This window comes from Streptomyces sp. NPDC049577 (assembly GCF_040675635.1).
Lineage (GTDB): Bacteria > Actinomycetota > Actinomycetes > Streptomycetales > Streptomycetaceae > Streptomyces.
The window spans coordinates 1-55,258 of sequence record NZ_JBFAPH010000001.1; the positions used below are offsets into that span (position 1 = coordinate 1).

At 71.6% G+C, this 55,258-nt stretch carries 54 protein-coding genes and 1 riboswitch (1 of these 55 cut by a window edge); of the genes, 24 read left to right on the forward strand and 30 right to left on the reverse strand.

The genetic code is table 11. The features are described from left to right. On the reverse strand, positions 1-385 hold a 385-nt coding region (locus AB0K09_RS00005; protein WP_366062859.1), incomplete at its 3' end, for a hypothetical protein. A gap of 121 nt (positions 386-506) precedes the next feature. Between AB0K09_RS00005 and AB0K09_RS00010 the strand changes: the two genes are divergently transcribed. Together AB0K09_RS00010 and AB0K09_RS00015 are read left to right on the forward strand one after the other, a co-directional pair. Beyond that, the gene (locus tag AB0K09_RS00010; RefSeq protein WP_366062860.1) at positions 507-1,049 is read left to right on the forward strand and encodes a PadR family transcriptional regulator; all 543 of its coding nucleotides are present in this window, start codon (positions 507-509) and stop codon (positions 1,047-1,049) included. A gap of 114 nt (positions 1,050-1,163) precedes the next feature. Continuing rightward, positions 1,164-1,625 carry a hypothetical protein gene (locus AB0K09_RS00015; RefSeq protein WP_366062861.1) on the forward strand — a complete coding sequence of 154 codons (462 nt, stop codon included), beginning with the start codon at positions 1,164-1,166 and terminating at the stop codon, positions 1,623-1,625. Here the strand turns inward: AB0K09_RS00015 and AB0K09_RS00020 are convergent, their stop codons facing one another. The 3 genes from AB0K09_RS00020 to AB0K09_RS00030 all read right to left on the reverse strand — a co-directional run bounded on the left by AB0K09_RS00020 (position 1,626) and on the right by AB0K09_RS00030 (position 4,255). Continuing rightward, the gene (locus AB0K09_RS00020) at positions 1,626-2,216 is read right to left on the reverse strand and encodes a hypothetical protein (RefSeq protein ID WP_366062862.1); all 591 of its coding nucleotides are present in this window, start codon (positions 2,214-2,216) and stop codon (positions 1,626-1,628) included. A gap of 75 nt (positions 2,217-2,291) precedes the next feature. After that, a complete protein-coding gene (htpX, locus tag AB0K09_RS00025; RefSeq protein WP_366062863.1) occupies positions 2,292-3,194 on the reverse strand; it encodes a zinc metalloprotease HtpX in 903 nt (300 codons plus the stop codon). Positions 3,195-3,355: 161 nt separating this feature from the next. Beyond that, a complete protein-coding gene (locus AB0K09_RS00030; protein ID WP_366062864.1) occupies positions 3,356-4,255 on the reverse strand; it encodes an LLM class flavin-dependent oxidoreductase in 900 nt (299 codons plus the stop codon). Between the two features lie 144 nt (positions 4,256-4,399). On the opposite strand from AB0K09_RS00030, the gene AB0K09_RS00035 reads away from it, so the two are divergent. Beyond that, a complete protein-coding gene (locus tag AB0K09_RS00035; protein ID WP_366062865.1) occupies positions 4,400-5,272 on the forward strand; it encodes a Cof-type HAD-IIB family hydrolase in 873 nt (290 codons plus the stop codon). A 74-nt stretch (positions 5,273-5,346) separates the two neighbouring features. Here AB0K09_RS00035 and AB0K09_RS00040 read toward each other — a convergent pair whose 3' ends face one another. The 6 genes from AB0K09_RS00040 to hisC all read right to left on the reverse strand — a co-directional run bounded on the left by AB0K09_RS00040 (position 5,347) and on the right by hisC (position 16,015). Then, positions 5,347-6,447 carry a M23 family metallopeptidase gene (locus AB0K09_RS00040; protein ID WP_366062866.1) on the reverse strand — a complete coding sequence of 367 codons (1,101 nt, stop codon included), beginning with the start codon at positions 6,445-6,447 and terminating at the stop codon, positions 5,347-5,349. A gap of 229 nt (positions 6,448-6,676) precedes the next feature. Continuing rightward, a complete protein-coding gene (locus AB0K09_RS00045; protein ID WP_366062933.1) occupies positions 6,677-8,356 on the reverse strand; it encodes a GAF domain-containing protein in 1,680 nt (559 codons plus the stop codon). 84 nt (positions 8,357-8,440) lie between these two features. Then, positions 8,441-11,995, reverse strand: coding sequence for a thiol reductant ABC exporter subunit CydD (gene cydD, locus AB0K09_RS00050; protein ID WP_366062867.1), 3,555 nt, complete (start codon positions 11,993-11,995; stop codon positions 8,441-8,443). Positions 11,996-12,007: 12 nt separating this feature from the next. Then, positions 12,008-13,009, reverse strand: coding sequence for a cytochrome d ubiquinol oxidase subunit II (gene cydB, locus AB0K09_RS00055; protein WP_366062868.1), 1,002 nt, complete (start codon positions 13,007-13,009; stop codon positions 12,008-12,010). Between the two features lie 28 nt (positions 13,010-13,037). Then, a complete protein-coding gene (locus AB0K09_RS00060; protein WP_366062869.1) occupies positions 13,038-14,654 on the reverse strand; it encodes a cytochrome ubiquinol oxidase subunit I in 1,617 nt (538 codons plus the stop codon). Positions 14,655-14,935: 281 nt separating this feature from the next. Beyond that, entirely contained in the window at positions 14,936-16,015 is a 1,080-nt protein-coding gene (gene hisC, locus AB0K09_RS00065; protein WP_366062870.1) for a histidinol-phosphate transaminase, read from the reverse strand. 331 nt (positions 16,016-16,346) lie between these two features. On the opposite strand from hisC, the gene AB0K09_RS00070 reads away from it, so the two are divergent. From AB0K09_RS00070 to AB0K09_RS00085, 4 genes are all read left to right on the forward strand, one after another. After that, positions 16,347-17,459 carry a LacI family DNA-binding transcriptional regulator gene (locus AB0K09_RS00070; RefSeq protein ID WP_366062871.1) on the forward strand — a complete coding sequence of 371 codons (1,113 nt, stop codon included), beginning with the start codon at positions 16,347-16,349 and terminating at the stop codon, positions 17,457-17,459. A gap of 284 nt (positions 17,460-17,743) precedes the next feature. Beyond that, positions 17,744-18,865 carry a metallophosphoesterase gene (locus tag AB0K09_RS00075; RefSeq protein ID WP_366062934.1) on the forward strand — a complete coding sequence of 374 codons (1,122 nt, stop codon included), beginning with the start codon at positions 17,744-17,746 and terminating at the stop codon, positions 18,863-18,865. Positions 18,866-19,045: 180 nt separating this feature from the next. After that, the gene (locus tag AB0K09_RS00080) at positions 19,046-19,918 is read left to right on the forward strand and encodes a hypothetical protein (protein WP_366062872.1); all 873 of its coding nucleotides are present in this window, start codon (positions 19,046-19,048) and stop codon (positions 19,916-19,918) included. A 125-nt stretch (positions 19,919-20,043) separates the two neighbouring features. Then, complete coding sequence (locus AB0K09_RS00085) at positions 20,044-21,273, forward strand: FAD-dependent oxidoreductase (RefSeq protein ID WP_366062873.1); 1,230 nt, start codon at positions 20,044-20,046, stop codon at positions 21,271-21,273. Positions 21,274-21,318: 45 nt separating this feature from the next. On the opposite strand, the gene AB0K09_RS00090 is transcribed toward AB0K09_RS00085, so the two are convergent. After that, positions 21,319-21,924, reverse strand: a complete 606-nt coding sequence (locus tag AB0K09_RS00090; protein ID WP_366062874.1) for a TetR/AcrR family transcriptional regulator — start codon at positions 21,922-21,924, stop codon at positions 21,319-21,321. 74 nt (positions 21,925-21,998) lie between these two features. Between AB0K09_RS00090 and AB0K09_RS00095 the strand changes: the two genes are divergently transcribed. Further along, positions 21,999-22,517, forward strand: a complete 519-nt coding sequence (locus tag AB0K09_RS00095) for a hypothetical protein (protein ID WP_366062875.1) — start codon at positions 21,999-22,001, stop codon at positions 22,515-22,517. 102 nt (positions 22,518-22,619) lie between these two features. Here AB0K09_RS00095 and thiC read toward each other — a convergent pair whose 3' ends face one another. Next, a complete protein-coding gene (gene thiC / locus AB0K09_RS00100) occupies positions 22,620-24,401 on the reverse strand; it encodes a phosphomethylpyrimidine synthase ThiC (protein ID WP_366062876.1) in 1,782 nt (593 codons plus the stop codon). After that, a riboswitch (TPP riboswitch) is annotated at positions 24,395-24,529 on the reverse strand. (Overlaps the previous gene by 7 nt.) 61 nt (positions 24,530-24,590) lie before the next feature. Here thiC and AB0K09_RS00105 point away from each other — a divergent pair. From AB0K09_RS00105 to AB0K09_RS00115, 3 genes are all read left to right on the forward strand, one after another. Then, positions 24,591-25,952 (forward strand): YibE/F family protein, encoded by a 1,362-nt coding sequence (locus AB0K09_RS00105; protein WP_366062877.1) that lies wholly within the window; start codon positions 24,591-24,593, stop codon positions 25,950-25,952. Between the two features lie 21 nt (positions 25,953-25,973). Continuing rightward, positions 25,974-26,174 (forward strand): hypothetical protein, encoded by a 201-nt coding sequence (locus tag AB0K09_RS00110; protein WP_366062878.1) that lies wholly within the window; start codon positions 25,974-25,976, stop codon positions 26,172-26,174. Positions 26,175-26,298: 124 nt separating this feature from the next. Then, on the forward strand, positions 26,299-27,990 hold the full coding sequence (locus AB0K09_RS00115; protein ID WP_366062879.1) for an SPFH domain-containing protein: 1,692 nt from the start codon (positions 26,299-26,301) through the stop codon (positions 27,988-27,990). Here the strand turns inward: AB0K09_RS00115 and AB0K09_RS00120 are convergent. The 3 genes from AB0K09_RS00120 to AB0K09_RS00130 all read right to left on the reverse strand — a co-directional run bounded on the left by AB0K09_RS00120 (position 27,987) and on the right by AB0K09_RS00130 (position 29,763). Further along, entirely contained in the window at positions 27,987-28,433 is a 447-nt protein-coding gene (locus AB0K09_RS00120; protein ID WP_366062880.1) for an SsgA family sporulation/cell division regulator, read from the reverse strand. The genes AB0K09_RS00115 and AB0K09_RS00120 overlap by 4 nt on opposite strands. 630 nt (positions 28,434-29,063) lie before the next feature. Continuing rightward, positions 29,064-29,282: a DUF5326 family protein gene (locus AB0K09_RS00125; RefSeq protein WP_366062881.1), complete on the reverse strand. Its 219-nt coding sequence runs from the start codon at positions 29,280-29,282 to the stop codon at positions 29,064-29,066. 163 nt (positions 29,283-29,445) lie between these two features. Next, positions 29,446-29,763 (reverse strand): cupin domain-containing protein, encoded by a 318-nt coding sequence (locus AB0K09_RS00130; protein WP_366062882.1) that lies wholly within the window; start codon positions 29,761-29,763, stop codon positions 29,446-29,448. A 101-nt stretch (positions 29,764-29,864) separates the two neighbouring features. On the opposite strand from AB0K09_RS00130, the gene AB0K09_RS00135 reads away from it, so the two are divergent. The 3 genes from AB0K09_RS00135 (at position 29,865) to AB0K09_RS00145 (ending at position 31,943) form a co-directional block, all read left to right on the forward strand. After that, positions 29,865-30,245 carry a phage holin family protein gene (locus AB0K09_RS00135; protein ID WP_366062883.1) on the forward strand — a complete coding sequence of 127 codons (381 nt, stop codon included), beginning with the start codon at positions 29,865-29,867 and terminating at the stop codon, positions 30,243-30,245. A gap of 253 nt (positions 30,246-30,498) precedes the next feature. Further along, complete coding sequence (locus AB0K09_RS00140) at positions 30,499-31,395, forward strand: LysR family transcriptional regulator (RefSeq protein ID WP_366062884.1); 897 nt, start codon at positions 30,499-30,501, stop codon at positions 31,393-31,395. Between the two features lie 65 nt (positions 31,396-31,460). Then, positions 31,461-31,943, forward strand: coding sequence for an NUDIX hydrolase (locus tag AB0K09_RS00145; protein ID WP_366062885.1), 483 nt, complete (start codon positions 31,461-31,463; stop codon positions 31,941-31,943). A 19-nt stretch (positions 31,944-31,962) separates the two neighbouring features. Here AB0K09_RS00145 and AB0K09_RS00150 read toward each other — a convergent pair whose 3' ends face one another. The 4 genes from AB0K09_RS00150 to AB0K09_RS00165 all read right to left on the reverse strand — a co-directional run bounded on the left by AB0K09_RS00150 (position 31,963) and on the right by AB0K09_RS00165 (position 36,650). Beyond that, a complete protein-coding gene (locus AB0K09_RS00150; RefSeq protein WP_366062886.1) occupies positions 31,963-32,586 on the reverse strand; it encodes a pyridoxamine 5'-phosphate oxidase family protein in 624 nt (207 codons plus the stop codon). A gap of 42 nt (positions 32,587-32,628) precedes the next feature. Continuing rightward, positions 32,629-33,975: a globin domain-containing protein gene (locus tag AB0K09_RS00155; protein WP_366062888.1), complete on the reverse strand. Its 1,347-nt coding sequence runs from the start codon at positions 33,973-33,975 to the stop codon at positions 32,629-32,631. Positions 33,976-34,803: 828 nt separating this feature from the next. Then, the gene (locus AB0K09_RS00160) at positions 34,804-35,439 is read right to left on the reverse strand and encodes an HAD-IB family phosphatase (RefSeq protein WP_366062890.1); all 636 of its coding nucleotides are present in this window, start codon (positions 35,437-35,439) and stop codon (positions 34,804-34,806) included. After that, entirely contained in the window at positions 35,436-36,650 is a 1,215-nt protein-coding gene (locus tag AB0K09_RS00165; protein WP_366062891.1) for an MFS transporter, read from the reverse strand. The genes AB0K09_RS00160 and AB0K09_RS00165 overlap by 4 nt, the downstream gene beginning before the upstream one ends. A 163-nt stretch (positions 36,651-36,813) precedes the next feature. Here AB0K09_RS00165 and AB0K09_RS00170 point away from each other — a divergent pair, with 163 nt between their 5' ends. After that, the gene (locus AB0K09_RS00170; RefSeq protein ID WP_366062893.1) at positions 36,814-37,275 is read left to right on the forward strand and encodes a MarR family transcriptional regulator; all 462 of its coding nucleotides are present in this window, start codon (positions 36,814-36,816) and stop codon (positions 37,273-37,275) included. Positions 37,276-37,338: 63 nt separating this feature from the next. Here the strand turns inward: AB0K09_RS00170 and AB0K09_RS00175 are convergent, their stop codons facing one another. The 3 genes from AB0K09_RS00175 to AB0K09_RS00185 form a co-directional block, all read right to left on the reverse strand. After that, positions 37,339-38,100, reverse strand: coding sequence for a TetR/AcrR family transcriptional regulator (locus AB0K09_RS00175; RefSeq protein ID WP_366062895.1), 762 nt, complete (start codon positions 38,098-38,100; stop codon positions 37,339-37,341). A 178-nt stretch (positions 38,101-38,278) separates the two neighbouring features. Next, complete coding sequence (locus AB0K09_RS00180; protein ID WP_366062897.1) at positions 38,279-39,412, reverse strand: aminotransferase class V-fold PLP-dependent enzyme; 1,134 nt, start codon at positions 39,410-39,412, stop codon at positions 38,279-38,281. A gap of 80 nt (positions 39,413-39,492) precedes the next feature. Further along, positions 39,493-40,944 carry a serine hydrolase domain-containing protein gene (locus AB0K09_RS00185; protein WP_366062899.1) on the reverse strand — a complete coding sequence of 484 codons (1,452 nt, stop codon included), beginning with the start codon at positions 40,942-40,944 and terminating at the stop codon, positions 39,493-39,495. 88 nt (positions 40,945-41,032) lie between these two features. On the opposite strand from AB0K09_RS00185, the gene AB0K09_RS00190 reads away from it, so the two are divergent. The 3 genes from AB0K09_RS00190 to AB0K09_RS00200 all read left to right on the forward strand — a co-directional run bounded on the left by AB0K09_RS00190 (position 41,033) and on the right by AB0K09_RS00200 (position 43,300). Beyond that, positions 41,033-41,485, forward strand: coding sequence for a MerR family transcriptional regulator (locus tag AB0K09_RS00190; protein ID WP_366062935.1), 453 nt, complete (start codon positions 41,033-41,035; stop codon positions 41,483-41,485). After that, positions 41,482-41,850: a thioredoxin gene (gene trxA / locus AB0K09_RS00195; protein WP_366062900.1), complete on the forward strand. Its 369-nt coding sequence runs from the start codon at positions 41,482-41,484 to the stop codon at positions 41,848-41,850. Before AB0K09_RS00190 ends, trxA begins: the two co-directional genes overlap by 4 nt. A 145-nt stretch (positions 41,851-41,995) precedes the next feature. Continuing rightward, entirely contained in the window at positions 41,996-43,300 is a 1,305-nt protein-coding gene (locus AB0K09_RS00200) for a phosphatase PAP2 family protein (RefSeq protein WP_366062901.1), read from the forward strand. Between the two features lie 91 nt (positions 43,301-43,391). Here the strand turns inward: AB0K09_RS00200 and AB0K09_RS00205 are convergent, their stop codons facing one another. Beyond that, complete coding sequence (locus AB0K09_RS00205; protein ID WP_366062902.1) at positions 43,392-44,174, reverse strand: oxidoreductase; 783 nt, start codon at positions 44,172-44,174, stop codon at positions 43,392-43,394. 75 nt (positions 44,175-44,249) lie between these two features. Further along, on the reverse strand, positions 44,250-44,828 hold the full coding sequence (locus AB0K09_RS00210; RefSeq protein ID WP_366062903.1) for a TetR/AcrR family transcriptional regulator: 579 nt from the start codon (positions 44,826-44,828) through the stop codon (positions 44,250-44,252). A gap of 284 nt (positions 44,829-45,112) precedes the next feature. Here AB0K09_RS00210 and AB0K09_RS00215 point away from each other — a divergent pair, with 284 nt between their 5' ends. Together AB0K09_RS00215 and AB0K09_RS00220 are read left to right on the forward strand one after the other, a co-directional pair. Then, on the forward strand, positions 45,113-45,415 hold the full coding sequence (locus AB0K09_RS00215) for a hypothetical protein (RefSeq protein WP_366062904.1): 303 nt from the start codon (positions 45,113-45,115) through the stop codon (positions 45,413-45,415). Positions 45,416-45,418: 3 nt separating this feature from the next. Then, on the forward strand, positions 45,419-45,868 hold the full coding sequence (locus AB0K09_RS00220) for a 2-phosphosulfolactate phosphatase (RefSeq protein WP_366062936.1): 450 nt from the start codon (positions 45,419-45,421) through the stop codon (positions 45,866-45,868). A 345-nt stretch (positions 45,869-46,213) separates the two neighbouring features. On the opposite strand, the gene dnaB is transcribed toward AB0K09_RS00220, so the two are convergent. After that, positions 46,214-47,689, reverse strand: a complete 1,476-nt coding sequence (dnaB, locus tag AB0K09_RS00225) for a replicative DNA helicase (RefSeq protein WP_366062905.1) — start codon at positions 47,687-47,689, stop codon at positions 46,214-46,216. 494 nt (positions 47,690-48,183) lie between these two features. On the opposite strand from dnaB, the gene AB0K09_RS00230 reads away from it, so the two are divergent. Beyond that, positions 48,184-49,524, forward strand: coding sequence for an MATE family efflux transporter (locus tag AB0K09_RS00230; protein WP_366062906.1), 1,341 nt, complete (start codon positions 48,184-48,186; stop codon positions 49,522-49,524). A gap of 118 nt (positions 49,525-49,642) precedes the next feature. Here the strand turns inward: AB0K09_RS00230 and rplI are convergent, their stop codons facing one another. The 4 genes from rplI to rpsF all read right to left on the reverse strand — a co-directional run bounded on the left by rplI (position 49,643) and on the right by rpsF (position 51,377). Continuing rightward, positions 49,643-50,089: a 50S ribosomal protein L9 gene (gene rplI, locus AB0K09_RS00235; protein ID WP_366062907.1), complete on the reverse strand. Its 447-nt coding sequence runs from the start codon at positions 50,087-50,089 to the stop codon at positions 49,643-49,645. An 18-nt stretch (positions 50,090-50,107) separates the two neighbouring features. After that, a complete protein-coding gene (gene rpsR / locus AB0K09_RS00240) occupies positions 50,108-50,344 on the reverse strand; it encodes a 30S ribosomal protein S18 (protein WP_004950692.1) in 237 nt (78 codons plus the stop codon). A gap of 78 nt (positions 50,345-50,422) precedes the next feature. Beyond that, positions 50,423-51,004, reverse strand: a complete 582-nt coding sequence (locus tag AB0K09_RS00245) for a single-stranded DNA-binding protein (protein WP_366062908.1) — start codon at positions 51,002-51,004, stop codon at positions 50,423-50,425. An 82-nt stretch (positions 51,005-51,086) separates the two neighbouring features. Then, positions 51,087-51,377, reverse strand: coding sequence for a 30S ribosomal protein S6 (rpsF, locus tag AB0K09_RS00250; protein ID WP_004950685.1), 291 nt, complete (start codon positions 51,375-51,377; stop codon positions 51,087-51,089). A gap of 281 nt (positions 51,378-51,658) precedes the next feature. Between rpsF and AB0K09_RS00255 the strand changes: the two genes are divergently transcribed. The 3 genes from AB0K09_RS00255 to AB0K09_RS00265 all read left to right on the forward strand — a co-directional run bounded on the left by AB0K09_RS00255 (position 51,659) and on the right by AB0K09_RS00265 (position 54,297). Further along, positions 51,659-51,988, forward strand: a complete 330-nt coding sequence (locus tag AB0K09_RS00255; RefSeq protein WP_366062909.1) for a hypothetical protein — start codon at positions 51,659-51,661, stop codon at positions 51,986-51,988. Positions 51,989-52,101: 113 nt separating this feature from the next. Further along, positions 52,102-53,220 (forward strand): peptidoglycan bridge formation glycyltransferase FemA/FemB family protein, encoded by a 1,119-nt coding sequence (locus AB0K09_RS00260; RefSeq protein WP_366062910.1) that lies wholly within the window; start codon positions 52,102-52,104, stop codon positions 53,218-53,220. Positions 53,221-53,265: 45 nt separating this feature from the next. Further along, entirely contained in the window at positions 53,266-54,297 is a 1,032-nt protein-coding gene (locus AB0K09_RS00265; RefSeq protein ID WP_366062911.1) for an alanine racemase, read from the forward strand. A gap of 84 nt (positions 54,298-54,381) precedes the next feature. Here AB0K09_RS00265 and AB0K09_RS00270 read toward each other — a convergent pair whose 3' ends face one another. Beyond that, positions 54,382-55,258, reverse strand: the 3' portion of a protein-coding gene (locus AB0K09_RS00270; protein WP_366062912.1) for a glycosyltransferase 87 family protein. Its footprint extends 635 nt past the window's final position; 877 of the gene's 1,512 nt are visible here — the last part of the coding sequence; the start codon falls outside the window, past its right edge — the gene reads right to left on this strand; its stop codon occupies positions 54,382-54,384.

A 55,258-nucleotide genomic window follows, 5' to 3' on the forward strand; every position in this document is an offset into this window, starting at 1 on the left:
CCGAGGTGATCACGACGTTGATGCGGCGGAAGACCTTGGTGTGCCACACCTCCTTCGGCGCCTGACGCTTGGCGATCCCAGTGGTGAAGGGCCGGCCTATGACGACCGTGGCCCAGGCGGTCACGGCGAGCCACCCCAGCGCGAGCGCGCCACTGTAGTTCCGCAGGCCACTGTGCGGAAGGGCGAAGGCGAGAGCGGTCAGCACGACGAAGAAGACGACGGTGCTGCCCTCGAGGATCAGCGACTCGGCCGGGACCCCCGCCTTGCGGTCCTGGACGAGCAGTGCGAGACCGACGACGAGGGCGATGACCGCCCCCCACTGCCAGCCGGCCGTGGACACGACGGCGAAGGCGATCCAGGGCAGGAAACCGCGCAGGTAGCTCATGACTTCTCTCCTCAGCCGATGCGGCCTGGCCCCGTTGACCCCCGCCGACATTCCAACTCTGACACGTCAAAGGTAGAAGGTCCAGCCTTGACGTGTCAATGGTGGAAGGTAAGGTGGAGACATGAGCCTGAGAAACGCGATGCTGGGCCTGCTCGCCGAGCGGCCGGCCAGCGGCTACGACCTGATGAAGCGGTTCGAGACCTCATTGGCCAACGTCTGGCCGGCCACCCAGAGCCAGGTCTACGGCGAGCTCGCGAAGCTTTCCAAGGCGGGCCTGCTGGAGGTGTCGTCCGAGGGCCCTCGCGGCCGCAAGGAATATGCGATCACCGAGGAGGGCCTCGCCGAGCTGCGTCATTGGCTCATCGAGACCGAGCCCGAACGGATACGCCGCAGCGACACCCTGCTGCGGGTCTTCTTCCTCAACCTCCTCACCCCGGTGGAGGCCCTCGCCTACCTGACCACCGAGGCCGAGCGCGCCGCCGGCCGGTACGCCGCGCTGAAGAAGCTGGAGGAGTCGATCGAGTGGGACGACGATCCCCTCGCGGTCTACGGCCGCCTCGCCCTCGAGTACGGGCTGCGCTCCACCGCGACCCACGAGGAGTGGGCCCGCTGGGCCGCCGAGCAGATCAAGGAGCGGCAGGGCAGCGGATCCGAGGACGACTGAGAACGGCTGAGGACGGCTGAGGATGACTGAGAACGGCTGGAGGACGGCTGAGGACGGCAGGGGGGCGAAAGCCCCTGGGTCGCCCGCCCCGCCCCTACGGCATGATCAGGTGGTATGGACCAGCCGCCGTTCCCCAGCACCGAAGCAACCGTCACCGCCCTGCGTGAGGTCGCCGCACGGCACGGCCGCGAGGCGTGCGTCGAGCACGCCATCGGCGCCGACCAGTCCGGACGCCGTACCTCGTCCGGGGCGTTCGCGGTGCTGGACGACGACGGCTCGCTGCCGCACGAGGCCGTGGTCGACATCCCGGGGTCGCCTGTGGTCGAGATACAGGTCTTCTCCGAGGGCGACACCAAGATCACCGTGGAGGGTGTCGAGTTCTACGACGTGCCCGCCGGGCACGCACCGGCGTTCCTGGACGCCGTCCTCGCGGGCCGGGCCCGGGTGAAGACCACCTGGTACCCGCCTTTCGCCCGGCTGATCGTGTCCCTGCCCGGCGACGTCACCTACAAGGAGGTCATCAGCATGGCCCACGCCGGCGGCATGACCCCCTGGCTGAGCCGCCGCACCCGCTGATCACAGCCCTGGCGCACCCCAGACGGGGAACCAGCGGCTCAGGTCCCGCTCGATCGGCAGGTCGCCCTCCAGCAGTGCGCGCACCCGCAGTTCCAGCTCGTTGTCCCGCTTGTCGGTCCCGCCCGGCGCCGGGGCGAAGGGGTAGAAGCTGCCGCGCTTGTAGAGGTAGACGAGGGCGAGCGAGCGTTGCCCCGCGTCCCGGAAGCCCATCAGCGAGCACAGCAGCTGGGGGCCGAAGCCGCCGTCCTCCAGCAGGGTGTTGACCGCGTGCAGATCGTTGACCAGGTCCACCGCGCCGGCGGGACCCGCGGACTGCCGGGCGAGCAGCCAGGTGTAGCCGTAGCCGTCCCGGCTGAACTCCACGGGCATCCCGCCGCGCCCCGTATCGGCGTCGAGCAGTTCCCGCACGTCCCGCTGGAGGCGGTCGAAGGCGCCGCCCTCGACGCTCGCGAAGCAGACCGACCCCCGTCCGGTGGGGGTGAATCCGGCCCCCGCCTCCAGCGTCACGGCGGCCGACGGCAGGGCGAAGAGCCGGTCGAGGTCGGGCCGCACCGGCTTGCTGCGACCCAGGATGACGTCCAGGAAACCCACAGGCGTCCACTCCTCCTCACTGGTCCGGCCGGGCCGTCAGGCATTGCCGCCGGACACGACTGCCGGACAAGGCCGTCAGACGGCACCCAACTGAGCAGAGATCCGGGCGAGTTGGTCAAGCCGCTGCTCCAGCGTCGGATGCGACGACAGCAGCCGGCTCACGCTCTCCCGGGAGAAGGCGGGCGCGAAGTAGAAGGCGTTGAACGGCTCGGCCTGTCGCAGGTCGCGGGTGGGGATCCGGGCCATCTCCCCGGTCACCTTGGTCAGGGCGGCCGCCAGCGCCGAGGGCCGGCCCGTCAGCAGCGCGGCCGTCCGGTCGGCGGACAGCTCGCGATAGCGGGACAGCATCCGGGTCAGCAGGAAGCTGATGGCGTAGACGACGGCACTGACCAGCGGAACGAGGATCATCACGATGGCCGTGTTGGTGTCCCGCCCGCCGACCCGGCGCAGGCCGCCCCACAGACCGATCCGGGTGACCATCCCGGCCAGGACGCCCAGGAAGGAGGCGATGGTCATCACCGCCACGTCGCGGTGGGCGACGTGCGAGAGCTCGTGCGCGAGCACACCCTCGAGTTCCTCGGGCTCCAGCCTGCGCAGCAGCCCGGTGGTCGCGCAGACCAGCGCGTTCTCGCGGTTGCGGCCGGTGGCGAAGGCGTTCGGCACGTCGGTGTCGGCGATCGCCACCCGGGGCTTGGGCATGTCGGCGAGCGCGCACACCCGGTCGACGACGCCGTGCAACTCGGGCGCCTGCTCCGGGGTGACCTCACGGGCGCCCATGCCGTAGGCGGCGATACGGTCGCTGAACCAGAACTGGGCGACGAACAGACTGCCCGCCACGATCAAGATGATCGGCCAGGCCCCGCGCAGCAGGGCCACCAGCACCCCGACGAACACCACATAGAGCAGCCCGATGAGGAACATCGTGCCGACCATGCGGCTGGTCAGCCCCCGGTCGGGGGAGAATCGGCTGCCTGGCATGGGAACCTCCAAGGCTTCACGCCCTCGCGGAACGCCCCTCGGTGAGTACCTCTGCCCCGATTCTCCCTCTTCCGACCCTCGCGCGGAGGACCGCGCACGGAGGACCGCGCACGGAGGACCGCGCACGGAGGACCCGCGCCCCTCCCCCGGAGGGGAAGGGCTCAGCCGAGCTGCGCGAGCGCCTCTGTGGCGATCTTCTCGAAGACGGCCATGTCGGCGGCGAAGATCGAGTCGGCGATCGGCCAGTGGATGACGATCTCGTCGATGCCCAGCTCGGCGTGGGCGCCGGCGAACTCGACGAAGGCGTCGAAGGACTCCAGCGGCCGCTCCGGGCAGAAGCCGGTGAGCAGGATCTTGTCCAGCTCTGCGACGTCCCGGTCGGCTTCCGCGCAGGCCTTGCCGAGCTTCTCGATCTGTCCGGCGATGGCCGCCCGGGACTGGGCCGGGGTGCCGGTCTCGGCGATCTTCGGGTCGCCGGTGGTCACCCACGCCTGGCCGTACCGCGCGGCGAGACGCAGCCCGCGCGGCCCGGTGGCGGCGACGGCGAAGGGCAGCCGGGGGCGCTGCACACAGCCGGGGATGTTGCGCACCTCGGTGGCGGAGTAGCGCTCGCCGTCGTGCGAGACGACGTCCTGCGTGAGCAGCCGGTCCAGCAGCGGCACGAATTCGGCGAAGTGGTCGGCGCGCTCGCGCGGCGTCCAGGGCTCCTGCCCGGCCGGCAGCAGCGCCGTGGCGTCGAAGCCGGAGCCGCCGGCGCCGATGCCCAGGGTGATACGGCCGCCCGAGACGTCGTCCAGGGAGATGAGCTCCTTGGCGAGCGTCACCGGGTGCCGGAAGTTCGGGGAGGTCACGAGGGTGCCCAGGCGCAGCCGGGAGGTCGCGCAGGCGGCCGCCGTCAGGGTCGGTATCGCGCCGAACCACGGCCCGTCCCGGAAGGAGCGCCAGGACAGGTGGTCGTAGGTGTAGGCGGCGTGGAAGCCCAGCTCCTCGGCGCGCTGCCAGGACTCCCGGCCGCCCTCGGACCAGCGGCGGTCGGGAAGGATCACGGTGCTCAGTCGCATGGGACCGAGCCTACGGGCCGCCTCCGGCGATCGCGTCACCACGGTCGCCGGGTGACGAAAACCACGGGCCTGACCTGGCGGAAAGCAGCCTGATGCCGTCCGGTATCGCACTCCTGTGCGCTACCGGGCGGCCCGTCGCCGACAATGGGAGCCGTGACTTCAGCTACCGAGCAGCCCGAGACCCCGGCCCCGCGCCGGTCAGCCGCCGTTCCGCGGCTGATCGCCACCGACCTCGACGGCACCCTGCTGCGTGACGACAAGACGGTCTCCGACCGCACCGTCGCGGCCCTGGCCGCCGCCGAGGAGGCGGGCATCGAGGTCTTCTTCGTCACCGGGCGCCCGGCCCGCTGGATGGACGTCGTCGCCGACCACGTGCACGGCCACGGGCTGGCCATCTGCGCCAACGGCGCCGTGGTGGTCGACCTGCACGACGGCGGACGCCTGCTGGAGGTCCGCCCGCTGGAGACCTCCTCCGCCCTGGCCGTCGTGCACGCGCTGCGCGCGGCCGCGCCCGGGACCTCGTTCGCCGTCGAGCGCACCACCGGCATGCACTACGAGCCGCACTACCCGCCGTTCGAGAGCGACCCCGTCGCCATGGTCGCCCCCGCGGAGGAGCTGCTGTCCCAGGACGGCCACCGGGACCCGGTCATCAAGCTGCTGGCCTTCCACGACGTGCTCGGACCGGACGAGTTCCTGGCCCTGGCCCGCACGGCGGGCGGCGCGCACGGTTCGTTCACCCGCTCCAGCCCGACCGCGCTGCTGGAGATCAGCGGCCTGGGCGTCAGCAAGGCGAGCACGCTGGCCCGCTGCTGCGCGGAGCGCGGCATCTCGCCGGAGGAGGTCGTGGCCTTCGGGGACATGCCCAATGACCTGGAGATGCTCTCCTGGGCGGGCACCTCGTACGCGATGGCCAACGCGCACCCCGAGGTGCTGGCCGCCACCACGCGCCGCACGGCCGCCAACAACGACGACGGCGTCGCCGCGGTCATCGAGCAGCTGCTGCGCGCGGTCCGCTAGCCGCACCGCCAGGACGCGAGGCCCGGCACGGCGCAGCACCGCACCACCGGCACGGCGGGCGCGCTCTGGATGTCCTAGAGCCGTACGCCGTGCCTGCGCAGCCAGCCCACCGGTTCGACCGCGCTGCCGAACTCAGGTGTCCTGCGGATCTCGAAGTGCAGGTGGGGACCGGTGGAGTTCCCGGTCGTGCCGGACAGGCCGAGCCACTCGGCCGTCTGTACGCGCTGTCCGGGCTGCACGAACGGTGCGGACAGATGCGCGTACTGCGAGTACCAGCCGTCGTCGTGCCGCACCACGACGCTCATCCCGAAGGCGCCGCCGCACCCGGTCGACACCACCGTGCCCGGGCCGACAGCGCGTACGGGCGTCCCCGTGGGGACGGCGAAGTCCTGTCCGGTGTGCCTGCCCGCCCATTTGGCGCCGGCGCCGCCGAAGCCGGCCGACAGTTCGTAGCCCTCGACCGGGCGGGTCCAGACGCCACCCGGCCGCTCGTCCCGCGGCTCCGCCACGGAGTCGTCCTGGGCCCGTACGGCGGCGGCGTCGGTGGTCGGACAGCGTCCTCGGCCGACGGCCGTCGCGGCCGTGACGTTCAGCTCACCGCGCGCCTGCTCCAGCCGTCTCTCCAGCAGGAGTCGTTCGTCGCGCAGACGGGCCACGTCGTCGTCCAGGGCGAGCCGGGCGGCGATGGCCGTCTCCTTCTCGAACGCCAGGATCCGGCCCCTGCGGTCGTACGACTCCAGCATCCGCCCCAGCCGGTCCCTGCGGCTGCTGTCGGCCGACTGGAGGTCCAGCAGCTCGACCGGGTCGGCGGCAGCCTCGTCGCTGCCGCGGGCGGTGAAGCCGCCGGTGCGGTACTGCGCGCGGGCGGCGGCGCCGGCGTCCTCGTGCAGCGCGGACGAGAGGACTCGCTGTCCGCGCAGTTCCGTCTCCAGCCGGTCGGCGCGCAGGCGTTCCTCCTGCGCCGCCCGCACGCTGTGGTCGTACTGCGACCGCAACCGGCTCGTCTCCCGCGACAGCCGGTACACCTCCGAACTCAGCCGGGCGAGCCGTCCGGGAGCCCGTACGGCGGCCGGCTGTCCGGGCCCGGGCAGCGGGGCGAGGACCACGCACAGCGCACACAGGGCGGCGGCGGAGCCGGCCCTGCCCAGCCGGTACGGACGAAACGGGCGTCGCATGGTCGCGATCTTGGCTCGCGGTCCGGCCGGTCGCTTCCGCAGAGGTCCGTTCGGAGGACGACACGCCGCCGCCCGGCCCTGTGGGACGGCCGTGAGACAGTGCGGACCGTGCCGGCGGGAGGCACGGACAGGCGGACAGGCACGGACAGGCGGACAGGCACGGACAGGCGGGGACAGGCGGGGACAGGCAGACAGGCACGACAGGCAGACAGGCACGACCAGGCACGGACTAGACCGGTGCCTCCCACACCACCCGCGTGCCCCCGCCGTCGGTGCCGATGCCGGGCCCGTACGAGCTGGAGCCGCCGAGCGACTCGGCACGCTTGGCGAGGTTGCGCAGGCCGCTGCGGCGGCCGCCCTCCGGGATGCCCACGCCGTCGTCGGCGACGGTCAGCCGGACGGCCTCCCGCCCGTCCGGCAGGGTGACGGTCGCGTCCACGACGACCTCGATCCGGGTCGCCCGCGCGTGCCGGAACGCGTTGGAGAGCGCTTCGCGCAGCGCGGCGACGAGGTTCTTCCCGGTCCGTTCACCGACCTTCGCGTCGACCGGTCCGACGAAGGTCGCGGACGGCTGGAAGCCCAGGGGCACGGCGGCCGTGCCGATCTCCCGCAGGACGCGCGTCCGCAGCCCGGCTGGCGCCTCCCCGGGGCCCTGCTGCAGGGCGAAGATGGCCGTCCGGATCTCCTGGATGGTCACGTCCAGTTCGTCCACCGCCTGCCCGACCTTCGTCCGCACCTCCGGCACGACGGCCTTGCGCTGCGCGCTCTCCAGCACCAGCCCGGTGGCGAACAGCCGCTGGATGACCAGGTCGTGCAGATCGCGTGCGATCCGGTCGCGGTCCTCCAGGACGGCGAGCCGCTCCCGGTTCTGCTGCGCCTCGGCGAGGACGAGCGCGAGCGCGGCCTGTGCGGCGAACTGGCCGGCCAGCCGGCGCTCTGCGGCGGTGAACTTGCGCGCGCCGCGCCGCCGCGGCGTGGCGAGCGTGCCGAGCACCCGGTCGCCGCTCTTGAGCGGCAGCAGCATGCTCGGGCCGAAGCGCGGAGCGGCCTCGGTGACCATGCGGGGATCGGTGGCGCAGTCGTCGACGAAGACCGGCTCGCCGGCCAGCAGTTGGGAGACGACCGGACTGCCGGGCGGCATGACCGTGCCGAGCAGTCCGGCGGGATCGTCGGCGGAGACGGCGACCATCTCCAGCCCGCCCTCCTTGTCGGGCAGCAGCACGATGCCGGCCGCCGAAACGGCCAGCCGGCGAGCCTGTTCGGCGACGACCGACAGCGCGTCCTCGGCATCGCTCCCGGAGAGCAGGGCGGTGGTGACGGCCACCGAGCCGTCGATCCAGCGTGCCCGCTGGAGGCCCTCCTCGTGCACCCGCGCGTTGCCGATCGCGATGCCCGCCTCCGTCGCGAGGATCTTCACCATGTGCAGGTCCGCGACGCTGAACTCACCGCCGCCGCGTTTCTCGGTGAGGTAGAGATTGCCGAAGATCTCGCCCTCCACACGGATCGGGACGCCCAGGAAGCCGCGCATCGGCGGATGCCCCGGGGGGAAGCCGCAGGCGCGCGGATCGGCCGACAGATCGGCCAGTACGACCGGCGCCGGCTGGTGGATCAGCGCACCCAGCAGCCCGTGGCGCCCGGAGGGCAGCGCGCCGATGCGCTCGTGCTCCTCCTCGCTGACCCCGTACGTGATGAAGTCGGCGAGCCCCTCACCGGTGGAGTCGATCACGCCGAGGGCCGCGTAGGTCGCGTCGGCCAGCTCGGCGGCCGTCTTGGTGATCCGGTCGAGCGTCGTGTGCAGCTCCAGGCCGGTGCCGACGGACCGCATCGCCTCCAGCAGCTGCGGCACGCGTGCGGTCAGCTCGGTGGACAGCCCCTGGAAGCTCCGGGTGGCCTCGGTGGCGACGTCCAGCGCATCCGGCGGCACCGCGCGTCCCTCAGGAGCCGCGGCGTCCCGCGGGCCGGTGGGTTCTGCCGAGGCTGCCATGCCAAGAGCCTAATAAGTCCCATTTGCCATGGAAAGCGCCACCTGGGCGGTGTCGACGTGCCCCGGGTCCTCACCGGCAGGAGCAAACGCTTCACTCGCCCGCTCCAGCTCCAGCAGCCGGCGGAACGGTCCCTCCGCCCGCTCCAGCTCCTCGTACGGACCGCGCTGCACCGCGCGCCCCCGCTCCAGCACGATCACCTCGTCGACGGCCTCCAGTCCGGCCAGCCGGTGCGTGATCAGTACGCTCGTCCGTCCCTCCGTCGCCGCCAGCAGGTCGGCGGTCAGCGCGTCGGCAGTCGCGAGGTCGAGATGCTCGGCGGGCTCGTCCAGGACGAGGACGGGGAAGTCCGCGAGCAGCGCCCGGGCGAGCGCGAGCCGCTGCCGCTGGCCGCCCGAGACGCTCGCTCCGTGCTCACCGACCGGCGTGTCGAGACCGTCCGGCAGGGTGTCCACCCACTCCAGCAACCGTGCGGCACGCAGCGCGTCGCGCAGTTCGCCGTCGCTCGCACCGGGACGCGCGAGCCGCAGGTTCTCCCGCAGCGAGCTGTCGAAGATGTGCGCGTCCTGGGCGCACAGCCCCACCAGCCGGCGCACCGCGTCGCCGTCCATCCGGGCGGCGTCCCGGCCGGCGAGCGTGTACGTACCGGACTCCATGTCCAGGAAGCGCAGCAGCACGTGCGCGAGCGTGGTCTTGCCCGCGCCGGACCGCCCCACGACGGCCACCCGGCGGCCCGCCCGGAGCTCCAGATCGAAACCCGCCAAGGCCGCTTCCGTCTGTCCCGCGTGCCGCGCGGTCACTCCGGACAGCGACAGCGGGAAGGGCGAACCGGGCGCGGGCTCCGTACCGTCACGCACGGGTTCGGGCGCGTCCAGCACCTCGTACACGCGCTCCGCCGAACGGCGTACGCGCTGGCGGTACTGCACGGCGAGCGGCAACCCGGCCACCGCCTCGAACGCGGCCAGCGGGACGAGCACGACGACCGCCAGCCACACCCCGCCCAGCCGTCCGGCGTGCACGGCCTGTACGCCCGTCCAGGCGGCGCCGGCCACGGTCAGGCCACAGGCGAGCGCGGAGAGCCCGGCGCCGAGCGCCGTCGCCGCGGCGGCGCGGCGGGCGATACGGGTGAGCGTGCCGTCCGCGCGGCGCAGCCGTTCCAGCCGGGCCGGCAGGGCGCCCGCGACGGTCAGCTCCGCCGTGCCGGCCAGCAGACCGACCACCTGCGCGGACAGCTCGCCGCGCGCGGGCGCCAGCCGCCGCTCGGCCCGCCGGGCCACCGCCCCGGACAGCAGCGCCGCACCGGCACCGGCCGCCAGCAGACCGGCGGCGAGCACGGCACCCGCCTCCGGCAGCAGCCAGGCCGTGAAGCCGACGGACGCCGCGCCCACGATCACGGCCGTGCCGACGGGCAGCAGCCAGCGCAGGAAGTAGTCCTGCAACACGTCGACGTCGGCGACGAGCCGGGAGAGCAGGTCCCCGCGCCGGGCCTCCCGCAGCCCGGCCGGCGCGAGCCGCTCCAGCCGGCGGTAGACGGTGACCCGCAGGTCGGCCAGGACGCGCAGCACGGCGTCGTGCGAGACGAGACGTTCGGCGTAACGGAAGACGGAGCGGCCCATCCCGAACGCCCGGGTCGCGGTGACCGCGACCATCAGATAGAGCACCGGAGGCTGCTGGGACGCGCGGGAGATGAGCCAGCCGGAGGTGGCCATCAGCGCTGTCGCGCTGCCGAGGGCCAGGGCGCCCAGCAGCAGGGACAGGGCCAGTCGGGCTCGGTACGGTCGAGCTGCCGCTCGGACTCGGGTCAGGGGCCCCGCGCTTCGCGCGGGGGTTCGCCCACCCGCCCACTCGTTACCCACAACGTCATCGGCAGCCACCGAGGCCCGCGTGGCCGATACCCGTCGTTCCGGTTCAACCGGTGCGTCGCCGGGCGATACCGCCAGTCCCACCCGCACCGTCCGGTCCGCGACCGCCAGCAGCGCCGGGCGGTGCGTGACCAGGACCACCGTCCTGCCCGCCGCCAGCCGGCGCACCGCCTCCACCACGGACGCCTCCGTGCCGGCGTCCAGCCCCGCCGTCGGCTCGTCCATCAGCAGCACCGGCCGGTCCGCGAGGAACGCGCGGGCCAGCGCGAGGCGTTGGCGCTGACCTGCCGACAGACCGGCGCCGTCCTCGCCGAGGCGAGTGTCAGTGCCCTGGGGCAGCATGGAGACGAACTCGAGTGCACCGGCCGCCCGCAGGGCGTCCCGCAGCTGCGCGTCCGTGGCGTCCGGGCGCGCGAGCCGGACGTTCTCGGCAACGGTGCCGGCGAACAGATGAGGTCGTTGCGGAACCCAGGCCACCTGGTTCCGCCAGCTTTCGGGGGAGAGCGATGACAGGTCCGTACCGCCGATCAGCACCCGGCCGCCCGCGGGCCGGGCGAAGCCCAGCAGGGCGCTCAGCAGGGTCGACTTGCCCGCTCCGCTGGGCCCCGCCACGGCGACGGTCTCCCCGGGCCGCACCTCGAACGACAGCCCGTCCAGCGCGGGTTCCGCCCGCCCGGGGTGGCGCACCACCAGGCGGTCCACGGTCAGCGCGGCGTGCCGCGCGTCGGGGGCGGGAGCCGCGCCCGCCGGGTCCGGCTCCGTCTCCAGCACCGCGAAGACCTCGTCGGCGGCCGCGAGGCCCTCCGCCGCCGCGTGGTACTGCGCGCCGACCTGCCGCAGCGGCAGATACGCCTCCGGCGCCAGGACCAGCACCATCAGCCCGGTGTACAGGTCGAGTTCGCCGTGCACGAGCCGCATGCCGATGCCGACCGCCACGAGCGCGACCGACAGCGTGGCCAGCAGTTCCAGGGCGAAGGAGGAGAGGAAGGCGATGCGCAGGGTGCGCAGCGTGGCCCGCCGGTAGTCGGCGGTGATCGCCCGGATGGAGCGGGCCTGGGCCTTGGCCCGTCCGAAGACCTTGAGCGTGGGCAGCCCGGCCACGACGTCCAGGAAGTGCCCGGAGAGCCGGGACAGCAGGCGCCACTGCCGGTCCGTCCGGGACTGGGTGGCCCAGCCGATGAGGACCATGAAGAGGGGGATGAGCGGCAGCGTGAGCACGACGACCAGCGCCGAGACCCAGTCGGCGGTGACAATACGGGCCAGGACGACGACGGGCACCACGACCGCGAGCCCCAGCTGGGGCAGGTAGCGGGCGAAGTAGCCGTCCAGCGCGTCGATCCCGCGCGTGGCCAGGGTGGTCAGCTCGCCGGTGCCCGGACGGGCGGCGGGGCCCAGCCGTGCCGCGTGCGCGAGCAGCCGCGTGCGCAGCCCGGACTTCACCGCCGCGCTCGCCCGGTGTGCGGCCAGTTCGGTCAGCCAGGAGACCAGGGCCCGGCCCACGGCCGTCGCGCCGAGCAGCGTCAGCGGCAGGGCGAGGGCATCCGTGCCGCGGCCGTCCCGGAAGGCCCCGGTGACGATCTCGGCGATCAGCATCGCCTGGGCGACGACGAGGCCGGCCCCCGCCAGCCCGAGGCCCACGGAAGCGGCCAGGAAGAGACGGGTCGCGGCGGCGTACCGCAGCAGGCGGGGGTCGACGGGCTTCATGGTGTCCGGCCCTCAGTGGGAGGCGGGGATGTGGCGGGTGCCTATCCGCTTGCGGAACACCCAGTAGGTCCACGCCTGGTAGCCCATGACGACGGGCAGCATCGCGCAGGCGACCCAGGTGGTGATCTTCAGGGTGTAGGGACTGGAGGCGGCGTCGGCGGCGGTGAGGCTCCACGCGGGGTTCGACGAGGAGGGCATGACGTCGGGGAAGAGCGCGAGGAAGAGCATCGCGAAGGCCGCCGCGACCGCCGCCCCCGAGAGGGTGAACGCCCAGCCCTCCCGGCCGGCCCGGACGAGGACCCACGCCCCGGCGAGGGCCGCCACGGCGACGGCGAGGGCGATCAGGCTGCGCCCGTTGCCGGAGTGGACCTGCGTCCAGGCCAGGAACCCGCCGAGGAGCACGGCGGCGACCGGTCCGCTCCGGCCGGCGAAGGTCCTGGCCCGGTGCCGGATGTCACCGGCGGTCTTGAGGGAGGCGAAGACCGCGCCGTGGAAGGTGAAGAGGACGACCGCGCACACGCCGCCCAGCAGGGCGTACGGCCCCAGCAGGTCGAGTACGTCGCCGGTGACGTTCTTGTCCGGCCCGATCGGCACGCCGCGCACCATGTTCGCGAAGATCAGGCCCCACAGGAAGGCGGGCAGCAGCGAGCACCAGAAGATGACCCGCTCCCAGGAGCGCTGCCAGCGCTCCTCGGGCCGCTTGTGGCGGTACTCGAAGGCGACGCCGCGGAGGATCAGGCAGACGAGGACGGCCAGCATGGGCAGGTAGAAGCCGCTGAAGAGCGTGGCGTACCAGTCGGGGAAGGCGGCGAAGGTGGCGCCGGCCGCGGTGATCAGCCAGACCTCGTTACCGTCCCAGACCGGGCCGATCGTATTGATCAGCACCCGGCGTTCGACGCGGTCCCGGGCCAGTGCCCCGGTCAGGACGCCGATGCCGAAGTCGAAGCCCTCCAGGAAGAAGTAGCCCGTCCACAGGAAGGCGATCAGCACGAACCAGAAGTCGTGGAGGTGCATGGGGGGTGTCTCCGTTCCGTCCGCCGCGTCAGTACGCGAAGGTCAGCGGCTTGTCGGCGTCCTCGGCGTCCCCGGTGTCCCGGGGGTCGCCGGCCGGCCGGGCGGGTCCGTCGCCGTCGCGGCCCGAGGGCAGCCGGAGCCGGGGGTCCCTCGCGGGCGGCAGCTCGTCGGTGTCCGGGCCGGCCTTGGCGTACTTGACCAGCAGCTTCACCTCGACCACCGCCAGCACCGCGTAGAGCAGCGTGAAGACGCCCATGGAGATGAGGACCTCGCCCTGGCCCACTCCGGGCGAGACCGCCGCACCGGTCTTCATCAGCCCGTAGACCGCCCAGGGCTGACGGCCCATCTCGGTGAAGATCCAGCCGAACGAGTTGGCGATGAGCGGGAAGCCCATGGTGAGGATGCCGATGCGCCAGGACCAGGCGGTGAGGAAGGGGCTCAGCTCGCGGGTGCGCGTCAGCATCAGCCTCGGCACCTCGTGCTCGCCGGTCCGGAAGCGCGGGTCGAGCCAGCGCTTCCTGCGCGTGGTCCACAGGCCGACGATGCCGGCGACGAACGAGGTCATGCCGAAGCCGATCATGAGGCGGAAGCCCCAGAAGGTCATGAAGATGCTGGGGACGTAGTCCTCGGGCTTGCCGCCGTAGCGGTCGGCCTCCTGTCGTGCGACGTCGTTGATGCCGGGCACGGCCTCGGTGAAGTTGCTGTGCGCGAGGAAGGACAGGATGCCCGGGACCTCGATCTCGACGCTGTTGTGGCCCTTGCTCACGTCGCCGACCGCGAACACCGAGAAGGGCGCCGGTGCCTGGGTGTCCCACAGGGCCTCGGCGGCGGCCATCTTCATGGGCTGCTGCTCGAACATCACCTTGCCGAGCGAGTCGCCGCTGATCGCCGTGCCGAGACCGGCGATCACCGCGACGACCAGGCCCACGCGGAGCGAGGCGCGCATGGCGCCGATCTGGTGGCGCTGCTTCTCGGTGCTCTCCTCGCCCCGCAGGCTCCGCCGCTTGGCGCGCCAGAGGTGGAAGGAGGCGATGCCGACGACGAAGGCGGCACCGGTGAGGAACGCGGCGGTGAGGGTGTGGAAGACGACGACCAGGGTGGTGTTCTGCGTCAGCACGGCCCAGATGTCGGTGAGCCGGGCCTTGCCGGTCGCCTCGTCGACGGTGTAGCCGACGGGGTGCTGCATCCAGGAGTTGGCGGCCAGGATGAAGTACGAGGAGAGCACGGTGCCCACCGCGACGATCCAGATGCAGGCGCAGTGCAGCTTCTTCGGCAGCCGGTCCCACCCGAAGATCCACAGGCCGATGAAGGTGGACTCGAAGAAGAAGGCCAGCAGCGCCTCCATCGCGAGCGGCGCGCCGAAGACGTCACCGACGAAGCGCGAGTAGTCCGACCAGTTCATGCCGAACTGGAACTCCTGCACGATGCCGGTGACCACGCCCATCGCGATGTTGATGAGGAAGAGCTTCCCCCAGAACTTGGTGGCGTGGAAGTACGTGGCCTTGCCGGTGCGCACCCACGCGGTCTCCAGGCCGGCGGTGATCGCGGCGAGGCTGATCGTCAGGGGGACGAAGAGGAAGTGGTAGACGGTGGTGATGCCGAATTGCCAGCGCGCCAGCGTCTCCGGTGCCAGAGCCAGATCCATCCGGTCCTCCTTTGCCTGTCGCGTCACCCGCGTCGCCGCGTTTGCCCGTGTATGACCCAGATAAAGCAGGACATCAAAGCGAGCTTGTGAACGCGTTCACATTCACAAGCCATGATGGCACACGGGGTTTTCGGACAGTCATGCGGGGGGTGCCTCTCCGTCACCTCGCCCCGCCGGACCGGAAAACGCGAACGCCGGGCACCCCGGAAGGGGCACCCGGCGTCCAGGCCGTCGCTTCGGCGGCAGGTCTCCGTCAGATCTCCGGCAGGCCTCCGGCAGTGTCACAGCTCCTTGCGGAACTCCTCCGCCGCCCGAAGGAAGAGGTCGTTCGCCTCGGTCTCGCCGATCGTCACCCGGACACCCTCGCCCGGGAACGGCCGGACGATCACGCCGGCGCGCTCGCACGCGGCCGCGAAGTCCACCGTGCGCTCCCCCAGCCGCAGCCAGACGAAGTTGGCCTGCGTCTCCGGCACCGTCCAGCCCTGCGCGGCCAGGCCCCCGGCCACCCGGGTCCGCTCGGCCACCAGCGCGTCCACCCGCTCGGCCAGCGCCTTCTCGCTGCGCAGCGAGGCGACCGCCGCGTCCTGCGCGACCTGGCTCACCCCGAACGGCACGGCCGTCTTGCGCAGCGCCGCCGCCACCGGCTCGTGCGCCACCGCGAAGCCGACCCGCAGGCCGGCCAGCCCGTACGCCTTGGAGAAGGTGCGCAGCACGCAGACGTTCGGCCGGTCGCGGTAGAGCTCGATGCCGTCCGGCACCTCGGGATCGCGGATGAACTCGCGGTACGCCTCGTCCAGCACGACCAGCACGTCCGAGGGCACCCGGTCCAGGAAGGACTCCAGCTCGGCCCGGCGCACGACCGTACCGGTGGGGTTGTTGGGGTTGCAGACGAAGATCAGCCGGGTCCGGTCGGTGATCGCGGCGAGCATCGCGTCCAGGTCGTGCACCTCGCCGGAGGTCAGCGGGACCTGCACGGGGGTGGCCCCGGAGACCTGGGTGATGATCGGGTACGCCTCGAAGGAGCGCCAGGCGTACATGACCTCGTCACCGGCCTCCGCCGTCGCCTGCACCAACTGCTGGGCGACGCCGACCGAGCCGGTGCCCGTGGCGAGATGGGTCAGCGGCACGTCGAAGCGCTCGGCCAGCTCGGCCATCAGTCCCGCGCAGGCCATGTCCGGGTAGCGGTTGAAGGAGCCCGCGGCCGTGACGGCACTCTCCAGGACACCCGGCAGCGGCGGATAGGGGTTCTCGTTGGAGGACAGCTTGTACGCGACCGGGCCGCCCTCGGCGGCCGGCCTGCCCGGCTTGTAGGTAGGAACGCTCTCGAGAGCGGGGCGCAGCTTCGGGGTCTTCTCGGTCACCGCGGGTCCTCCTGGATGGGACATGAATACTGCACACCTTATGAGGATTGCCCCGGGCGGCGTCCAGAGTGAGAAGGGCGCTCCCTCTGTCTTCGCGCGCCGTGGCGAGCGCCGTGGCGCGCATCGCCCGTGAAGGTGAGTTGAGACCTCTTCGAGACCTGGACCATTCATGAGGCGCGGAGAGGCCGGAGCCGGACGGCCCGCCGCAGACCGTGCCAACTACCTGTGATTCCATGATCATTGGCAGGCTGGCCAGCGCAGAAACGTGCCTGTCAACCGCTCTCCGCGGCTCCCGGCCGCTGGACCAACCGAGCCCTACTATCGGCTCGCCATGACAGCAGCAGGGAAGCACCAGGTGAGCCGGGCCGAGACCGCCCGCCGGGGCAACCGGCAGGGACGGGCGGGCATCCGGGACGTCGCCGCGGCCGCGGGCGTCTCGATCACGACCGTCTCCGACGCGCTCAACGGCAAGGGCCGGCTACCGGACGCGACCCGCCGCCACGTCCGCGAGGTCGCCGACCGGCTGGGCTACCGCCCGTCGGCCGCCGCCCGCACCCTCCGCACGGGCAAGTCCGGGCTCATCGGCCTGACCGTGACCACGTACGGGGATGAACCTTTCACCTTCACCGAGTTCGCCTACTTCGCCGAGATGGCCAGGGCCGCCACCTCCGCCGCACTGGCCCGCGGCTACGCCCTCGTCATCCTCCCGGCGACGTCCCGGCACGACGTGTGGTCCAACGTGGCCCTCGACGGCACAGTCGTCATCGACCCCTCCGACCACGACCCGGTCGTCTCCGACCTGGTCCGCCAGGGCATCCCCGTGGTCTCCGACGGCCGCCCGGCCGGCAGCCTGCCGGTCACCGCCTGGGTCGACAACGACCACGAGGCCGCCGTGCTGGGCATCCTCGACCACCTCGCCGCGGCCGGCGCCCGGCGGATCGGCCTGCTCACCGGCACCACCACGGACACGTACACCCGGCTGTCCACCCACGCCTACCTCGGCTGGTGCGAGCGCGTCGGCCAGGACCCGGTGTACGAGGCGTACCCCGCGTACGACCCCTGCGCCGGAGCCGTGGCCGCCGACCGGCTGCTCGCCCGGCCCGACCGGCCGGACGCGGTCTACGGGCTCTTCGACCCGAACGGCACCGATCTGCTCGCGGCCGCCCGCCGCTACGGGCTGCGCGTCCCGGACGACCTGCTGCTGGTCTGCTGCTCCGAGTCGACGGTCTACGCGACGACCGAACCGCCGATCACCACGCTGTCGCTCAAGCCGCGCCGCATCGGCACGGCGGTTGTCCAGCTGCTGATCGACGCCATCGAGGGGCTGGACACCGGCCGCCCGGTGGAGCAGGTGATACCGACGGAGCTGATCGTGCGCACCTCGTCCGAGCGACGCCCCCCGCGCACCTCCGTGAGCGCCCCGCGCGGCCCGGCCACCGGCTGACCCGGCGGGCCCGGCGGCCCCCGCCCGTCAACCCCGCGCGTCGCGCTTCCGGCTCAGGGGGAAATCACGGGTCCGTGCCCGGCGGTCGCCGCCGCCCCCGGCACGCCGCCGCCACCGGCGCATTTATCGTTACATTTGGGGAGAAAAGACAGGCGATCCCTGTCTCCTTCCCCGATTCACGGCCCCTGGTGCGTCACAAGCCGCGACGGTCATTCCTATGATGGGCGCACGACACTGCGGACCGCCGGCGACCAGGCAAGGTCCACAAGGTGCACGGCGGCGCGATGGTGGAGGGGTCGATGACTCAGGGGGCCGGTCAGGGACCTGCGGCAGGGACCGCGGCGGCGATGCCGCCCTTCTCCGGGTACGCGGCGCACTCCCCCGTGCCCGGCATGCCCGGATACGGCCGGTCCGCGCCGCCCGCCGAGCCGCCCGCGGACTACCCCGAGGGCTACACGCCCACCGCCCGGGACCTGCCGGTCATCGCGCGCACGAGCGCCCCGGCCGACGTGCCGACCGTCGAGCTCACCCCGGTCTCCGCGCCCCAGCCGCAGCCCCAGGCCCAGCCGCTGCCCTCCGGCCCCGGGCCGCTGTACGTCGTCGGCGACGTCCACGGCTACCTCGACGAGCTGCACGAGGCGCTCGCCGCGCAAGGCCTGATCGACGCCGACGGCCACTGGTCGGCCGGCAACGCCCGACTGTGGTTCCTCGGCGATTTCACCGACCGCGGCCCGGACGGCGTGGGCGTCATCGACCTGGTCATGCGGCTGTCCGCCGAGGCGGCGGCGGCCGGCGGCTACTGCAAGGCGCTCATGGGCAACCACGAGCTGCTGCTGATCGGCGCCAAGCGGTTCGCCGACACGCCCGTCAACTCCGGCGCCGGAACCGCCTCCTTCCAGGCGGCCTGGCTGCTCAACGGCGGGCAGCGCACCGACATGGAGCGCCTGGAGGACCACCACCTGCAGTGGATGTCCCGGCTCGACGCGATCGCCGAGGAGGACGGGCACCTCCTCCTGCACTCCGACACCACGGCCTACCTCGACTACGGCGACTCCATCGAGGCCGTCAACGACGCGGTCACCGAGGCCCTCCAGCGCAACGACCCGGACGAGTGCTGGGACCTGTTCCGCAAGTTCACCAAGCGCTTCGCCTTCCGTGACGACGAGGCGGGCCCGCTGGCCGCCGGCGAACTGCTGCGCACCTACGGCGGCAGCCGCATCGTGCACGGTCACAGCCCGATCCCCTATCTGCTGGGCGAGGTCGGCACCGAGGACGCCGACGGCGAGGACGGCGCGCCGGCCGTCGACGGGCCGCACCTGTACGCCGACGGCCTGGCGCTGGCCATGGACGGCGGCGTCACCATGGCCGGAAAACTGCTGGTGGTGCAACTTCCGCTGGCCGGCTGAGGATTCGCGGGCGCGTACGCCGGGCAGATGACGAGTTCCACCGGCGCGGGGTAATTCGGGAAACACACTGTCACCTCGCGCCGGTACCGCTCTACCATCGGCTTATCCGTAGCAGGCTCTCCTCCGTTTCCGCCCACCGCCGGCACCGGCCGGCACCGAGGCCCTACGGAGCATCGGGGGATGCACATGAACAGCGCTCCGCACCTGCTGGCCGAAGACCGCCCGGAATTCGAGCGGGTCCTCGACCAGGCGTTGCGTGCCGCGAACCATGACCCGGAACTCGCCGCCGCGATAGGAAAGCGGCTCAACACCGAACAGTTGCGCACCATGGCCATCGGGGCCATGACCGCCATCTCCTCCTGCGCGATGACGGAATACCGGAACTACGTCGAGGCGCGCGAGGAACTGCGCGCCCGGTCCGCCGCGGTCCGGCCGGGACCGGAGGGCGGCGAACCGGATCACGGTGCGGCGCCCGGCCCGGAATCCGCCCCTTCCGGGTACGCCCCCGAGGCCCCGGGAGCGGGCGCCGGCGCGGTCCTCGTCGTGCTGGCGCCCGTGCTCGCCGGAATCGCCGCGCTGCTCTTCCTCATCATCGGCTACGCCATGCGGACCGTCGGCTCGGACGAGTCCGTGGCCGGCCCCATGATCGCCGTCGGCTGGTGGTTCGGCGGCCTCACCGCTGCCGGAGTGCTCATCGCCACGACCGGCATACTGCTCACCGCCCTGCGCAACGGCCGGGGCGCCGACCCCGCGCCGGACGGCGACCCGGCCGCGCGGCAGGCCGACCGGGCCCGCGAGGCGTGGCGTCAGGCGCTGCTGGAGCGGGGCATCCTGCCCTTCCTCCGCGAGGCCCTCGCGAGCGCCCCGGCGGCCACGCCGCCCCGGTCGTACGCCGGCGGGCAGCGCGAGGGGCTCGGCCGCACGCCCCAGCTCGGCTACACGCGCCCGGGCTTCTCCGTTCCCGAGCGCGACCCTTCGCCCACGCGCCCCCGCTTCACCAGCCCCGACTACACCAGCCCGGAGTACGGCGGGCCCGAACACCACCCGGAGTAGCACCGCACGAACGCGGCGCGGGGGTCGCCCCTTGGGTCCGCCTGACCGATCGGTTAGATTACTGACCGACCGGTCAGACATGCTTGGTCGACGGGGCCGGTCGGGACCGGGAGGGCGGGGCGACGATGGAACGCACGACGTGCTGTGTGGTGGGCGGCGGACCGGCGGGCATGATGCTCGGGCTGCTGCTGGCCAGGGCCGGGATCGAGGTGACGGTCCTGGAGAAGCACCGGGACTTCCTGCGCGACTTCCGCGGGGACACCGTGCACCCGTCCACCCTGCGGCTGCTGGACGAGCTGGGCCTGAGCGAGCGTTTCGCACGGCTTCCGCACAGCAGGATGGACCAGATGCGGATGCACATCGAGGGCACCAGCGTCCTCGCCGCCGACCTGCGGCGCATCCCCGGCCCGTACAAGTACATGGCGATGGTCCCGCAGTGGGATTTCCTCGACCTGCTCGCGGGCGCCGCCGCGCAGGAACCTTCCTTCACTCTGCGGATGTCCACCCCCGTCACCGGTCTGCTCACCGAGGACGGCCGGGTGACGGGCGTCCGGTACACCGACGAGCAGGGCACGCACGGCGAGATCGAAGCGGACCTGATCGTCGCCTGCGACGGACGGGACTCGCTCGTCTGCCGGCAGGCCGGGCTGCGGCAGCAGCAGTTCGACGTGCCGATGGACGTCTGGCAGGTCCGCGTGCCGGTGCCGGACACCGGCGCCGGGCCCGGGGACGGCAGGGTCTTCGGCCGGGTCGGCGGCGGCCAGGTGGCCGTCACCATGGACCGCGGAGACTACTTCCAGACCTCCTACCTCTTCGCGAAGGGCCGCGACCGCGAGCTGCGCGCCCACGACATCCAGTGGTTCCGGGACCGGCTGGGCGCCCTCTTCGGCTGGGACGCCGGGACGACGGACGCGATCGGCTCCTGGGACGACGTCAAACTGCTGGAGGTCTCGATGGGCCGGCTCCCCCGCTGGTACCGGCCGGGGCTGCTGTGCATCGGCGACGCGGCCCACACCATGTCGCCCGTCGGCGGCGTGGGCGTCAACCTCGCCATCCAGGACGCCGTCGCCGCGGCGCGCATCCTCGCGGAGCCCCTGCGGCGCGGCACGGTGCGCGTACAGGACCTCGCGCGGGTGCAGCGGCGGCGCCGGCTGCCGATGGCTCTCGCCCAGCGGATCCAGCTGGGCGAGCACGAGGTACTGCTGCGCCCGGCCCTCGCCGGCACGCTCGTCCCCGGCCGTCTGCCCCTGCCGTACCGGGTGCTGCGCCGGGTGCCGCCGCTGCGTACCGTGGCGGCGTACCTGGGCGGAGTCGGCATACGCCCGGAGCACGCACCCGCCTTCGCGCGGGCGTGAGGACGCGGGGGCGCACGAGTACCACGCCCGCCGTGCTCCCCGCGCTCAGTCCCGGCGCGCGATGGCGTACCGGGTGAAGGTCTCCAGCTCGTCGACGGCGGCGTCGAGGTCCAGTTCGGGGTGGTCGAGCCAGTGCGCGATCACCCCGTCGATCGCCCCGCCGATCGCCAGCGCCACACTGCGCGTGTCGAATTCGCGCAACAGCCCGGCACGCTGACCCTCCGCCAGCAGACCGGCCAGCATCTGCCAGCGACCGTGGGTGTCGTGCCGGCCGGGCGTCTTCAGCCGCGTACCGCCCTCGTCGTCCAGCAGCATCTCCGTGATCACCCGCACGTGCCGGCGGTTCGCCTGCTGGTACCCGACCATCGCCCGGACGTACGCCACGATCGCCGCCAGCGGATCCGGCTGGGCGGCCACACGCGTGGAGACGTACGCCATGAAGCGTTCCAGCACCTGCTCCAGCGTGGCCCGGGTCAGGTTGTCCTTGGACGTGAAGTGGTACAGCACCGCCGCCTTCGAGATCCCGGCCCGCTCGGCGATCGCCGAAAGGGAGGTCGCGGGATAGCCCTTGGTGGAAATCAGGTCGATGGTGCACTCGATGATCTGCTGCCGGCGGGCGCGCTCGGTGAAGGACGGCGAGTCGGAGGGCATGGCGTCGACCGTACCAACCCGCCGGACCGGCCGGTCACCGTGCGACCGGTGCCCCACGCGGTGACACTGGAACCATGAGGGGCCGGCCCTCCGCACAGGACGCGCGGACGCCACCGGCGCGCACCGCGCGGGCCGACTACACGAGCGCCGTGTACGGCTCGCTGCTCGCCGCCTCGGTGGTGGCGGGGGCCGGGGCGGTCGCCGCGCCGTCCCGGCCGGAACTGGTCGTCCTGCTCCTGTCCACCGGATTGGTGTTCTGGGCCGCCCACGTGTTCGCCCGCCTCTTCGGGGAGCGGATCCTGCATGTGCCGCTGAGCCGGGCGGAGATCTTCCGCGTCTGCCGCGGCGAATGGCCGATCGTGAAGGCCGCCGTCCCTCCGTCGGCCGCGGTCGTCGTCAGCCCGCTGCTGGGACTCGGCTACGAGGGAACACTGTGGCTGGCACTCGCCGTGTCGGTGGCCGGCCAGGTCGGCTGGGCGACCACCGCCGCCCTGCGGGCGGGTGCCTCGTTCCGGCTGGTGCTGGCCGCGGGAGCGGTCAATCTGGTCCTCGGCCTGCTCATCGTGGTGCTCAAGGCGAGCCTGGGCCACTGACGCCCGCGCCGGGAGCGGTCCATGAGGGAGCCACCGACGGCAGCGGCGCCCCGGCCGAGGCCGGGGCGCCGCGTCAGGGCCGGCGGGAGCCGGTAGCCGGGGCTACTCGGCGATCGGCAGGTACACCCGGTTCCCCGCCGCCGCGAACTCCTTCGACTTCTGCGCCATCCCGGCCTCGGCCTCCGCCTCGGCCTGCATCTCGGCGGCCGCGAGCTCGCCGCCGTGCTCGCGCCGGATGTCCTGCGAGATCTTCATCGAACAGAACTTCGGCCCGCACATCGAGCAGAAGTGCGCCGTCTTCGCCGGCTCCGCCGGCAGCGTCTCGTCGTGGAAGGCCCGGGCCGTGTCCGGGTCGAGGGCCAGGTTGAACTGGTCCTCCCAGCGGAACTCGAAGCGTGCGTCGGAGAGCGCGTCGTCCCACTCCTGCGCCCCCGGGTGCCCCTTGGCGAGGTCCGCCGCATGGGCCGCGATCTTGTACGTGATGACGCCGGTCTTCACGTCGTCGCGGTCCGGCAGGCCCAGGTGCTCCTTGGGGGTGACGTAGCAGAGCATCGCGGTGCCCCACCAGGCGATCATCGCCGCGCCGACGCCGGACGTGATGTGGTCGTAGGCGGGCGCGACGTCGGTCGTGAGCGGGCCGAGCGTGTAGAACGGGGCCTCCTCGCAGATCTCCTGCTGGAGGTCGATGTTCTCCTTGATCTTGTGCATCGGGACGTGGCCCGGGCCCTCGATCATCGTCTGCACGTTGTGCCGCTTGGCGATGCGGTTCAGCTCGCCGAGCGTCCTCAGCTCCGCGAACTGCGCCTCGTCGTTGGCGTCGGCGATCGAGCCCGGCCGCAGGCCGTCGCCCAGGGAGTACGTCACGTCGTACGCCGCGAGGATCTCGCAGAGTTCCTCGAAGTTCTCGTAGAGGAAGGACTCCTTGTGGTGCGCGAGGCACCACGCGGCCATGATCGAACCGCCGCGCGAGACGATGCCGGTCTTGCGACGGGCCGTCAGCGGGACGTACCGCAGCAGCACGCCGGCGTGGACCGTCATGTAGTCGACGCCCTGCTCGGCCTGCTCGATGACCGTGTCCTTGTAGATCTCCCAGGTCAGTTCCTCGGCCTTGCCGTCGACCTTCTCCAGGGCCTGGTAGAGCGGCACGGTCCCGATGGGCACCGGGGAGTTGCGCAGCACCCACTCGCGGGTGGTGTGGATGTTGCGCCCGGTGGACAGGTCCATGACCGTGTCGGCACCCCACCGGGTCGCCCAGGTCATCTTCTCCACCTCCTCCTCGATGGAGGAGGTGACGGCGGAGTTGCCGATGTTGGCGTTGACCTTGACCAGGAACTTCTTGCCGATGATCATCGGCTCGATCTCGGGGTGGTTCACATTGGCCGGAAGGACGGCACGGCCCGCCGCGATCTCCTCGCGGACCGTCTCGGGGGAGACGTTCTCGCGGAGCGCGACGTACTCCATCTCCTCGGTGATCTCCCCGCGCCGCGCGTAGGCGAGCTGGGTGACCGCCGCGCCGCCACGGCCCCGGCGGGGCTGGCGGGGGCGGCCGGGGAAGACCGCGTCGAGGTTCTTGAGGCCGCCACGGGGCGAGGTGTGCTTGATCCCGTCGTCCTCGGGGCGCATGGGACGACCGGCGTACTCCTCCGTGTCGCCCCGCCCGATGATCCAGTTCTCCCGCAGCGGCGGGAGTCCGCGCCGTACGTCCGTCTCGACGTTCGGGTCGGTGTACGGGCCGGACGTGTCGTACAGCTGGACGTCCTGCCCGTTGGTGAGGTGCACCCGCCGCACCGGCACCCTGAGGTCCGGCCGCGAGCCCGTCACATAGTCCTTGTGCCAGCCGATCTCCCGGCCGGATTCGGACGTGCGTGCATCTTGCGAGGTCATGAGACCAGAACTCCCTACGCCGGCATTACCCGGTAACAGGTTCGGCGGTCGACGCAGCCGTTTCCGTACATCTGTACGGAGGTCAGCGCCCTCTCAGCCCGGTGCTCCGAGCTCCCGCGATTGCAAAGGCGGGACAACGCTAGCGCCTACCCCGGCCGAAGGGCCAGGGGGGCTTGCGATGATCGGGGGGTGACCCGAACGGAACCGCACGCGCCCGCACAGACCCCTGGCCAGGGCCACGGACACAGCCATGCCCACGGGCACAGCCACGGCCACAGCCATGGCCACGGACACAGCCACGGCCCGGCCACGCCCGTCTCGGCGCATCTGCGCAAGGTGATCGCGGCGGTGCTGATTCCTTTCGGCATCGCGGTGCTCGCCGGGCTCGTGGTGCTGTGGCCGGGCGGCGCGCCGCCGCATCCGCACACCGGGGTGGGGCTCGACCAGCAGACCGAGTCGGGCCGGGTCGTGAAGATCGAGGAGGTGGACTGCGCCAAGGTGGGCGCGCAGCCGCAGCAGCCGGCGCCCGGCCAGGAGGGTGCGCCCGCCCCGCCCCAGGGGCCGTGCGAGAAGTCGTCGGTGGAGGTCACCTCGGGCCCGGACAAGGGGCGCGAGTTCACCGAGATCGTGCAGCCGAACGCCCCGCGCCACTACTCCGTGGGCGAGAAGGTGGTGCTCGCCTACGCGCCCAAGGCGCCGGAGAACCTGCGCTATTCGGTCACGGACGTGGACCGCACGGTGCCGATGGCCGTGCTCGCGGCGGTGTTCGCGCTGGCGGTCGTCGTGGTCGGCCGGCTGCGCGGGGTCTTCGCCCTGGTCGCGCTCGCGATCAGCTTCGGGGTGCTGACGCTGTTCATCCTGCCGGCGATCCTGCACGGCAGCGATCCGCTGCTGGTGGCGGTGGTCGGCGGCAGCGCGATCATGCTCATCGCGCTGTACATGTGCCACGGCCTCAACGCCCGGACCTCGGTGGCCGTCCTGGGCACCCTGACGTCGCTGCTGGTCATCGGCCTGCTCGGGTCGCTCTTCACCGAGTGGGCGCGGCTGACGGGCAACACCGACGACCAGACGGGGCTGGTGCACGGCCTCTACCCGCAGATCGAGATCCGCGGTCTGCTGCTCGCGGGCATCATCATCGGCTCGCTCGGTGTGCTCGACGACGTGACGGTGACGCAGACGTCGGCGGTGTGGGAGCTGAAGGAGGCCGACCCGTCCGCGAATTGGCGCAAACTCTACGGTTCGGCGATGCGCATCGGACGGGACCACATCGCGTCGGTGGTCAACACCCTTGTCCTGGCCTACGCGGGCGCGTCCCTGCCGCTCCTGCTGCTCTTCTCGATAGCGGACAGCGGGGTGGGCACGGTCGCGACCAGCGAGATCGTGGCGGAGGAGATCGTCCGCACCCTGGTCGGCAGCATCGGGCTGGTGGCCTCGGTGCCGGTGACGACCGTACTGGCCGCGCTGGTTGTCAGTGCCGACCGGCACAATGCGGTCAAGGGATCCGGCGGGCGCTCCCGGGCGCGGGGCGGCAGGCGCCGCCGGGCGAAGTGACGCGGGAGGGGGGGCCACCGCATGGTGGGAGAGCTCGGAAGGGTGACGGGGGCGATCGGCCCCGGGCTGGTCGGCGAGGTGATGGTGCGCGTGCGCGGCGGGGCGGAGGCCTTCCTGGCGTACGCGGCGGAGCCCGGCGAGCGGATCGAGCGCGGCACGCTGGTCCTCGTCGTGGAGTACCAGCCGCCGCGCACGGTGTACGTCTCGCCGGCCTACGGCTAGTCGCCCCTCCGCCGGACCGTGGCGGTAGGGGATCTGTTTGCCACCCCTAGCGCCGCGCCGCGGCCGAGGCGCACACTTCGGCATCTCAGGTCCCGTACCGGGGCCGAAAAAGGGGGAATGGCGCATGCTCATCGGCGTCGTGGCGGGGGCCGTCCTCGTCGCAGTGGGGGTCGTCATAGGGCTGTTCAAGCTCATGTGGCGGGTCGCGGAGCCCAACGAGGCGCTCATCATCTCGGGGTCCAAGCACCGCACGGAGGGCCTGGGCGAGGGGATGGGCTTCCGGATCGTCACGGGGCGGGGGACGTTCGTGCTGCCCGGGGTGCAGGCGGTGCGGAAGCTGTCACTCGACCTCAACGAAGCGGACCTCCATGTGGATTGCGTGACGAAACAGGGCATTCCACTCAAGGTGCACGGCGTGGTCATCTTCAAGGTGGGGGACGACTTCGTCTCCATCGCCAACGCGGCCCGCCGCTTCCTGGACCAGCAGAAATTCATGGGCGACCGGGTGCACAACGTCTTCGCGGGCCATCTGCGCTCGATCGTCGGCGGCTTGACGGTGGAGGACATGATCCGCGACCGGGAGCGGCTGACCGGGGAGACCCGGGCCGCGTCGGGCACGGAGATGGAGAAGCTGGGCCTGATCATCGACTCGTTGCAGATCCACGAGATCCAGGACCCGACCGGCTACATCAAGAACCTCTCCGCGCCGCACGCGGCCGCGGTGCAGCGGGACGCCCGGATCGCGCAGGCGGAGGCGGACCGGCTGGCCACCGAGGCGGAGCAGCAGGCCGCCGCCCGCATGTCGGAGGCCCAACGGGACAGCGAGATCCTCCAGGCCGGCTACCAGGCCGAGCGCGACAGCGCGGCCGCCAAGGCACGCCAGGCCGGGCCGCTCGCCGAGGCGGCGGCGCAGCAGGAGGTCGTGGTCCAGGAGACCCGGGTCGCAGAGCTGGCCGCCCACCGGCGGGAGCAGCAGCTCCAGGCCGACGTGCGCAAGCCGGCGGACGCCGCGGCCTACGAGAAGCGGACGCTCGCCGAGGCGGAGCGGGACGCCCGGATCTCCGCCGCCGAGGCGCGGGCCCGGGAGACCGAGCTGGCGGCAGCCGCGGAGGCGACGCGCGTGAAGGCGGCCGCGAGCGCCGAGGCCGAGGCCACCCGGACGCACGGCGAGGCCGAGGCCGCCGCGACGCGGGCGACGGGTGAGGCCGAGGCCGCGGCAGCCCGGGCGGGCGGTCTGGCGAGGGCCGAGGCGGCCCGGGCGCTGGGCCTGGCCGAGGCCGAGGCGATCAAGGCACGGGCGGCGGCGCTCGCGGAGAACCAGGAGGCGGTCGTCGCCCAGCAACTGGCGGAGCGGTGGCCCGAGATCGTTCGGGCGGGGGCGCAGGCGTTCGGGAACGTGGACCACATGGTGCTGCTGAACGGCGCGGACGGGATGTCCGAGCTCTTCGCGAAAGCACTGACGATGGGTGGCACCGGGCTGGGGCTGGCGCGCCAGTTGCTGACGGCCATGGGGACGAACGGTGCCGGCGTCGGCGGCGGCGTCGGCCTCGGCGGCACGGGCGGCGGTCGCGGCGCCGGCGAAGGGTCCGGCAGCGCTGACGACGGCTCCGGCGAGGGCTCCGGTGGGGTCGGGGGCGGTCCGGCGGCGCGGGGGGCGGATCCCGTGCCTCGGGTCCCGGCTCCGGTGCCGGCGGCGGCGAGCGGGGTGACGACGGCGGCTCCTGCGCCGCGTACGGAGCGGGTGCCGATCGAGGACCCCGCCGAGGGGTCCGGGGAGCCGGCCGACGGTCCGGACGGCCGGACGCCGGGCCGTTAACCCGCGTTCTGACCCTCGGGATTGCCGGCGAGGATGTTGTCGAGCGCCGCGGCCAGGTCGTAGTCGAAGTCGGCGACCGAGCGCTCCTCGCCGAGCGGGGCGATCCGGTCGGTGCGGTCGAGGAAGGCCACCAGGGGCGCCGCCCCGGCCCGGAACAGCGCGCCCTCGCCGCCCACTTGCAGCCTGATGAAGACGTCCGAGAGGTGCTGCGCGGAGGCGGGGGCGATGTGCACGTCGCCCTCGCCGGAGGGCTGACTCAGCCCGTCCAGCAGCAGCTCTCTGGCGAATGCCCAGGTCACAGGGGCATCGCCGGGGAGATGGAAGGTGAACTTCACGGCGTAGGGGTCGCTGCTGTCGTACTCCAGCTCCACCGGGATCCGGAAGGACAGCTCCTCGGAGACGAGGAAGGTCATGATCACTTCTGCCTGAACTGTGTCGCGCATCGCCCAATGCCCCGTCTTCGTCGGTTTGGCCGGGATTGGATCCTCATGGCCCTAATGACGCCATAGTCTGACAACAACGCCCAGCGGATCACAAGGAGTGATTTTTCAGTTACCGATACAGATCGAGAGTGAAGCTTACGAGTTCTTCGACTCTGGAGCGTAGCGACTCGACTACGAGACGGAGTCGTTCCTGGCGGATTTGGGGGCACGGAACGGCCGAGAACTGGCCAAAGCGACCATGACGCAGAGTGTCCGTGACCAGGCACGACAAAGCCCCGACGGCGCCGGGCGGCGCTCCGTCGGGGCAGGTGACGCGGAGGGACGGGGAGGACGTACTGCGGCGGTCCGCACCCGCGTTGACCCCCCGCGGCGGGTCCGGCGGCCCGCCGGAAGACCCTCCTCCGGTGCGCACGGATCGCACACGGATTACGGGTGCGGGGCGGTTTCAGGTTGACGGGGAGATAACTCCTCGCCCTCCGCTTCGTTGAGTTGAGTTGAGCGGACGGGCAGCGGCCGGCGCCGCGGGCGGCCCGCTCCGCCGCGCTTCCGTGCGCATGTTTCGCGTGCCCGTATTCGCGTACGCGCATTCGCGTTCGCGTACCCGGATTCGGGCACGCGGATTCGCGCGGACTACCAGTCGCCCTTCGAGGAGGACGACGACGTGAACTTCTTGACCAGGAAGATCAGACCGCCCACGAGCGCCACCAGCAGCAGCGCCTTGAAGAGCAGGCCGATGACGAAGCCCAGAACGCTCATGATCAGGCTGCCGAACACCATGAGGACGAGGACCGGCACGGCGATCCACTTCACCCACCAGGGCAGTCCCGCGAATATTCCCTTCTCGGCCATGTCGTCCTCTGCCTTCCGTTCATGAGTCACCGGCCGCGCCGGCGGCCCGGGGGCCGGATGCCCCGGCCTGCTTCCGATGCTAGGCGGGGACGGCCCGCGGACGGGGGCCATGCGTCCCCCGTCCGCCCCTGAGCGTCCCCCTACGGGATCCCGGGGGCGCCCGTCAGCTCTCAGGGGGAGAGAAGACCACCAGGACCCGCAGGTCCTCGCTGATGTGGTGGAAGCGGTGCGTCTCCCCCGCCGGCACGTAGACCACGCTGCCCCGCCCGACCTCGGTGGTCTCCGTTCCGACCGTGATCGACGCGCGGCCGCTCATCACCAGGTACACCTCGTCCTGCGCGTGCGGGCCCTGCGGGTCGGTGTCCCCCGCGTCCAGCGCGTACAGCCCGACCGACATGTTGCGCTCGCGCAGGAACTGCAGATACGCGCCCTGGTTCGCGATCCGTTCCGCTTCCAGCTCGTCCAGCCGGAACGCCTTCATCCGTCCTCCACCCTCGCCGCCGCGGCCGTCCGGACCCGGCCGCGCGGGCGGGTCCCATCGTGCCGATCCGCGTCGCCCGGCACGTCTGCAACGATCTCACCATGAAGAACTTCGTAGTCAAGACGGTGGCCAACGCGGCCGCCCTCGCAGTCGCGATCTGGCTGCTCAAGGGCATCACGCTGTCCGGAGAGAACACCGCCCGCAAGGTGCTCGCCCTGATCCTCGTGGCGTTGCTCTTCGGAGTGGTCAACTTCGTGGTCAAGCCGGTCGTGAAGCTGCTGTCCTTCCCGCTCTTCATCCTCACCCTCGGGCTGATCACGCTGGTGATCAACGCGCTGATGCTGATGCTGACCTCCTGGCTGGCGGGCCGGCTGCACCTGGCGTTCCATGTGGCGGGCTTCTGGTCGGCGCTCGTCGGCGGCGTCATCATCTCGATCGTGGCCTGGATGATGCACATGATCCTGCCGGACGACCAGGACTGACCCGGCCATGCCCCCGACCGGCCACGGCGACCCCACAGACCCCACCGACGAGGTCGCCCGCACCGCCCACGCTCCGCGCGAAGACGGCTCGAGCCTCCCCCCTCTTGGCTCGAGCCGTCCCGGGGCCCGCGCAAGGGGCCGCCCGACCAAGGCTAGTTGACTCTCCGTCAGTGTCCAATCACGGTGACGACACAGACCTATCGACTTATTTATAGTTCCCTCACGATCGGTTGGCGGCCGTCGAGGAGCAGGCATGGATCTGGCCCTGTTACGCACCTTCGTCACCGTGCACCGGGCCGGGTCCTTCACCCGCGCCGCCGCGCTGCTGGGCCTCTCGCAGCCGGCGGTCACCAGCCAGATCCGGACGCTGGAACGGCAGCTGGGCCGCCCGCTCTTCCTCCGTGAGGCGCGCGGGGTGCGCCCGACGTCCCTCGGCGACGAGCTGGCCCACAAGATGGCGCCGCATGTGGACGCGCTCCTGGAGATCACCGAGTCCGGCCTCGACGAGGACGGCGCCCGGCACACCCTGCACCTCGCGGGGCCGCCGGAGTTCACCGCGCTGCGCGTGCTGCCCGCGCTCACCCCGCTGGTCGGCCAGGGGCTGGCCGTCCGGGCGGCGCACGGCATGGCCGACGAGCTCTTCGAGGGGCTCGCCGCCGGCCGACACGACCTCGCCATCACCACCACGCGCCCGCGCGGCCGGCTGCTGACGGCCACCCCGCTCTGCGACGAGGAGCACGTGCTCGTCGGCGCCCCGCGCTGGGCGGCCCGGCTCGGCGGCGCCGCCGTCGTCCGCGACAAGGGCGTGCGCAGCCTGGAACACCTGCCGGTGGTCGAGGTGCACGAGAGCCTGCCGCTGGTCTCCCGCTACTGGACCGCCGTCTTCGACACCAAGCCGCTGGCCGCCGGCACGGTCGTCGTCCCCGATCTGCGCGCCGTCCTCACCTGCGTGATCGCCGGCGCGGGCATCGGCGTGCTGCCGCGCTATCTGTGCGGCGACGCCCTCGACACCGGCGAGGTCGTCGACCTGCTGGATCCGCCGGTGCCTCCGCTGCGCACCTATTTCCTGGTCGTGCGCGCCGGCACGCTGGCGCATCCGCATCTCGCACGGGCGCACGAGTGGCTGCTGCGCGCCGCCGTCTCCTGGTGAGGTTCCCCGGTGAGAACCCGGTGAGAAGGGGTTTCACCGGGGGGTTCGCGCGGCAGATGTCCTCCATGACCGAACGCCCCGTGGTCAAACGCACCGCCCGTGCCATCCTGCTCGACGGCGATCCGTCCTCCGGCGAGCTCGACATGATCCTCATCAAGCGCGTCAAGCCGGGCCAGCCGCCGTACTGGATCACGCCGGGCGGCGGTGTGGAGCCCGAGGACTCCACCGTGATCGCCGCCCTCCACCGCGAGGTGGACGAGGAGCTCGGCGCCAAGGTCGTGGACGTGGTCCCGGCCTTCGTCGACACGGTCCCGCACCACCACGGAGTGAAGATCCAGCACTTCTTCGTCTGCCGCCTCGCCTCCATGGACCTCTCCCTGCGCCACGGCCCGGAGGTGGACGAGCCGAGCGGTACGTACGACGTCGTGCGCATCCCCTTCAGCCGGTCGGGGATCGCCACGGTGGAGCTGGTGCCGCCGTCGCTGCGCGCCTATCTGCGCGCGAACATCGAGGGCGTGCGCATGCTGCTCGCCGACGACCTGGGCTGACCCGGCCGGGCCGCCCGGCTCAGCGGCCGGCGGCCGCGCCCTCGCGGGCCTCGGCCGCCGCGCCGAAGAAGTCGCCGCCCTTGCGCCGCGCGTCGTCCGTGCCCCAGGCGCGGCCCCGGCCGCCCGGCTCACGGACGACCTTGGACAGGTGCGGGATGTGCTTGGCGCAGTGGATGTACGCCTCCTCGACCGTCACCTCGACCCACACCGCGGGCCGCCGCCCGGGCACGTCGTCGACGGGCAGCGCGGGGTGCGCGGCGCGCAGCTCGGCGTCCGCGACGAGGCGGGCGCGGCCGTTGACGTGCAGCCCCACCCGGTCCTGGAAGAAGTCGACCATGAGGATGCCGACATGGGGGTTCTCCCGGATGTTGCCCATGCTGGCGAGGACGCCGTTGCCCCGGTACTCCGGATAGGCGAGCGTGTGCTCGTCGAGCACCCGCAGGAAGCCGGGCGGGCCGGCCCGGAAGGTGTTGTCGCACTCGCCGTTGCGGTCGGCGGTGGCGAGGAAGAACATCTCCTGCCGGGCCACGAACTCGCGCATCCGCGCGTTGACGTGCGGGAGCACCTGCTCGTCGTAGAACCGGCCGGCCCGCTCGGTGGTGCCCAGCTCCTCCTGGAGCCGTCGCTCGCCGTCGCTCGCCATCGGACACCGCCTCACGGGTATCAACATCGGTTGTGTAGGTGGTCAGTTGGTGCTCGTCAGTTCCTCGAGGGCGTCGTGTCTTATGCGGTGGGACGGTATGCCGATGCCGAGCAGGGTGTCCACACCGCAGCGGATCATCGCGGGCGGCCCGGAGAGGTACACGTCATAAGCGGTCCAGGGCCCGTACTTGCGGACGACCTGCGGGAGTTGGCCGCTGACCCCGCCCGTCGGACCGTCGGAGACGACCGGCCGGACCGAGAGCCAGGGATGCGACTTCTGCAACCGCAGCATGGTGTCGATGTCGTAGAGGTCACCGGTCCGGCGGGCGCCGTAGAAGACCTCGACGGGGCGGCTGCGGCCGTGCCGGGCGACGTCCTCGACGAGGGCCTTGATGGGGGCGATGCCCGTGCCGCCACCGAGGCACAGCAGCCCGTCGTCGGTGCCGTGGTCGACGGTCATCGAGCCGGACGGGGGGCCGAGGCGGATGACGTCGCCGGGGCGGGCGCGATGCACCAGCGCGCCCGAGACCCAGCCGGCCGGCACGGCCTTGACGTGGAAGGAGAGCAGCCCGTCGGGGCGGGGCGCGCAGGAGAAGGAGTAGTGCCGCCACACCCGCGGCCACCAGGGGGTTTCCACACTGGCGTACTGGCCGGCGAGGAAGGGGTAGGGCTGGTCGGGCCGTACGGTCAGCACGGCGACGTCCGGGGTGCGCGGCTCGTGGGCCACGATCTCGCCGTGCCACCAGGCGGGCGAGGTCGCCTCGTCCTCCGCCGCCGCGTCGATCATGATCTGGGAGATCGCCGTGTACACCCGCGCCCAGGCGGCCTCGGCCGCCTCGCTCCACGTGTGGGTGGCGTAGCGGGTGAGGGCGCCGATGAGGCACTCGCCGACGGCCGGATAGTGAGCGGGACGTGTGCCGTACTTGCGGTGGCCCCTGCCGAGCCGGGAGAGGTACTCGGTGAGCGTGGGGGTGTCGTCGGCGTGCCGGGCAGCGGTGAGCAGGGCCTTGAAGAGCCGGTCGCGCTGGGTGTCCATGGCTGCCGGGAAGAGCTCGCGCAGTTCGGGGTGGCGGAGGAAGAGGAGCGCGTAGAAGTAGGAGGTGGCCTTGTCGGCGACCGGTTCGATCTCGGCCAGTGTGCGGCGGACGAGGAGCGTGTCGGGGGAGGGCCCGGGCAGGCCGCGTCCCGGAGCGGGGTGATCGGCGCCGGTGTGGGGGCGGCCGGGCGGGGCGGACGGTTTCTCGTCGGGGCGCTGATGTTCGGGGCCTCCGGCCGGATGGGCGGGTACGGGGCGCGGCCGTGCCCCGTCCGGGGTGGACCAGCCCCGCTCACCGCCGTGCTCGTGGTCCAGTGCACCGCCGTGGGGCGGCGGGGTCGTCGGAGCGTCCATCGCTGCCTCGCCTCGAACATCTCTCGGCCGGTCTTCGCACGTCCGCGTACGACGGAGTCTGCACGCGAATCCCCGCTCAGCTGATGAGTCGTTGTGCCAGTGCGCGCAGCATGCCACCGCTTGCCCCGGCCGCACCGGATTTGCGGCAACTCCCGGCGGCAGAGCGTCCGTTCGGTTACGCTGCCCCGCCGGGCCTCATACCTCCGGCACGTGCCGGGCGCCTTGCCGGCGGATTCCGGGGCAACGGCGGGTCCCGGCACGGGGCGGCCGCTCGCCGTCGCGGCGGGGAAGAGCCGCCCAGGCCGGGGCAGCGGTCCGGCCCGCACCGCCGGTCCCGCACGACGTGGCCGCTCGCCGGCGCGGCGGGGAAGAGCCGCGCGGGCACCTGCCCGGCGGGGGCTGCGCCGGGGGCGCGGCACAGTCCGGCACCGCCGGACCGGCACGTCGTGACCACTCGCCGCCGCGGCGGGAAGAACCGCCCCGCCGGGGCAGCGGCCCGGCGCGCACCGCCGGACCGGTACACCGTGGCCGCTCGCCATCGCGGCGGGGAAGTGTGCCGAGCCCTGCCCGGCGCGGGCTGCGCCGGGGGGGCGGCGCAGTCCGGCACCGCCGGACCGGCACGTCGTGACCACTCGCCGTCGCGGCGGGAAGAACTGCGCGGGCACCTGCCCGACGGGGCTGCGCCCGGGGCGCGGCCCGGCTCGGCACCGCCAGGCCGGTGCACCGTGGCCGCTCGGCATCGCGGCGGGGAAGAGTGCCGGGCCCTGCCCGGCTCGGTACCGCCGGGCCGGGGCGTCTCGGCCGCCCGCCGGCACGGCGGCAAAGGGCTCAGCCGGCGGCTCCGCCGGCGAGGGCGTATGCCTCGCGGAGGTCGCGGCCCCGGTACGCGTGTACGGCGATGTCCCGGACGTGGTGGTCGGCGTTGACCGCCACGGACACCGGTACCGCCGCGAACAGCTGCGCGTCCGACATCGAGTCGCCGTACGCCACGCAGTCCGCGCGGCCGAGGCCGTACGTGGCGCAGAGTTCGTCCGCGATCCGGACCTTCGCCGTCGCGTCCAGGATGCCCGCGGGGTCCACGGGGCCACGGAAGGGAACGTCGGGCCAGCGGGAGCCGTGAGCGGCGTCGGCACCCCAGTCGAGCAGGCGCTCCACGAAGAAGGAGGGTGACAGGGAGATCACCGCGCAGCGTTCGCCGCGGGCGCGGATGTCGGTCCAGACCTCGCGGATGCCGTCCAGCCAGGGGGCGGCCTCGAAGGCCGCCGCGACCTGCCGCTCGGTGAGGTCGGCCCAGAGTTCGACGGCCAGGGCGGCGAAGCGCGGCGGGGTCAGCCGGCCCGCCGCGAAGGCCCGTTCCAGTTCGCCGATCTCCGTTTCGACGCCCAGTTGCCGGGATATCTCGACGGCGGCCGCCGATCCGTGGATCAGCGTGCCGTCGAGATCGAACAAGTGCAGTCTGCTCATGCCTCCCGAGCGTAGGCGGGCGCGGCGGGCGCGGCCGGCTCGGCCGACTCGGGACGTGGCGCGGCGCCCGCGCGCCGTTCCAGGGTCGCGGACAGCAGCGCGAGCAGCAGGGCGGTGCCGGTCATGGCCGCGCCGACCCAGTTCGGCGCGGTGTAGCCGAACCCGGCGGCGATGACGACGCCGCCGAGCCACGCGGCCATCGCATTGCCGAGGTTGAACGCGCCGATGTTGACGGCCGAGGCGAGCGTGGGCGCGTCCGCGGTCTGGTCGAGGACCCGCTTCTGCAGCGGCGGCACCGTGGCGAAGCCGAAGCCGCCGATCAGTGGGACGGCCACGGCCGCCGCGAGCTTGTCGTGCGCGGCGAGCGGCAGCAGCGCGAGGACGATCGCGAGTCCGCTCAGGGCGGTGTAGAGCATGGGCATCAGGGCCCGGTCCGCGAACCGGCCGCCGATGAGGTTGCCGGCGACCATGCCGAGCCCGAAGAGGACGAGCAGCCAGGTGACGGAGGACGGGGCGTAGCCGGTGACGTCCGTCATCATCGGCGTGATGTAGGTGCTCATGGTGAACACGCCGCCGAAGCCGAGCACGGTCATGCCCATGGCCAACAGGACCTGCGGGTTGCGGAAGGCGGCCAGCTCCCCGGCGACGCGCGTCCGCTCCGGGCGGGGCATCGGGGGGACGAGCGCGGCGATGCCGAAGACGGCCAGGAGGCCGAGGCCGGCGATGACGAAGAAGGTGGCCCGCCAGCCGGCGTTCTGCCCGAGCAGGGTGCCGAGGGGGACGCCGACCACGTTCGCGGTGGTCAGGCCGGTGAACATCATGGCGATCGCGCCGGCCTTCTTCTGCGGTGCGACGAGTTCCGCGGCGACGATCGAGCCGATGCCGAAGAACGCGCCGTGGGCGAGGGAGGCCACGATGCGCCCGGCGAGCATGAGCGAGAAGACGGGCGCTGCGGCGGACAGCGCGTTTCCGGCGACGAACAGGCCCATGAGCGCCATCAGCATCCGCTTGCGCGAGACCCGGCCGCCGAGGATGGCCAGGACGGGCGCCCCGATCACCACGCCGAGGGCGTATCCCGTGGTCAGGAAGCCGGCGGTGGGGATGGAGACGCCGAATTCGGCGGCGATCCCGGGGAGCAGGCCGGAGATCACGAATTCGGTGGTGCCGATACCGAAGGCGCCGATGGCGAGTGCCAGCAGGGCGAGGGGCATGACGGGGTCCTTCACAAGGGGACGGGGGGAAGACGGGGACGCTTCATTGCGATCGACCCTTACCGGCGTAGACAATAATTGCACATGCATATAGTTGCAAGCGCGGGCTATTGCGGGCACGGGATATCCTGGACGGGTACGACTCCACCGAAGGAGGGCACCCATGTCCCGCACCACGGACCCCGCTCTGGTCGGCCTGGCGCAGGGCTGGTGCGCGCTCTCCGCGCTGCACGGGCGGATCGAGGCACACATCGAGCGGGCGCTGCAGGCCGGCCACGGGCTGAGCGTGCGCGAGTTCTCCGTACTGGACGTGCTCAGCCGGCAGCACAGCGGCGAGGGCGGGCACCTGCGGATGAACGAGGTCGCCGACGCGGTCGTCCTCAGCCAGAGCGCCACGACCCGGCTGGTCAACCGGCTGGAGGACCGCGGTCTGCTGACGCGCTACCTCTGCCTCACCGACCGCCGGGGCATCTACACCGACGTCACGGACGCCGGGATCGCCCTGCTGGAGGAGGCCCGGCCGACGAACGACGCCGCGCTGCGCGAGGCGCTGCGGGACGCGGCGGCCCGGCCCGAGCTGGCGCCGCTGGTCGCGGCCGTGGAGTCCCTCGCCCCCGTCGCCTGACCGCATCCCCGCGCGGCAGACGGCCAGACGGCCAAACGGTCAAACAGTCAAACGGCCAGCCGGTCAGTCGGCCGTACGGGCCCGGTGCCGCGTCCGCGTGCGGTGCGCCTTCTGCCGGCAGGCGGCACCGCAGTAGCGGGCGGGACGCCCGGTGCGCGCCGCGGTCACCGGGCCGCCGCAGACGGCACATCCCGTTTCGTTACGGCCGGGGACGGGATTCGAGGGTAGTTTCGTCACGTTCCGGCCGGGGCGGAGGCTGTCGCAGACCAGCGCCGTCATCCGTCCGGCCGCCCCCGGGCCGCCCTGCCGCAGCCCCTGCCGCTGCTCCATGGACAGACAGCCCAGGAGCAGGGCCAGGACGTCGCCCGTGTCGACGTCCTTCCTTACCGCGCCCGCCCGTTGGGCGCGGACCAGCAGGACGGACAGGGCCTCGCGGAAGTCCCGTTCGATACCCGGCGACGGGGCGAAGCGCCCCTCCGCGCTCGCCTCCAGCGCGTCGCAGAGGCCCTTGTTCCGCACCGACAGCCGTACCACCGAGGCGAGATAGCGGAAGAACACCGTCCCGGGGTCGGCCGCATCGGCCAATTCCCTTGCCGCGTCGGTGAAGAGCCGCACCCGGTCGGCGACCGTCGCCCTGAACAGGGCTTCTTTGGAAGGGAAATGACGGTAGACGGTGCCCGTCCCGACCCCGGCACGGCGGGCGATCTCACCCAGCGGTACGCCCAACCCCGCTTCCTCGAAGGCGGATCGGGCCGCCTGGAGGACGAGCTCCCGGTTCCGGCGGGCGTCCGCCCGGAGCGACGGGCCGGGCGGCGGCGGTGCCATGCGACGGACCTCCGGAGGGGGCTGAAGCGAAACGGGATGGTGGTTCCGATTCTATCCGTGCCGATCGAGGAGGAGGTGTGGCGCCACAAGAGCGATATATCCGGGTGAAGAGCAGCAAAAAGCCGTCATCGGCGCGTCGGCGCGCCGATGACGGCTGCTGTGCGGGGCCGGGGTCGGCTCAGGCGGCGTCGGCTGCCGCCCAGGCCTCCTCGGCGGCCGCGAGGACCTCGGCGGTGTCCGCCACCGCGACGTTCAGCGTGCGCAGCGCCTCCGCCAGCGCGGACAGCGAGGCGAGTACCACCTCGCGGCTCGCGGCGGAGCCGTAGTGATTGACCCGGACGACCTCGGCGGCGAGCGCCCCGCCCGCCGCCTGGAGCGGCAGCGATCCGTCGGCGGCCAGCGCGAGCGTCACGGCCTCGCGGGCGTCCACGCCGTCGGTGCGCAACGTGGTGGCGACGGGAGCGGCGTCCTCGTCCCGTACGACGTAGGCCCGCAGTCCGCCCATCGTCCGCACCCCCGCCCGGACGGCGGTGGCGGCGGCACGGTGCCGGGCCATGACCCGCTCCAGCCCCTCGGCCCCGATGCGGTCGACGGCCTGCTCCAGCGCGAGCATCTCCAGCTGCGCCGGCGCGTGCGGCAGCGCCGTGCGCCCGCGGTCGATCCAGCGCTCCTTCCAGTCCAGCAGCGACAGGTAGGAGCCGCGGGGCGCCTGCTCGTTCTCGGTGATCCGCTGCCACGCGCGGGTACTGACCGACACGGCGGAGACGCCGGCCGGGCCGCCCATCGCCTTCTGGCCGCCGATGACGCACAGGTCGACGCCCCACTCGTCCGTGCACAGCGGCTCGGCGGCGACGGAGGCGACCGCGTCCAGCATCAGCAGCGCGCCGTGCCGGCGCACGATCGCGGCGATCTCGGGGACGGCGTTGGTGTTGCCGGTGGCCGCCTCGGCATGCACGAGGCTGACGAAGTCGATGTCCGGGTGCTCCCGCAGCGCCTGATCGATCTGCTCCGGCCGGACGGCACCACTGAAAGGCGCCGTCACCGTCACCACCCGCGCGCCGCAGGAGCGCAGCCAGTCGCCGAACGTCTCCCCGTAGGGACCGGTGACGACGTTCAGCGCGGTGCTGCCGGGCCGTACGGCCGAACGGATGCACGCCTCCAGCGGCAGCAGTGCCTCACCCTGCATGATCACCACGCTCTCCCGCGTCCGCATCAGCGCGGCGACCTTGTCCTCGACACGGGCGAAGTCGCCCGCACCCAACGGCGGGAGGTCGAGGAGGCCGGGGAGGTCGGGGATGGTCTTCGCGGTCACGGTGAGGCGCCTTCCGGACGGGTACAGGATCTTCTGCCGACCCTACGCGGGGCGGCCCCCTCCGGCGCGGGAGCGGCCGGTCAGGGGGCCGCCGGCCGCCAGCCGCCCTCGTCCACCCCGCCCGGCACGCCCTCGCCCGCGTAGGGCTCGCGCGTGAACGCGAAGGTGCCGATGTCCAGATGGCTCACCGAGCCGTCCTCGGCACGCACCACACGCAGCGTCTCCCCCGCGTAGTACCCGTCCAGGCCCGTCCAGGTGCCGTCGCCCTCGGCCCGGAAGCGGGCGCCCCGCCCGCCGTCCCCGGCGGGCGACAGGTCGAACCCGCCGTCGGCCTCCAGCCGCAGCACGAACGCGGTGGCGCCCCAGTACCAGGGCCCGGTCAGAGCCAGGAGCTCCGGTATCGCCGGTCCGAGCGGACGCCACGGCTCCGGCAGGCGCGGCTCGTGCTCGGCGACCGTACCCACCAGGTCGGCCGCCACCGGGCCCACCTCGAAGAGGTTCGTGCGGTTGCCGAGGGCCACGCCCGCGACACCCTCCGCGGGGCTCACCCACAGCGTGCACACGAACCCCGGCATCGATCCGGTGTGCCCGAAGAGGAACCGGCCGTCCCGGCGAGCCAGTTGCAGCCCCAGGCCGTAGGCGCCCGCCCACTCCGGCCCCTGCGGCGCCGTCTCGGCCGACCGCATCTCCGCAACCGAGCTCGCCGCGAGCACCCGCTCGTCCCCGTCCAGCAGGAAGGCCGCGAAGCGGCAGAGGTCCTCGGCCGTGGACCACAACTGGCCGGCCGGTGCCATCCGCCCGGTGTCCACGGCGGGCTCCGGCAGCAGCACGTCCGCCCACGGATGCACCGCCCAGCCCGGCGCGTACGGCGCCTCGGGGCCGTACGTCGTGCGGTCCATGCCCAGCGGGACCAGTACCTCCCGGCGCAGCACCTCGAACCAGTCGTCCCCGCGCAGCCGCTCGACGAGCGCGCCCAGCAACGCGTAGCCGGTGTTGGAGTAGTGGAACAGCCGGCCCTCCGGGTGGCGCTGGGGGCGCTCGCCGAAGAGGTCCGCGAGCTCGGGGCGCAGCGCGCCGTCCGTGCGCTCCCACCAGGGCCCGCGCGGCTCGGCGGCCAGCCCGGCGGTATGGGCGAGGAGCTGGGCGATCGTGGCGTCGCCGCCCTCCGGGACGTCCAGGTGCTCGCGCAGCGGATCGCCGAGGTCGATCAGCCCCTCGTCGCGCAGCCGCAGGACGAGCACGGCCACGAAGGTCTTGGTGATCGACCCGATCCGGTACTGCGTCCGCGCCCCGGGCACGTGACCGTCCACGCTGCCGCGGCCGGCGGACCACACCATGCGCCCGTCCCGCATCACGGCCCCCACGAGGGAGGGGGCCCGCCCCTCCGCCTGTCCCACGGCCACGCGCCGCAGCAGCGCGCGCCGCGTGGCGGGCAACAGCCCCTCGCACGCGGCGCCTTCGTATGCGGCGCCTTCGTATGCGGGGCCTTCGGATGCGGGGCCTTCGTCCTGGACGATCAGAGGTGCGGTCATGATCGGACCCTAGCGGCCGCCGGCGACCGCGTCAGCCGGCGTTGACCGGCTGGCCTTGACGCCGACGTCAAGGTCTACCGTCATGCCCATGCGCATCGGCGAACTGGCCCACCGCGCGGGCATCACCACCCGCACCCTGCGGCACTACGAGTCGCTGGGCCTGCTGCCCGCCCGCCGCACCGGCAACGGCTACCGCACGTACGACGAGGAGGATCTGCGCCTCGTGCAGCAGATCCGTACCCTCCAGCAGTTCGGCTTCGGCCTGGAGGACACCCGTCCGTTCGTGGAGTGCCTGCGCGCCGGGCACCCGGCGGGTGACTCCTGCCCGGCCTCGCTGGCGGTCTACCGCCGAAAGCTGGCCGAGCTCGACGAGGTCATCGGGCACCTCCAGCGCGTACGGGCCGAGGTCGGCGCCCAGCTGGCCCGGGCCCAGCTGGAGGCGGAGGCCGACGTCCCGGGCGGACCACCGCCGCTGTGCGCCCTGGTACCACCGCGCACCGACACCCATACCGACACCCATGCCGGGAGGACCACCCCATGACCACGACCACGGCCGGGATCACGACCGCCACCGCCGCCACCGCCGCCGTCACCGTCGTCACGGACGACACCTTCGAGGACGAGGTGCTCGCCTCGGAGCTGCCCGTCCTCGTCGAGTTCACCGCCGCCTGGTGCGGCCCGTGCCGCCAGATCGCCCCGGTCCTCAAGGAGCTGGCGACGGAGGAGGCGGGCCGGCTCAGGATCGTCGAGATCGACGTCGACACCAACCCCCGCACGCAGGCGGCCTACAACGTGCTGTCCATGCCCACGCTCATGCTCTTCCGCGCCGGCGAGCCCGTGAAGTCCCTGGTGGGCGCCCGCCCGAAGGCCCGGCTGCTCCGCGATCTCGCCGACGTACTGGACTGAGGTCCCCCGAACCACGAGCGTCCCGGAAACCCGGCCACACCACTCCGATAACATGTTCGGACTCACAACGAAAGCACGATGAGTGATCCATTAATCGACGTCCAACACATCGGCCGGGCAATTGATATCTCGAATAAACTCCAGAATGACGTTCGCCGCATGGCGTCAACCGCGGGCCATATTGTGGGCCGCGGTCGGCGTCGTGGCCCTCGGATTCCTCATCGCGCTCGAAATCGCCGCACGCCATTACGGCCAGCCGGGGCCGATTACCAACCAGGCCAAAGAAGTCGTACTCGCCCCGAAATCCGGGCCACTGTTGTACGCCTCCATGGCCCTGATGATGGTGGTGCTCACCTGGCGGGAGCGGTTCATCGCGGCCGGAATAGCAGTCGGCATCGACGTCGTCTTCTTTCTGGTCCGGTGGGCGCTCGACGTCAAGATGATGTTCGGCAACGGCGCATTGTGGGTGGTTCTGGGCTATGCGGTCATCGCCGTCACGCGCCGCACCGGCCGGGAGCGCGTGCTGCTGCTGAAGGGCGTCGGGCTGGGCCTGCTGCTGGTGGCCGGCCGCAAGACCGGCGACACCTGGCTGCTCATCACCTCGAAGACCCGACCGGCCGTGCTCGACCAGTACGTGGCGACCGCCGATCACGCGCTGGGCAACCCGTCGTGGCTGGCGGGCCGGATCGTCAAGGCCACCGGTCCGATCGGCGACCACATCCTCGACTACGTCTACATCCAGCTCGCGGTGGCCGCGGTGCTCGTCTCGCTGTACCAGCTGCGCAATGTCGCGGCCGAGCGCCGGTTCCCCAGCCACTACCTGGTGCGCACCTTCCTGATGATCGGCCTCCTCGGACCGGGCATCTACATGATCTTCCCGGTGGTCGGCCCGATCTTCGCCTACGGCGCCGACGGCGGGCACTGGGCGGTGGCCGACCTGTGGCCGAACACGCCGACGCCGATCACCGCGCCGCACCACATGCCGTTCGACGAGATCACCCCGCGCAACTGCATGCCCAGCCTGCACACGGCGTGGGCCACCGCAATTTTCATCCATTCCCGCAAGGGCCCGCGCATTCTTCGGTTCGGCGGCGCTTTCTGGCTGATAGCCACCCTCGGCGCGACGCTGGGATTCGGCTACCACTACGGCACGGACATCATCGCCGGCGTGGTGTTCACGCTCACCATCGAAACGGCTCTGCGCGCGCAGGAACGCGGCTGGGACCGGTCGGGAATTCAGCTGGTCGCCTACGGCACCACGATATTCACCGCGTTCTTGGTGTCGTACCGCTTTCTGCCCGTGTACATGGCCGAGAATCCGTGGGTGTTCGGACCGCTGCTGATCCTGGCGATGGTCTCGGTGATCTACGCCTACGTACGGACCACCAAGGCCTGGGAACCGAAGCCCGTACCGGTACCGCAACTGGAACCGCAGCCCGAACTGGTGTGACCGCGAGGCCCCGCGGCGGGGGTGCAGGATCTCGCGATCCGCAACAGAGCGACCCTGTGGCCTGCGGCCCCGCCCCGTGCGACTCCGTGATTCAGAGTGTCTTGACAGTGCCGCCGTCGATGATGTGGTCGGCGCCGGTGATGTTGCCCGCGACGTCGGAGAGAAGGAACACGATCAGGGCCGCCACTTCTTCGGGTTCGGTGATGCGGCCGGTGGTGATGTTGAAGGCTTCCGGGATCTGCTGGAGGAACGCGGCGTGCTCCGCCCCGGCTCCGGCCGCCACTTTGCCGCCGAATCCTTCGGGGTCCTCCCATATGGCAGTGCGGACCACTCCGGGAGAAACGGTGTTCACGCGCACGCCCTGGGGCCCGAACTCCTCGGCCAGTGACTTGCCGAGGGCAGAAAGAGCCGCCTTGGCCGCGCTGTAGGCCACCGGGCCGGCGGCGGGCAGCCGGGAGTTGATGGACGAGACGTTGACCATCGACCCACGGCGCTCGATCAGGCTCGGCAGCGCCGCGCGGGCGGCACGAACGGCACTGAGCAGATTGAGGTCGAGGACGCGGGTCCACCGGGAGTCCTCGGTGTCGAGGAAGCCGAGGGGCTCGACGTCGTCCCCGGCTCCGACGTTGTTCACCAGCAGATCGATACCGCCCAGCTCGGTGAGGGCGCTGTCCATGAGAGTGGCGACGCCTTCGGCGGTGCTCAGGTCGGCCGACACCGTGTAGGCACCGGTCTCCTTCAACTCGGGCGTAATGGTGCGGGCAGCGCCGACGACGCGAACGCCTTCGGCCGTGAGGGCCCGGACGGTGGCAAGCCCGATGCCCCGGCCGGCCCCGGTGACAACGGCCGTCTTGGCGGTGAGATCGAGGTCCATGACACTCCTTTTTTGAACTGTAGGTACAAAATTTGGGCAGCGATCACCCAAGCGAACCGAATGCTGCGGGTTGGCCTACAGGGAGTCGACCGTTGCGTCGATCACCCGGACGAGCCGATCGGGGCTTTCGGCGACACGCGCCATGAGCCGCAAGCCCACGACGGTATTCAGCAGCAGGCTTCCCCAGGCTGCGGGATCGCGTTCCGGCGCGATCTCTCCGGAACGCTGCCCCTCTTCGATCAGCGCGCGGAAGGCACCCTCGGTTCGGGCGAACATGCGCTGGACGAGTTCGGTCGCCACCCGGTCCGTGCCGGCGAGCTCCGCCGCCGTGTTCACGGCCATGCAGCCGCGACGGTCCGGGTCGGCGAGGTCCATCTCGGCAAGGAACTTCAACGTCTTGCGCAGGCGCGCTTTGACCGGGCCGGGCTCCTCGACCATCTCGATGAGGGCGACGGCCTGGCTGTCGCGATAGCGGCGAAGCGCCAGCTCGAACAAGGCGTGCTTGCTGCCGAAGGTGTTGTACAGGCTGCCCTTGCCGATGCCGATCGCGTCAACGAGGTCCTGCGGCGTGGTCGCGGCATAACCCTTCCGCCAGAACACGTTCATGGCGTCCTCGACGGCGGCATCCGGATCGAACTGCTTGGGCCTTCCCATGATCAGAAGACTAGCACCATTCTTGACCTTGGAGTCAAGAATGCGGGGCCCGAAAATCCGGGACCCTACGGTCCGGGACCGTACAGCGGGTGTAGGGAGCCGCTTCCTCTGACCAACCTCGATGCTGTGCCCTGGAGTTCCGGCTGTCGTCCACGTTGATGTCACCGGCAAAACGCCCGAGTGGCTTGACCAATCAGGGGCTGCGTTGGGGTGGCCCCAGCGTCCATGGAGACAGTCCCCTGATCGGGAAGTCCACGCCGGGGGCCCTGGCATGATCTCCGTTCATGGGTGATTGGTTCATGCAGGCAAACCATGGCGTGCGGTTCGAGTGGGGACCAGTCGGCGCGCAGCTTCTCGCGCAAGACACCGCCTGCCTTGTCGTCGTCGACGTGTTGTCGTTCACGACGTCGGTGACGGTTGCGGTCGAGGCGGGGACCCAGGTGTTCCCTTATCGCTGGCGCGACGAGACCGCTGAGGCCTTCGCTGACAAGGTGGGGGCTCAGCTGGCCGTGGGCCGGAGCATGGCCACCGCGAAGTCACCGTGGTCGCTGTCACCAGCCGCACTGCGACGTGCTCCCTTCGCTTAGCGCCTGGTACTCCCTTCGCCCAACGGATCCGCCATCGCCGCCGCTGCCGGAGAGGCCACGGTGATCGCTGGAGCGCTGAGGAACGCATCCGCTGTCGGCCGGTGGCTGGCAGATCGAAGCTATGGAACAGTCGAGCAACCTGTACTGGTGATTGCCTCGGGTGAGCGCTGGCCCGACGGCAGTCTCAGGCCCGCGCTCGAAGACCTCCTCGGCGCCGGAGCCGTAATCGCCGCACTGCGCAGATCCGGCCGGAGCCAACTCTCGCCGGAGGCGTCAATGGCGGCCGCGGTTTTCGACGGCGTGACAGACGTGGATGTCACTGTCGCGGCCTGTGCATCGGGCCAAGAGCTCATCACCAGCGGTTATGCAGACGATGTCGCCATCGCGACAGAGCTGGACGCCTGCGATGTCGTCCCCGTCCTCGTCGACGGAGCGTTCGTTGCCGCTGACTAGGCGGGGAATCGCCACGCTTCCGCCTGCCCAGCCGGCCAGGACCGCTCCTCATCAAGGACCCCGTCCGTACGCCGGACCTGCACCAGCACGGTGCCGACCACACGATCCACGCTGTACCCCCGCGATCCAGGCGGGTCAGCTGTGGCCGCCAGACCTCCGTCTGACGCGAGTACGCTCTCCGGCAGACGGCACGGGATGCAGGAAGAGGCCCCAAACCACCGCTTGGGATGGCTAGCTAGGCGTGGAGTTGTCCAGGCCCGACGACCAATCCGTCAGACAGTGGTCACACCAATCTGGAATATGGCCTCAGAGATTGGACGCTACAAGACCCTACAGCGGGAGCGATCAGGTCTGGGCCATGTCCACGAAGCGCGAGTAGTGGCCCTGGAAGGCCACCGTGATCGTGGCCGTGGGGCCGTTACGGTGCTTGCCGACGATGATGTCCGCCTCGCCCGCGCGGGGCGACTCCTTCTCGTACGCGTCCTCGCGGTGCAGCAGGATGACCATGTCCGCGTCCTGCTCGATGGAGCCGGACTCACGCAGGTCGGAGACCATCGGCTTCTTGTCCGTACGCTGCTCGGGCCCACGGTTCAGCTGGGACAGGGCGATGACCGGCAGCTCCAGCTCCTTGGCCAGCAGCTTGAGGTTACGGGACATGTCCGAGACCTCCTGCTGACGGCTCTCGGCCCGCTTCGAGCCGCCGGACTGCATCAGCTGGAGATAGTCGATGATCACCAGCTTGAGGTCGTTGCGCTGCTTCAGCCGGCGGCACTTGGCGCGGATCTCCATCATCGACAGGTTCGGCGAGTCGTCGATGTACAGCGGGGCCTGCGAGACGTCCGGCATCCGGCGGGCCAGCCGCGTCCAGTCGTCGTCCGTCATCGAGCCCGACCGCATGTGGTGCAGCGCCACCCGTGCCTCGGCGGACAGCAGGCGCATCGCGATCTCGTTGCGCCCCATTTCGAGCGAGAAGATCACGCTCGGCATGTTGTGCTTGATCGAGCAGGCCCGCGCGAAGTCCAGCGCCAGGGTGGACTTACCCATGGCCGGACGGGCCGCGATGACGATCATCTGGCCCGGGTGGAGGCCGTTCGTCAGCGCGTCGAGGTCCGTGAAGCCCGTCGGCACGCCGGTCATCTCGCCGCTGCGCGAGCCGATGGCCTCGATCTCGTCGAGCGCGCCCTCCATGATGTCGCCGAGCGGGAGGTAGTCCTCGCTGGTGCGCTGCTCGGTGACGGCGTAGATCTCGGCCTGGGCGCTGTTGACGATGTCGTCGACGTCGCCGTCGGCCGCGTATCCCATCTGCGTGATGCGCGTGCCCGCCTCGACCAGCCGGCGCAGCACGGCCCGCTCGTGGACGATCTCGGCGTAGTACTCGGCGTTGGCGGCGGTGGGGACGGACTGGACGAGGGTGTGCAGATACGCCGCGCCGCCGACGCGGGTGATCTCGCCGCGCTTGGTGAGCTCGGCGGCGACGGTGATGGGGTCGGCCGGCTCGCCCTTGGCGTAGAGGTCGAGGATGGCCTGGTAGATCGTCTCGTGCGCCGGACGGTAGAAGTCGTGGCCCTTGAGGACCTCGACGACGTCGGCGATGGCGTCCTTGGAGAGCAGCATGCCGCCGAGGACGGACTGCTCGGCGTCCAGGTCCTGCGGGGGGACGCGCTCGAAGGCGGCGCCCTGCGACCAGCCGCCGTCGTCCTCGCGGTCGCGCTGCTCGCCACGGCCCTTGCCGTCGCCGCGGCGGGAACGAGGGAAGGGGAGGCGGTCGCCGGGGCCGGAGTCGCCCCAGGGGCCGTCGTCCATGGGCTCGGGGATGCTCACCCCTGACACCTCCTCCCGTCCGCTGGGCGGACCTCGCCGTGCTTGTCCTTCTTACGGCACGGCTCTGACAATGGGGACCGCCCGACTCCTTCTCGTGCGCGTCGGACACCGGCGGTCCCGTGGCGGTCTCGTGGCGGTCTCGTCGGGTCCGGGAGACGGTGAACAAGGCGCCGGTCGCCGGTCCACGGTAGGGCCGTCGGCACCGTCAGCCAATCTGGTTATCCACAGGGCATGTGGATGATGGGCCGCAAGCTGTGGAGAACTCCCCCCAACCTGTGCACGGCGCGGGGGAAACAGCTGTGGACAAGCCCACAGTCACCCCATACACACGCCTCTGACCTGCGCATTTAACATCCACCGGCTGTGGGGGAGAAAAAGTTTCGGGTCCGGATGGAGATCACGACAAACGGCGCAGAGAAGATCACACTCAGCGCCCGCCCGTAAGGGGCGTAAAGTGTCTCCGTCCATTACCTGTGGAAGATGGGACGACATCTGTGAGTCAGCCCTCCGCGAGCCGGCCGCGCACCGCCCGCCGGCACGACCGTGAGATCGTCGCGCTCGCCCTGCCGGCCTTCGGCGCCCTCGTCGCGGAACCCCTCTTCGTCATGGTCGACAGCGCCATCGTCGGCCACCTCGGCACCCCCCAGCTCGCCGGTCTCGGCGTCGCCGCGGCCCTGCTCACCACCGCCGTCAGCGTCTTCGTGTTCCTCGCCTACGCCACCACGGCCGCCGTCGCCCGCCGGGTGGGCGCCGGGGACCTGCGCGCCGCCATCCGGCAGGGCATGGACGGCATCTGGCTGGCGCTGCTGCTCGGCGCCGTCGTCGCCGCGGGCGTCCTGGCCGCGGCCCCCGCCCTCGTCGGCATGTTCGGCGCCTCCGCGGACGCCACCCCGTACGCCACCACCTATCTGCGGATCAGCGCGCTCGGCATACCCCCGATGCTCGCCGTCCTCGCCGCCACCGGCGTGCTGCGCGGCCTCCAGGACACCCGCACCCCGCTGTACGTCGCGATCGGCGGCTTCACCGCCAACGCCGGGCTCAACGCCGGTCTCGTCTACGGCGCCGGCCTCGGCATCGCCGGCTCCGCCTGGGGCACCGTGATCGCCCAGTGCGCCATGGCCGCCGTCTACCTCACCGCCGTCGTCCGGGGCGCCAGGCGGCACGGTGCCTCGCTGCGCCCCGACGCCGCCGGCATCCGCGCCTGTGCCCGGGCCGGAGTGCCGCTGCTGGTCCGTACGCTCTCGCTGCGCGCGATCCTGATGATCTCGACGGCCGTAGCGGCCCGGCTCGGCGACTCCTCGCTCGCCGCGCACCAGATCGCGCAGACCCTGTGGAACCTGCTCTCCTTCGCCCTGGACGCCATCGCCATCGCCGGGCAGGCGATCATCGGCCGCTACCTGGGCGCGGAGGACGAGCAGGGGGCGCGCGCCGCGTGCCGGCGGATGGTGGAGTGGGGCATCGCCGCGGGCGTGGCGTTGGGCGTGCTGGTGATCGTGGCCCGACCGCTGTTCATCCCGCTGTTCACCAGCGACCCGTCCGTGCGGGACTCGCTGCTGCCGGTGCTGCTGGTGGTGGCCCTGGGCCAGCCGGTCGCCGGTGTCGTCTTCGTTCTGGACGGCGTGCTGATGGGCGCCGGGGACGGGCCCTACCTCGCCTGGGCGATGCTGGTGGTCCTGGCCGTCTTCGCCCCCGCGGCCCTGCTGGTGCCGACGCTGGGCGGCGGGCTGACCATGCTGTGGTGGGCGATGATTCTGATGATGACGGTCCGCCTGATCACGCTGTGGCTGCGCGCCCGCTCGGGCCGCTGGCTGATCACCGGAGCGGTCCGCGCCTGACGCCACGGGTCGCCGCAGTTCGCCACAGTTCGCCGCGGGAGGCTCCTGAAAATGCGGAAAGGGCCGCACCCCCTGCGGGGTACGGCCCTTTCCCGGGCACAGCGGCGCGTGCTTACGCTCAGGCCGCGATGACCTCGATGCCGACCTTGGCAACGACGTCGGCGTGCAGACGCACGGACACCTGGTGGGCGCCCAGGGTCTTGATGGGCGAACCCAGCTCGACGCGGCGCTTGTCGACCTCGGGACCACCGGAAGCCTTGATCGCGGAAGCGACGTCGGCCTGGGTCACGGAGCCGAACAGGCGGCCGGCCTCGCCGGCGCGGACGGCAAGGCGGACCTTGGCGCCCTCGAGCTGGCCCTTGACCTCGTTGGCCTGCTCGATCGTCGCGATCTCACGGATCTTGCGACCGCGGCGGATCTGCGCGACGTCCTGCTCGCCACCCTTGGTCCAGCGGATCGCGAAGCGACGCGGGATCAGGTAGTTGCGGGCGTAGCCGTCCTTGACGTCGACAACGTCACCGGCGGCACCGAGGCCGGAGACCTCGTGGGTGAGGATGATCTTCATTGTTCGGTCACCCTTCCCTTATCGCGCGGACGAGGTGTAGGGCAGCAGCGCCATCTCACGGCTGTTCTTCACGGCCGTGGCGACGTCACGCTGGTGCTGGGTGCAGTTGCCGGTCACGCGGCGGGCACGGATCTTGCCGCGGTCGGAAATGAACTTCCGCAGCATGTTCGTGTCCTTGTAGTCCACGTAAGCGGTCTTGTCCTTGCAGAACGCGCAGACCTTCTTCTTCGGCTTGCGCGGGGGCGGCTTCGCCATTGTCTCTCTCCTGTGAATCAAGAAGTTTCGTACTGTCGCCCTCGGGCGGCCTCACGGCCGGCCCGGGCCCCTGCGGGCCTAGAAGGGCGGCTCGTCCGAGTAGCCGCCGCCGGAGTTGCCGGAGCCGCCGCCCCAGCCACCTCCCGCGCCGCCCGGCTGGCCGCCGGACGGAGCACCGGTCGCCCAGGGGTCGTCGGCGGGAGCCCCGCCGCCCTGCTGGCCGCCGGGACCGGAGCCCCAGCCGCCACCCTGGCCACCGCCGCTGCCGCCGCCGTAGCCACCCTGGCCACCGCGACCGGTGGTCTTGGTGACCTTCGCCGTGGCGTTCTTCAGGCTGGGCCCGACCTCTTCGACGTCGAGCTCGAAGACCGTGCGCTTGACGCCCTCGCGGTCCTCGTAGGACCGCTGCTTCAGACGGCCCTGCACGATGACGCGCATGCCTCGCTGAAGCGACTCGGCGACGTTCTCCGCCGCCTGACGCCACACCGAGCACGTGAGGAAGAGGCTCTCGCCGTCCTTCCACTCGTTGGTCTGGCGGTCGAAGGTGCGGGGAGTGGACGCGACGCGGAACTTCGCGACCGCCGCACCGGACGGGGTGAAGCGCAGCTCGGGGTCGTCGACGAGATTGCCGACGACCGTGATGACGGTCTCGCCTGCCATGGATGAACCTCTCGGCGGGTGTGCTGCTGGCTGCTTGCTACTCGTGTGAGTACAGCCCGATTACCTACTGAAGCCCGTGGGCTCAGTGGGTCTCGGGACGGAGGACCTTGGTCCGGAGGACCGACTCGTTCAGGTTCATCTGGCGGTCGAGCTCCTTGACGACCGCAGGCTCGGCCTGCAGGTCGATGACCGAGTAGATGCCCTCGGGCTTCTTCTTGATCTCGTAAGCGAGACGACGACGGCCCCAGGTGTCGACCTTCTCGACCTTTCCGTTGCCCTCACGGACGACGGAGAGGAAGTTCTCGATCAGCGGGGAGACAGCGCGCTCCTCGAGATCGGGGTCGAGGATGACCATCACCTCGTAGTGACGCATGTGGAACCCACCTCCTTTGGACTCAGCGGCCACGGTCGATCCGTGGCAGGAGGGTCGTAATGCGTGAACAACGGTATCGGCGGACACTGACAATCAGCGGAGAGTCCCCGGGGTGGCCCCTGGGACCGAAGCTGGGTCCGGGCAGACACCGGTGCAGACGGTACAGAGTACCCGCACATCGGGGTCCGGTTGAAATCCGGCCTTCCCGGCCCTCAATCTGGACCCATCGGGTGTGACCGGCGCTACATATCGTGCGCCGCCTGCCTTTCAGGAGGTATCCCATGACACAGGCAGCTCGGCAACCGCATGGCCCCCGTTCGCTGCTGGCCGGAGTGCTGAACAGCGACGGCAGGCCCCACCCCGTCGAGAACACCTTCGTCGCGGTGACGGTTGTCCTCGGACTGCTCGCTTTCGTCTCCTCGGCCTTCGACAATCTGCATCTGCTCAGCTCGTGGAGCGGCCTGGTGGGCATCCTCTCCGGGGCCTGGGGGCAGTTCATATCGGTCACCACGGGCGAGCGGTTCCTGCTGATCATCGGACTCGGCGCATCGGCCATCGGGTTCTTCCTGGGCATGGCCCACGGCGGACTCTTCGGCGGGCTGATCGGATAGCCGCGGAGCCCGGAGGCCATAGGCCCAGTCGGGGCGCTCCCCGGTCGCAGTAGGCTTCGGCGCGAGAGCCGGAGCCCCGACCCTGGGGACACACCTGCCGAGGAGCGCCCCGCATGACCCTGACATTGAGGACCATCAGCCGAGAGCAGCATCTGGCGTACATCCAGAGCCTGCCCGCGGCGAGTCACATGCAGGTGCCGGCGTGGGCCGACGTGAAGGGCGAATGGCGCTCGGAGAACCTGGGCTGGTTCGACAAGACCGGCCGGCTGGTCGGCGCCGGTCTGGTGCTCTACCGCCAGCTGCCCAAGATCAAGCGCTACCTGGCCTATCTGCCCGAGGGCCCGGTCATCAACTGGTACGCCCCGAACCTCGAGGACTGGCTCCAGCCCATGCTGGCCCACCTCAAGCAGCAGGGCGCCTTCTCCGTGAAGATGGGCCCGCCGGTGGTCATCCGCCGCTGGGATGCGAACGCCATCAAGTCCGGCATCGCCGACCCGGACGCCAAGCGCCTGCGCGACGTCGAGCCCACCTTCATCGAGCCGCGCGCCTTCGAGGTGGCCGACAAGCTGCGCCGCATGGGCTGGCAGCAGGGCGAGGACGGCGGCGCCGGCTTCGGTGACGTCCAGCCGCGCTACGTCTTCCAGGTGCCGCTGGAGAACCGTTCCCTGGAGGACGTCCACAAGGGCTTCAACCAGCTGTGGCGCCGCAACATCAAGAAGGCCGAGAAGGCCGGCGTCGAGGTCGTCCAGGGCGGCTACGAGGATCTGCCCACCTGGCAGCACCTCTACGAGATCACCGCCGAGCGCGACAAGTTCCGCCCGCGCCCGCTGAGCTACTTCCAGCGCATGTGGACGGCCCTCAACACCGAGGACCCCAACCGCATGCGGCTGTACTTCGCCGTGCACGAGGGCGAGGCCGTCGCCGCCGCCACCATGCTGATCGTGGGCGGGCACGTCTGGTACTCGTACGGCGCCTCGGCCAACCACAAGCGCGAGGTCCGGCCGTCGAACGCGATGCAGTGGCGGATGCTGCGCGACGCCTACGCGCTGGGCGCCAGCGTCTACGACCTGCGCGGTATCGGCGACTCCCTCGACGAGAACGACCACCTCTTCGGTCTGATCCAGTTCAAGGTCGGCACGGGCGGCCAGGCGGCGGAGTACCTCGGCGAGTGGGACTTCCCGCTCAACAAGCTGCTGCACAAGGCCCTCGACATCTACATGTCGCGCCGCTGATCCAACAGCTCCATCCACACTCAGGGAAAGGTTCCGGGACCGGCCATGGCGCTCACGCTCTACGTCGACACCGCCCGCTGGCGGGCTCACCAGCAGTCCGTCCTCCAGCAGTTTCCGGGGATCATCCCCGTCTGCAAGGGCAACGGCTACGGCTTCGGCCACGAGCGGCTGTCCGAGGAGGCCATGCGCATGGGCGCGGACGTCCTCGCGGTCGGCACCACCTACGAAGCGGCGCGGATCAAGGACTGGTTCAGCGGTGACCTGCTGGTGCTGACGCCCTTCCGGCTCGGCGAGGAGCCGGTGCCGCTGCCGGACCGGGTCATCCGCTCGGTCTCCTCGGTGGAGGGCGTGCGTGGCCTGGTCGGCGCCCGCGTCGTCGTCGAGGTCATGAGCAGCATGAAGCGGCACGGCATCAGCGAGCAGGACCTCCCCAAGCTGCACGCGGCCCTGGAGGACGTCCGGCTGGAGGGCTTCGCGATTCACCTGCCGCTGGACCGGGGCGACGGCACCACCGCCGTGGACGAGGTCGTCGCCTGGATGGAGCAGCTGCGCAACGCCCATCTGCCGACGCACACGATGTTCGTCAGCCACCTCAAGGCCGACGAGCTCGCCCGGCTGCGGCAGCAGTACCCGCACACCCACTTCCGGGCGCGGATCGGCACCCGGCTGTGGCTCGGCGACCACGACGCCACCCAGTACCGGGGCGCGGTCCTGGACGTCACCCCGGTGACCAAGAACGACCGCTTCGGCTACCGGCAGCAGAAGGTCGCCGGCGACGGCCACCTCGTCGTGGTGGCGGGCGGCACCTCGCACGGCGTCGGCCTGGAGGCGCCGAAGGCGCTGCACGGCATGATGCCGCGCGCCAAGGGCGTCGCCCGCGCGGGCCTGGCCACCATGAACCGCAACCTCTCGCCGTTCGTCTGGGCGGGCAAGCAGCGCTGGTTCGCGGAGCCCCCGCACATGCAGGTCTCCATCCTGTTCGTGCCCGGGGACGCGCCCGCTCCCCAGGTCGGCGACGAGCTGGTGGCGCACCTGCGGCACACCACCACGCAGTTCGACCGGATAGTCGACCACTGATCGTTCCCCCCGTCATCACCGCTTGATCAGCACTGAGATGGCGACCGCGTTCACCGCGGTCGGCGAGGGGCCGGGGCCGCGACCTTACGGGTTGCGGCCCTCCGTGCCCCACAGGACCCTTGCGCCCAGGGCGCCGTCCGCGTCCCGCGCGTCCTCCGCGCGCCGGGACCGGCGGGCGGGGCCGAGGACGAATATGTCCGGCGCCCCGTCCAGGACGCCGCCGGAGGGGTCGTCCGAGCCGTCGCGCCGTACGACGTCCCGTTCGGGCTTGAGGATGTCCCGCACGACGAGCGCGCAGAGGTAGAGCGTGCCGAGCAGGTGGACGACGATGGCCAGCTGGTAGCCCTCGGGCGGCAGACCCTGGTGCTTGTCGCCGCTGCCGTTGTAGGCCAGGTAGAACCAGATGCCGAGGTAGTACAGGACCTCGCAGGCCTGCCAGACGAGGAAGTCCCGCCACTTCGGCCGGGCCAGCGCGGCGAGCGGCACGAGCCACAGCACGTACTGCGGCGAGTAGACCTTGTTCACCAGGATGAAGAGCGCCACCACGAGGAAGGCCAGCTGCGCGAAGCGCGGGCGGCGCGGGGCGCGCAGGGCCAGGAACCCTATGGCCAGGCAGCCGAGGACCATCAGCAGCGTCGCGTAGGTGTTGGCGTCGTCCAGCGGGTCACCGGTGCGCTGGGAGATGAACAGCCACAGCGAGCCGAAGTCGACGGGCCGCTCCTGGCTGAAGGTGTAGAACTTCGCCCAGCCCTCGCGGATGTGCACGCCGTCCGCGCCGAACGTGAGCATCACCGGCAGGTCGACCACGAGCCAGGCGCCGACCGCGCCGGCCAGGGCGGACAGGAAGGCCCTCCAGCGGCCGGCGCGCCAGCACAGCAGGAGCAGGGGGCCCAGCAGCAGGGCCGGGTAGAGCTTGGCCGCCGCCGCCAGGCCGATCAGCACCCCCGCCGGGGCCGCCCGG

Coding starts and splice junctions, on each gene's coding strand:
- AB0K09_RS00145 (WP_366062885.1), top strand. CDS start 31,461: ATGACCGAACGCCCCGTGGTCAAACGCACCGCCCGTGCCATCCTGCTC.
- rpsR (WP_004950692.1), bottom strand. CDS start 50,344: ATGGCGAAGCCGCCCCCGCGCAAGCCGAAGAAGAAGGTCTGCGCGTTC.
- AB0K09_RS00035 (WP_366062865.1), top strand. CDS start 4,400: ATGGGAGCCGTGACTTCAGCTACCGAGCAGCCCGAGACCCCGGCCCCG.
- AB0K09_RS00160 (WP_366062890.1), bottom strand. CDS start 35,439: ATGAGCAGACTGCACTTGTTCGATCTCGACGGCACGCTGATCCACGGA.
- AB0K09_RS00170 (WP_366062893.1), top strand. CDS start 36,814: ATGTCCCGCACCACGGACCCCGCTCTGGTCGGCCTGGCGCAGGGCTGG.
- AB0K09_RS00120 (WP_366062880.1), bottom strand. CDS start 28,433: ATGCGCGACACAGTTCAGGCAGAAGTGATCATGACCTTCCTCGTCTCC.
- AB0K09_RS00085 (WP_366062873.1), top strand. CDS start 20,044: ATGGAACGCACGACGTGCTGTGTGGTGGGCGGCGGACCGGCGGGCATG.
- AB0K09_RS00165 (WP_366062891.1), bottom strand. CDS start 36,650: ATGCCCCTCGCCCTGCTGGCACTCGCCATCGGCGCCTTCGGTATCGGC.
- AB0K09_RS00030 (WP_366062864.1), bottom strand. CDS start 4,255: ATGCGACTGAGCACCGTGATCCTTCCCGACCGCCGCTGGTCCGAGGGC.
- AB0K09_RS00130 (WP_366062882.1), bottom strand. CDS start 29,763: ATGAAGGCGTTCCGGCTGGACGAGCTGGAAGCGGAACGGATCGCGAAC.
- AB0K09_RS00090 (WP_366062874.1), bottom strand. CDS start 21,924: ATGCCCTCCGACTCGCCGTCCTTCACCGAGCGCGCCCGCCGGCAGCAG.
- AB0K09_RS00010 (WP_366062860.1), top strand. CDS start 507: ATGAGCCTGAGAAACGCGATGCTGGGCCTGCTCGCCGAGCGGCCGGCC.
- AB0K09_RS00190 (WP_366062935.1), top strand. CDS start 41,033: ATGCGCATCGGCGAACTGGCCCACCGCGCGGGCATCACCACCCGCACC.
- htpX (WP_366062863.1), bottom strand. CDS start 3,194: ATGCCAGGCAGCCGATTCTCCCCCGACCGGGGGCTGACCAGCCGCATG.
- thiC (WP_366062876.1), bottom strand. CDS start 24,401: ATGACCTCGCAAGATGCACGCACGTCCGAATCCGGCCGGGAGATCGGC.
- cydB (WP_366062868.1), bottom strand. CDS start 13,009: ATGCACCTCCACGACTTCTGGTTCGTGCTGATCGCCTTCCTGTGGACG.
- AB0K09_RS00175 (WP_366062895.1), bottom strand. CDS start 38,100: ATGGCACCGCCGCCGCCCGGCCCGTCGCTCCGGGCGGACGCCCGCCGG.
- AB0K09_RS00205 (WP_366062902.1), bottom strand. CDS start 44,174: ATGGACCTCGATCTCACCGCCAAGACGGCCGTTGTCACCGGGGCCGGC.
- AB0K09_RS00075 (WP_366062934.1), top strand. CDS start 17,744: ATGGTGGAGGGGTCGATGACTCAGGGGGCCGGTCAGGGACCTGCGGCA.
- AB0K09_RS00155 (WP_366062888.1), bottom strand. CDS start 33,975: ATGGACGCTCCGACGACCCCGCCGCCCCACGGCGGTGCACTGGACCAC.
- AB0K09_RS00215 (WP_366062904.1), top strand. CDS start 45,113: ATGGGTGATTGGTTCATGCAGGCAAACCATGGCGTGCGGTTCGAGTGG.
- cydD (WP_366062867.1), bottom strand. CDS start 11,995: ATGAAGCCCGTCGACCCCCGCCTGCTGCGGTACGCCGCCGCGACCCGT.
- AB0K09_RS00015 (WP_366062861.1), top strand. CDS start 1,164: ATGGACCAGCCGCCGTTCCCCAGCACCGAAGCAACCGTCACCGCCCTG.
- AB0K09_RS00140 (WP_366062884.1), top strand. CDS start 30,499: ATGGATCTGGCCCTGTTACGCACCTTCGTCACCGTGCACCGGGCCGGG.
- rpsF (WP_004950685.1), bottom strand. CDS start 51,377: ATGCGTCACTACGAGGTGATGGTCATCCTCGACCCCGATCTCGAGGAG.
- AB0K09_RS00185 (WP_366062899.1), bottom strand. CDS start 40,944: ATGACCGCACCTCTGATCGTCCAGGACGAAGGCCCCGCATCCGAAGGC.
- AB0K09_RS00040 (WP_366062866.1), bottom strand. CDS start 6,447: ATGCGACGCCCGTTTCGTCCGTACCGGCTGGGCAGGGCCGGCTCCGCC.
- AB0K09_RS00150 (WP_366062886.1), bottom strand. CDS start 32,586: ATGGCGAGCGACGGCGAGCGACGGCTCCAGGAGGAGCTGGGCACCACC.
- AB0K09_RS00095 (WP_366062875.1), top strand. CDS start 21,999: ATGAGGGGCCGGCCCTCCGCACAGGACGCGCGGACGCCACCGGCGCGC.
- AB0K09_RS00080 (WP_366062872.1), top strand. CDS start 19,046: ATGCACATGAACAGCGCTCCGCACCTGCTGGCCGAAGACCGCCCGGAA.
- AB0K09_RS00245 (WP_366062908.1), bottom strand. CDS start 51,004: ATGGCAGGCGAGACCGTCATCACGGTCGTCGGCAATCTCGTCGACGAC.
- AB0K09_RS00200 (WP_366062901.1), top strand. CDS start 41,996: ATGACGTTCGCCGCATGGCGTCAACCGCGGGCCATATTGTGGGCCGCG.
- AB0K09_RS00210 (WP_366062903.1), bottom strand. CDS start 44,828: ATGGGAAGGCCCAAGCAGTTCGATCCGGATGCCGCCGTCGAGGACGCC.
- AB0K09_RS00135 (WP_366062883.1), top strand. CDS start 29,865: ATGAAGAACTTCGTAGTCAAGACGGTGGCCAACGCGGCCGCCCTCGCA.
- trxA (WP_366062900.1), top strand. CDS start 41,482: ATGACCACGACCACGGCCGGGATCACGACCGCCACCGCCGCCACCGCC.
- AB0K09_RS00070 (WP_366062871.1), top strand. CDS start 16,347: ATGACAGCAGCAGGGAAGCACCAGGTGAGCCGGGCCGAGACCGCCCGC.
- AB0K09_RS00260 (WP_366062910.1), top strand. CDS start 52,102: ATGACCCTGACATTGAGGACCATCAGCCGAGAGCAGCATCTGGCGTAC.
- rplI (WP_366062907.1), bottom strand. CDS start 50,089: ATGAAGATCATCCTCACCCACGAGGTCTCCGGCCTCGGTGCCGCCGGT.
- AB0K09_RS00265 (WP_366062911.1), top strand. CDS start 53,266: ATGGCGCTCACGCTCTACGTCGACACCGCCCGCTGGCGGGCTCACCAG.
- AB0K09_RS00125 (WP_366062881.1), bottom strand. CDS start 29,282: ATGGCCGAGAAGGGAATATTCGCGGGACTGCCCTGGTGGGTGAAGTGG.
- AB0K09_RS00060 (WP_366062869.1), bottom strand. CDS start 14,654: ATGGATCTGGCTCTGGCACCGGAGACGCTGGCGCGCTGGCAATTCGGC.
- AB0K09_RS00255 (WP_366062909.1), top strand. CDS start 51,659: ATGACACAGGCAGCTCGGCAACCGCATGGCCCCCGTTCGCTGCTGGCC.
- AB0K09_RS00110 (WP_366062878.1), top strand. CDS start 25,974: ATGGTGGGAGAGCTCGGAAGGGTGACGGGGGCGATCGGCCCCGGGCTG.
- AB0K09_RS00115 (WP_366062879.1), top strand. CDS start 26,299: ATGCTCATCGGCGTCGTGGCGGGGGCCGTCCTCGTCGCAGTGGGGGTC.